This is a genomic window from Sphaerisporangium album, assembly GCF_003323745.1.
Taxonomy (GTDB): Bacteria; Actinomycetota; Actinomycetes; order Streptosporangiales; family Streptosporangiaceae; genus Sphaerisporangium; species Sphaerisporangium album.
This window is the reverse complement of record NZ_QOIL01000014.1, coordinates 170,966-228,636: the sequence shown is the minus strand read 5'-3', so window position 1 is coordinate 228,636 and position 57,671 is coordinate 170,966. Positions and strand designations below refer to the sequence as shown.

Below are 57,671 nucleotides of genomic sequence, written 5' to 3'. Positions count from 1 at the left end.
CGCACCTGCCCGCGACCACCTCACCCGGAGGTTACAGACCCGGCCTCGGCTCCGCCCGGAACGCGAACGCCCGCAACGCGAACGCCTCCGGGCCCTGACGGGCGGCCGGAGGCGCGGACTGACGGCGTGCCCGCCGGGGCGGGCGCCGGCGATCAGCCGAAGAAGACCTCGGCCTCCTCGTACCGGGACACCGGGACGGTCTTCAGCTCGGAGGTCGCCGCGTCCAGGCCGACGCGGACGATGTCGGTACCGCGCAGCGCGACCATCTTGCCGAAGTCGCCCTCGTGGGCGGCGTCGATCGCCTGGAGACCGAAGCGGGTGGCGAGGACGCGGTCGTAGGCGCTCGGGGTGCCGCCGCGCTGGACGTGGCCGAGCACGGTGGTGCGGGCCTCCTTGCCGGTGCGCTTCTCGATCTCGTGGGCGAGCAGCTCGCCGATGCCGCCGAGGCGGACGTGGCCGAACGCGTCGAGCTCGCCGGCCTGCAGGGCCATCTGGCCCTCGATCGGGTGGGCGCCCTCGGCGACGACGATGATCGGCGAGTAGCGGATCTTGAAGCGGCTCTCGACGTACTCGCAAACCTTGTCGATGTCGAACGGCTTCTCGGGGATGAGGATGACGTTGGCGCCGCCCGCCATGCCCGCGTGCAGGGCGATCCAGCCCGCGTGGCGGCCCATGACCTCGCAGATCAGCGCGCGGTGGTGGGACTCGGCCGTGGTGTGCAGGCGGTCGATCGCCTCGGTCGCGATGTTGACGGCCGTGTCGAAGCCGAAGGTGTAGTCGGTGGCGTTGAGGTCGTTGTCGATGGTCTTCGGCACGCCGATGACGTTGACGCCGCGGTCGAAGAGCTGCTTGGCGACGCCCAGCGTGTCCTCGCCGCCGATCGCGATGAGCGCGTCCACGCCGCCCTCGGCCAGGTTGGCCTTGATGCGGTCGACGCCGCCCTCGATCTTGATGGGGTTGGTCCGCGAGGAACCGAGGATCGTTCCGCCGCGCGGGAGGATGCCGCGCACGGACTGGACCTCCAGCGGCATGGTGTCGCCCTCGAGCGGGCCGCGCCAGCCGTCGCGGAAGCCGACGAACTCGTGACCGTAGACGCCGATGCCCTTGCGGACGACGGCGCGGATGACCGCGTTGAGCCCGGGGCAGTCGCCGCCCCCGGTCAGTACTCCGATGCGCATGGCGGGTTCCTCCCGATGGGTTCACAGCCAGACTATGTTGAGCTCCGCGGCCACCGATTCGCCTTGCACCGCCGGAGCACCCGAGGTCTTCGAGGTCACCGATGTGGCCGCCGCCGCATGGCATTGTGCCGCAGGCGCCAACATTGGTCTAGACCAAGTGGTTAGACCGTACCGTACGCGGCGCGGCGTCGTGAAACGGACCGCTCAGGCGGGCACCACGAGCACGCACGAGGGGCTGCCGACCTTGAAGCTCTCCCCCGTGATCCGGGGGACGCCGTCGCTGAGCGCGAGCGTGGCGACCTCGTCGGAGCGCTGGTTGGCGACGTACATCCTGTCGCCGGCCAGGGCGAAGTGGCGGGGCCACAGCCCGCCGGACCCGACCTCGGCGACCGGGGTGAGCCCCGGGCCTTCCCCGCCGTCGAGGGAGAAGACCGAGATGGTGTCGGGGCCGCGGTTGGCGACGTAGAGGTGGCGGCCGTCCTGCGCGATCTCGATGTGCGAGACGTGGTTGCGGACCGAGGAGCGGCTGGCGGGCGTCCGCCCGATCTCGCGCCACTCGGAGTCGAGAATGGTGATCATGCCGTCCAGCTCGCCCGTGACGTACCAGCGGTCGTCGTGGCGGGCCATGTGCCGCGGGCCGGAGCCGGACGGCAGGCGGGCCGGCCCCTCCGGGTGGGGCTCGGGCCCGGCGCCGAGCAGGAAGCGGCGGACCTCGTCGGTGCCGAGGTCGGTGACGTGCAGAATGCGGCCGGGGCCGAACACGGCCTGGTGGGCGTGCGGCTCGGCCTGGCGCGCGGGGTCGGGGCCGTGGCCCTCGTTGGGGAACAGCCTCGGGCGGCCGTCGAACAGGCCGGAGCTGCCGAGCCGGTACACCGCGACGGTGCCGTCGCCGTAGTTGGCGATCGCGAGCCACGTCCCGGTCGGGTCGACGGCCAGGTGGCAGGGGTAGGACCCGCCGCTGGCGCCGTCGGCGAGCAGCTTGGGGCCCTCGGGGTCGGCCGAGTAGGCGGCGACGCCGCCCTCCTCGCGTTCCAGCACGGCGTACAGCACGGGCAGGCGCGGGTGCATGGCGAGGAAGGAGGGGCCGGGCGCGGAGGTCTCGGCGATCGCGGTGAGCGCGCCGTCCTGCCGCCGGGCGACCGTGAGCCCGAGGCCGGTGCCGCCGGTCTCCGGGGTGTATCCGCCGATGTAGACGAGGTCGTGGCCTGCGGCGCCCGCGCCGTTCTCTGAAGTCTCCGAAGTCCCCGAAGTCATGGCACCGACGATAGCGCCCCGGCCTCTCCTTGATCCTCGTTGCGGCCACATGGAACGTACGGTGCGTCCCCGTCCCGCAACAGATTTCGCTTTCCCGGCACGAAACCCGGCATTTTCGCGCGCCGCGGGTCTGGATCTTCGGCGCGTCCATATGCTTGACTCAGTCAACGAATCCGTTGATTGGAGCAAGGGATGGAAGAGCTCGTCGCCGACGTCCGCACCTTCAACCGCTTCTACACGCGCGTGATCGGAGTCCTCGGCGCCGGCATGCACGACACGCCGTACTCCCTGACCGAGGCCAGGGTCCTGTTCGAGCTGCGGGCGCACGAGGAGATGGAGACGGGCGAGCTGCGGCGGCTGCTCGGCCTCGACGCCGGCTACCTCAGCCGCATGCTGGCGCGGTTCGAGTCCGGCGGGCTCGTCACGCGGGCGCGCTCGGCCGCCGACGCCCGGCGGCAGGTCGTGCGGCTTAGCCCGCACGGTCTTGAGGTGTGGCGGGTCCTGGACGCGGCGTCGGCGTCGGACGTGCGCGACCTGCTGGCACCCCTCGCCGCAGAGGACCGGCGGCGGCTGAAGTCCAGCATGGCCGCCATCCAGCGCATCCTCGGCGACGACGGCGCGGGCCGCGAGCCGTACGTCATCCGCCCGCCCCGCCCCGGCGACCTCGGCTGGATAGTCCACCGCCACGGCGTGCTGTACGCCGACGAGTACGGCTGGGACGAGACGTTCGAGGCCATGACCGCGCGCATCGTCGCCGACTACGTCCGCGACCACGACCCCAAGCGCGAGGCGTGCTGGATCGCCGAAGTGGAGGGCGAGCGCGCGGGCTCGATCATGTGCGTCAGGGACGACGACCGGACGGCGCGGCTGCGGCTCCTGCTGGTCGAGCCGTCCACCCGGGGTATGGGCATCGGCGGGCGCCTGGTCGAGGAGTGCCTGGCCTTCGCCCGGCGCGCCGGGTACGCGCGCATCGTCCTGATGACCGTCGAGGTGCTGGCCTCCGCCCGGCGCATCTACCAGCGGGCGGGCTTCCAGCTGGACGAGCAGCACGACGAGCGTTCCTACGGCGCGGACGTCACCGTCCAGACGTGGTCACGAGACCTCTGAGGGATGGCCCGGCGTCCAAGTACCTCTGAGGAGACGGACGCGGCGTACGAAGATCTGCGAGGGACGCCGGGCGAAGATCGACAAGCTTCGGCAAACGCGGGGCAAGATCTCGGCCTCCCCTGCCGCGCCGCGCCGGGGATGGGCCGGGCGGGCTGCGATCATCGTGCGGGCGCCGCGTCGCCGGCCGCGGATCCGGGGGCGTCCGAGCCCGCCGCCCGGCCAGGGGAGCCGTCCGATGACCTCGTTGATCATTTCAGCCCCGCCCGCTCCGGCGATCAGGACGCGCAGGGCGCTGGTCTTCCTCGACCGCGAGGCCGGCACCCGGGCCGCCGGGGCCGACCGCAGGCTGGTGCACGCGCTCACCGCCGAGGGGTACGCGGTCGAGACCGCCGAGTGCGACGCGGCCGACCACCGGCGGGTCGGCGACTTCCTCGACACGGTCGAGCCCGGCGACCTGCTGCTCGTGCGCTGGTCGACCGAGTCGGGGTGGGGACGCCGGGAGTTCGGCGCGCTGATGGACGAGTTCGCCCGCCGCGTCGAGCGCTCCGACGGCGCGGCGCTGCTGCTGATCGTGGACTTCGGCTGGCTGGTGACGGCGAGCCCCGGCCCGCCGCACGAGGCCACCGGCCGCCTGCCCGTGCGCGGCGAGCCCGTGGCGGCCGCCGCCGCCCTCACCACCAGCGCGATCGTCCCCGCGCGGCACGGCCGCCCGGTGTCGCTCACCGCGATACTCGCCGACGGCATCCTGTCCGGCGAGGCGGACCTCGACCGCGACGGCACCATCTCGGTCGGCGACCTGTTCCGGTACGCCCAGGAGCGCAGCGCCGGCGCGGACCGCACGCCCTTCCTGCTGACCTACGGCGAGGGCGAGCTGATCGGCGTCGCGTCCCCGCGCCGCGCCGTCCACGACCTCGGCGAGGAGTTCGGGACCGCGCTCGCCCGCCTGGCCGTCCTCGGCGACGCCGTGCCGCCGATGTCGGCCGCCGAGCTGGTGAACAGGATCTACGAGGTGCACCTCGGGCCGGACGCGCGGCAGCTCCTGCGCCGGGCCGCGCTGCTGGAGGAGGACGAGCCGCTCACCCCGGAGGCCGCCCGACTGCTCGCCGAGGGCGCCTCGCCGGAGGAGGCCCTGCGCGAGCTGCGCGCCTGGGGGCTGCTCGGGCACGACACCCCCCTCGCGGGCCCGGCGATCCGGCAGGCCGTCGCGGGCAGGCTGGAGGCGGGCGAGCCCGCGCACGTGTCGGCCCTGCTGCGCCGCCGCCGCGCGGCCACCCGTCCCGTACGGCCCCGCACCCGGCTCACCGGCGACCGGTGGACGCTCCAGGACCGGCTCGGCCACCGCGTGCACGCCGAGGCCGTCGCCGCGTTCATCCGCCACCCCGACACCCGCCCGCCGCTCACGATCGGCGTGAAAGGCCCCTGGGGGGCGGGCAAGACGTCGCTGATGCGCATGATCCAGGACCTGCTGGACCCCGGCGCCGCCGAGGACCGGGCCACCGAGATCCACCTCGGCCGGACGGACGTCCCCCGCCGCGCCCGGAGGCGGCGGGGACGGGTGACCAACGCCGAGGTGCTGGCCCGCGCCAAACGGCCGGAGGAGGACGACCCCGACCGCGCGACGCCCGGCGAGCTGCCGATGCGGCCCGCCGACTGGCGGCCGACGGTCTGGTTCAACCCGTGGATGTACCAGAACGGCGAGCAGGTCTGGGCGGGCCTGGCCCACGAGATCATCAGCCAGGTCACCGGCCGGCTGCCGCGCGGTGAGCGCGAGCGCTTCTGGCTGACGCTGAACCTGTCCCGGGTCGACCGCGAGGCCGTGCGCCGGCGTGGGTACGGGCTGGCGGCGACGCGCCTGCTGCCCGTCGCCCTGGCGCTCTGCGCGACGCTGCTGTTCACGGGCGCGTCGCTGGCCGCGTGCGCGCTGTTCCCGGCGGTGGGCTCGCTGCTGCGCGGGACGGCCGCCGCGGTGGGGTCCGGCGGGTCGGTGCTCCTCATGGCCGCCGCGGCCGTGCGCCTGACGCGGTTCCTGGGCGAGTCGGCGGACACGGCCTTCCGCAAGCTGGTGCGCCAGCCCGACCTGCTCGGGTCGCCGGCGCAGGCCCAGCAGCTGGTGCCCGACCCGGGATACCGGTCACGGACGGGGTTCCTGCACCTGGTGCAGACCGACATGCGCCGCGTGCTCGGCATGGTGGCGACCGAGGAGCGGCCGCTGGTGGTGTTCGTGGACGACCTCGACCGGTGCTCGCCGGGCACGGTCGCGCAGGTCATCGAGGCCGTGAACCTGTTCCTGGCCGGGGAGTTCCCCAACTGCGTGTTCGTGCTGGCGATGGAGCCGGAGGTCGTGGCGGCGCACGTCGAGGTCGCCTACCGGGACCTCGCGCGCACGCTTCCCTCCGGCGCCGAGGAGCGCTCGGGGCTCGGGTGGCGGTTCCTGGAAAAGATCATCCAGCTTCCGCTGAGCGTGCCGCTGCTGGACGACGGCGAGCGGATCCCCGCGTACCTGCGCACCCTGCTCGACGTCCCGCCCGCGCGCGAGGGGGTCGCGTCGGACGCGCGGGACACGGCCGGCGCGGGCGGGCAGGGCGCGCAGCCGGACCCGGAGCTGGTCGACCGCATGGAGTCCGCCATCCGGGCCCTGCGCCCGACCGCCGAGGACCTCGACACGGTCGCCCGCCGCGTGCAGGACGCCGTCGGGCCGCCGGCCGCCCCGGGCACGTGGGCGGGCGCGCCCAAGCCGGGCCTGTTCTCGCGGCGGACGCCGATCACCTTCCTGACCAGGACGGGAGCCCTCAGGACGGAGGCCGCCGCCCCGGGACGGGCGGCCCGCACGTCCCCGAGGCCGCCGCACGACTCGATCGGCGGGCTCACGGCGGCGGCGCGGCTCGCCGCCGACCGCGTCTACGACGACATCTACAGCGACGAGAACGCGTACGCGGCGATCGAGCGGGTGCTCCCCGCGCTGACGCTGAGCAATCCGCGGGAGCTGAAGAGGTACGTGAACGTGTTCCGCTTCTACTCGTTCGTCACCTATCGGCGGGCGCTGGCCGGGGCGGCGCGCGCGAGCGACGACGAGGTCGCCAAGCTGGCGGTGCTCACGGTGCGGTGGCCGCACCTGCTGTCGCTGTTCGCCCGCGACGCCGAGCCCCCGGCAGGCCGGGACGCGGAGCCGACGGAATGCCAGGACTCCGAGCGCCCCGGCGAGGGGCGCACCGTCCTGGAACGGCTGGAACGGGCCGCGGCCGTCCCTGGACGGCAAGAATGGGCCGAGGCTCTCACCGAGGCGGGGCTGCTCAGGAACGGCAAGGCCGGGACGGCCCGCTGGGACGCGCTGCGCGTCCTGCTGTCCGCCCCGCCCTCGGTCGCCTGCCTCGCGCGCGACCTCCTCTGAGTCCGAGGCCGCCGCGCGGGGCCGTGCCGTCCGCGGGCCCGCCCCGGAAGGCGGTCAGCGCTGCGCCTGGATCATCCAGTGCTGCTTCTCCAGTTCCTCGGTGACCTCGATGAGCAGGTCCTGGGTGACGAGGTCGGCGTCGTCGGTCGCCTCGATGCGCTCGCGCATGCGGGCGACGATCCCCCCGAGTATCTCGGTGAACACCGCGACGACCTTGCCGTCCTCTATGTAGCCGAAGTCGAGCTGCTGGAGGTGCGTGTCGCGGGCGATCGTCGCGGCGCGCCCGTCCGGGTTCACGCCGACGGCCACCGCGCGTTCCGCCGCGTTGTCGGCGCCGTTGCGCGCCAGGGCGACGATCTCGTCGAGCTGGAGGTGCAGCGACCGGAAGTTGCGGCCGACCAGGTTCCAGTGGGCCTGCTTGCCCACGAGCGAGAGGTCGAGCAGATCGATGAGCGCGCCGTGGAGCGCCTCGCCCACGATCTTCTGCTTGTCGGCCGGAAGCGGGCTGGTGATCTGGGCCATGGAGGTTCTCCTCCTCGTAGAAATCCGGTTTATGGCCTTGTGTCTCTTTTCGCCCATAACCGGTCTGCGCTGCCCTAAACGTTGACACTGTAATGATTGCAGTGTCACTATGGGTTCATGAGTGACACCTGGACGATCGGCGAGCTGGTGGAGCGGGCGGCGGACACGCTGGGCCCCTCGGCGCCGCGACCCAACGGCCGGGTCCGCGACGTGCCCAACGAGCGGCTCATCCGCTGGTACACGACCATCGGCCTGCTCGACCCGCCGCTGACCCGCCGGGGCAGGGTCGCCCTGTACGGCAGGCGTCACCTGCTCCAGCTCGTGGCCGTCAAGCGCCGCCAGGCCGAGGGGCTGTCCATCGCGGAGATCCAGGCCGAGCTCACCGGCGCGACCGACGGCACCCTGGAGGGCATCGCCCGGCTGCCCGCCCCGGCGGCGGCCCCCGATCACGCCGCGGACGTGAGCGATCCCACACCGGCCCGCCCACGCTTCTGGGCCCAGCGCCCGGCCCCGGCCCCTGTCGCGGCGGCGCCGCCCGTCGTCACACCGTCCCCTATGGCGCCGCCGGCCTCGCCGTCCGAGGCGGCGGCCCACACCGACGCGTTCGTCCATGCCGAGGGTCACGCGCACGCCGACGGCTTCCTGCACGGCGTGCGGCTGTCCCCCGGGGTCACGCTGCTGATCGACGGGCGTGCGCCCTCCCCCGGCGACGTCGCCGCGCTGCGCGAGGCCGCCCTGCCCCTGCTGTCCGTCCTGCGCGAGCGCCACCTGTCCGCCCCGCCGGCCACGCCCCCCGCGTCCGGCCGCTTCGACGACCCCGCCACCGGCAACGGCGCCGGCCACCCCGGTCCCGTCCGTTCCGGACCCGACCCGTCCGAAGGGATGCACCCATGACTGTTCAGATCACCTCGTTGAAGCCCGGTGAGTACGCGCCGACGCCGGACGCGGGACTGGGCGCGCTGCGGACCGCGCGGGGCAACCTGCCGCTGGAGAGCGTCGAGGTGGAGGCGCTGATCACCGGCCTGACCTCGGGCGTCGGGGTGGCCCAGGGCTTTCGCAATCCGTTCGACGTGCCGCTGGAGGCGACCTACGTCTTCCCGCTGCCCGACCGCGCCGCGGTGACGTCCTTCCGCATGGAGGCCGACGGCCGCGTGGTCGAGGGCGTGCTGAAGGAGCGCGGCGAGGCCCGGCAGGACTACGACCGTGCCCTGGCCGAGGGGCGCAGGGCCGCCATCGCCGAGGAGGAGCGTCCCGACGTCTTCACCATCCGGGTGGGCAACATCCTGCCGGGCGAGCGGGTGACCGTCCGCCTGGCGCTCAGCCAGCCGCTGCCGTACGAGGACGGCGCCGCGACGTTCCGCTTCCCCCTCGTGGTCGCCCCCCGGTACATCCCGGGGACGCCGCTGGACGAGCGCTCGGCGGGCGACGGCGTGGCGCCCGACACCGACGCCGTCCCGGACGCCTCGCGGATCAGCCCCCCGGTGCTGCTGCCCGGATTCCCGAACCCCGTACGCCTGTCGCTGACGGCCCGCGTCGACCCCGCCGGGCTGGACCTGCGCGAGATGCGCTCCAGCCTGCACGTCGTGACCCGCGAGGACGACACTGTGAGCCTGCGGCCGGGTGAGCGCCTGGACCGCGACTTCGTGCTGCGGCTGGAGTTCGCCGCCTCCAGCGCGCTGGCCCTCGTCCCGGACCGGGCGAAGGACGACGACGAGCCGGACACGACCGACGGCGACGGCACCTTCACCCTCACCGTGCTCCCCCCGTCCGGCGATGGCCAGGGCGAGCGCAGGCCGAGGGACGTGGTCCTGCTGCTGGACCGCTCGGGCAGCATGGCCGGGTGGAAGATGGTCGCCGCACGCCGCGCCGCCGCGCGCATCGTCGACACGCTGACCTCCGCCGACCGGTTCGCCGTCCTGTCGTTCGACTCGGTGGTGGAGCGCCCGGACCGCCTCGACGCGGGGCTCGTCCCGGCGTCCGACCGCAACCGCTACCGCGCGGTCGAGCACCTCGCGCGGCTGGAGGCCCGCGGCGGCACCGAGATCCTCCAGCCGATGGAGCAGGGGCTCGGCCTGCTGGACGACTCCTCGCGCGAGCGCGTGCTCGTGCTGGTCACGGACGGGCAGGTCGGCAACGAGGACCAGATCCTCGAACGCCTCGGCGCGCGGCTCGCGGCCGTGCGGGTCCACACCGTCGGTGTCGACCGGGCCGTCAACGCCGGGTTCCTCGGCAGGCTGGCCGGGCTCGGCGCGGGCCGCTGCGAGCTGGTGGAGTCGGAGGACCGGCTGGACGAGGCGATGGAGCACATCCACCGCAGGATCGGCTCCCCGCTGGTCACCGGCCTGTCCCTCAAGCCGGAAGGCCTGGACGTGCTCCCCGGCACCGTGACCCACCTCGGCTCGCTCTACTCCGGGGTGCCGCTCACCGTCTCCGGACGCTTCCGCGGCCCCGCGAGCGGCGCGATCACCGTCCACGGGACGGCCACCGGCGGTACCCCCTGGGAGCGGCGGCTGACCGGGACGCCCGCCGAGGGGGAGGCCCCGCGGGCGATCTGGGCCAGGGCGCACCTGCGCCGCCTGGAGGACCGCTACGCGACCGGCGAGCACGACCTGGAGCGCGAGATCGTCGCGACCTCGCTGCGGCACGGCGTGCTGTGCAGGTTCACGGCCTTCGTCGCGGTCGACACGCGCGTGGTCGCCGACGGCGAGCCGCGCCACCGCGTCGTCCAGCCGGTGGAGATGCCGAGCGGCTGGGACATGCCGGCCCCGGCCATGCCGATGGCGGCCTCGATGCCGGCGGCGTTCACCGCGGCGGCTCCGGCGGTCTTCAACGCCGAATCCGAGGGCCTGACGCCGCCCGGCGCCGCTCCCACCTTCGGCGGCGCTGCGCCGAGCGTGGTGGCCGGAGGTCCCCCCGCGCCGATGCCGGCCCCGCGGTCGGCCCCCGGGCGCGGCCGGTCGTTCTTCCGGGCGCCGAGCCCGAAGATGGCCCCGCCTCCGCCGATCCACCGCTCGCCGGACGCCGTACGGCCGCAGCTCGCCGACGAGCTCGCGCGTCTGCGCGCCGCGTCGTCGCTGCCCCGGGCCGAGCGCCTGCGCTACCTCGCCGACCTCGGCAGCCGCCTGTCGGCACTGGTGACCTACCTGGGCGGCCAGGACCGCCTGGCCTCCCTGGCCACCGACCTCACGGCCTGCGAGACCACCCCGGGCACCGACGTGGACGCCCTGTGGCAACGGGCCATCACCGTCCTCACCGAGCTGACCGGCGCCGGCGAGCCGGACGAGCCCGGGCGGGGCCACGCACCCCGGAGCCCGTTCTGGAAGCGCTCCTAGGCGGTGGCGACAGGGGCGTGGGCCCGGATCCGACCGTGGAATGACCGGGTCCCGGCGCGCGCCCCCGGGAGGGAGACTCGCCATGGCCGCCTCTGGACCTGCCGCCGTCTACGGGCGGTCCTCGGAGGAGGCGCCGAGGTCGCGGTACGCCGGGCGCAGGATGTCCAGCAGGGGGATGTGGCGTACGCGGATCGGGGGCGGCTCCAGTGCCCGGAGCAGCAGTTCGGGGGGCGCGGACGCCGGCGCGGGGCGGGGGCGCAGGCGGGTGGGCGGGGTGGAGGGGTCGTAGAAGTCGGTCAGGCGGGCGGCGAAGGGCACGTCGTCCACGTGCAGGGGGTCGGCCGGCTCGGCGTCGTCGCCGGGGGTGCCGCGCAGGGCGTCCAGAAGGTCCTCCTTGGCCTGGCCGCGCCAGGCGAGCACGAGGAACGGGTCCTCGTCGAAGGACTCGGCCAGCAGGTACAGCACGGCCGAGATGTGCTTGCACGGCAGGCCCCAGTCGGGGCACGAGCACCGCATGTCCAGCTCGGACGGGAAGAGCGGCAGGCCGAGGCCGTCGAACACCTCGACGATCTCGGGCGGCATCTCCCCCGCGAGCAGCTTGGCGCGGTAGAGCGCCTCGCCGGCCAGCGCCTCCTGCACGCCCGCCCACTCGGCCTCGCCGTACGCGGCGATCTCGATGGTCAGGCGGTAGGGGTCGGGCCGCGACCCCTGCACCCTGGCCGTCACCACGCCGGGCGCCAGGTCGATCTCCAGGACCTGGCCCTTCCTGGCGTACGAGCGGCCCCGGCTCAGGCGGCCGGAGTCGCAGACGCGCTCCAGGATGTCCACGAACCTGCGCGACCACCACTGCTCGCCGATGGACCCCCGCTTGGCGCGCGCCTGGATGCCGCCCTCGACGCGGATCGGCGCCGACGCCTCGAACCACCCGTCCCTGCCGACCGGCATGTCACATCCCCCCTCCGCGAGGCGCCCCGGCGGGCACCTCAGCTCACCGCCTCGGGGCCGAGGCGGAACAGCTCGCGCAGCTGCTCGGTCGTCAGGTCGGCGATCCAGTCCTCGCCGGCCCCGACGACGCTCTCGGCCAGCGCCTTCTTGCGTTCGATCATCTCGTCGATGCGCTCCTCCAGCGTCCCGGCGCAGACGAACTTCCTGACCTGGACGTTCCTGGTCTGCCCGATGCGGAACGCCCGGTCGGTGGCCTGGTCCTCGACGGCCGGGTTCCACCAGCGGTCGACGTGGATCACGTGGTTGGCGGCGGTGAGGTTGAGGCCGGTGCCCGCCGCCTTGAGCGACAGCAGGAAGATCATCGGCTCGTCGTCGCTCTGGAAGCGCTCGACGAGCTCGTCCCGCTTCTTCTTGGTCAGACCGCCGTGCAGCCACAGCACGGGACGGTCGAGGTGGGCGGCGAGGTAGGGCTGGAGCAGGGAGCCGAACTCGGCGTACTGGGTGAAGACCAGCGCCTTGTCCCCCTCCTCGACGACCTCCTCGGCCAGCTCCTCCAGCCGGGCGAGCTTGCCCGAACGACCGGCCAGCCGCGAGCCGTCCTTGAGCAGGTGGGCGGGGTGGTTGCAGACCTGCTTCAGCCGGGTCATCGTGGCGAGCACGTTGCCGCGCCGCTCGATGCCCTCGGTCTGGTCGATCCTGGTCATCATGTCGTTGACGACGGCCTGGTAGAGGCTGGCCTGCTCCGGCGTGAGCGTGCACCACACCTTCATCTCAAGCTTGTCGGGAAGGTCGGAGATGATCGTCTTGTCGGTCTTCAGGCGGCGCAGGACGAACGGCTGCGTGGCCCGCTTCAGCGCCCGCGCGGCCTGCTCGTCGCCGCGCGCCTCGATCGGCTCCTGGTAGCGGTCGCGGAACCGCTTGGCCGGCCCGAGCAGGCCCGGGTTGCAGAACTCCATGATCGACCACAGCTCGGCCAGGTGGTTCTCGACCGGGGTGCCGGTCAGCGCCAGCCGCGTGCGCGCGGGGATCGACCGGACGGCCTGCGCCTGCCGCGCCCCGCTGTTCTTGATCGCCTGCGCCTCGTCACAGACCACCCGCCCCCACGCGAACCGCCGGAGCACCTCGGCGTCCCGCAACGCCGTCCCGTACGTGGTGACCACCAGGTCGGCCTCCCCCACGGCCGCCACGAGCTCCTCCTCCCGCTTCCGCGTCCCCCCGTGGTGCACATAAACCCGCAAAGAGGGCGCGAACCGCTCGGCCTCCTTCTGCCAGTTGCTCAACAACGACATCGGACAGACGAGCAACGTCGGCCCCGGCGACCCGGCGACCCGTTCCTCCAGCAGAAGCGACAGCGTCTGTGCGGTGTTGTGACACAGCATGCCCCCCGCGACGAAATTGTGGTGGCCGGCGACCTCGAAGTCGTATACGTATCCCTCGTAATCGACCTCCTCCACGGACTTCACGCGCGCGTAGAAGACCTCCCGCGCCGCGCGACCGGCGAGTTCGTCGCGGATATGGCCCAACGCCCGCCTGTCCAGGTCGGAATAGGCCTTCAATATCGCCGGCGTCCACCTCGTTGGCGGCCGTGCCTGGTACTCCCTTTCCGCCTCGCCGGACAGCATCCGGTCCATCGCCGCCACCGCCGCCTGAGCCGTCGGGCGGGAAAGTTCTTGGGTACCCGCGAAATAGACCGTGCCGACACCGAAGTGGCGCTGCGGCAGCCCGGTCAGCCTGTACGCGGCGGACAGGAGGTCGTGCCCTGGTACGCCTTCCACATTCGAGTTGGCGACCTTCTCGCAGATCAGCGCGAGCTTGGCCTGCTTGGTCTCATCGGAAAACCCGATGAGGGAGCGGAATGCGCACAGGGCGGGGCCGCCCAGAATGCCTATCTGGTAAGGCCGCTTGATCCCGGATCCGTTGGTCGCGCACTTCATCACGTCCGAGACCCGCAGCCAGATACCGAAACGGCGCAGGAGGACCGAGAGCTGACGCATGATGTGCGGGGACGCGGAGGAGATCTCGATCAGGCGAGTGCCCGGCACGACGCTTCCCTCGGCCGTGAAGTACTCGCGCAGAAAGAGTTTCACCGTCTCGTCGTCCGCCGACATGATCAGATCGGGAATCCGTTTGGCCGCCGAGCGGCATCCCCACTGGTAATCGTGCCGGGCCAGGAACGTCGCATAGTCGATGCTGCACATCCGCAGTTCGTGCACCGTCCTGCTCGCGCGGATGGTCGGTTGATTGAAGTTCAGGCCCAGGCGGCGGCCCAGGGCCAGAACCCGTTCGCGTAGCGACTCCAGAACGGCGCGGTTCTTCTGGGTGATGCGGAGGTCCGCCTTCCGCTCTTCGTGCCCCTCGCTGATCTGCCAGGCGAGCAGCACCGCGAGGTCGGGGTCAACGCGATCACCTCGCCAGGGCAGACGTCCGGGCACGCAGACGCGGTCACCGGGGACGACATCGTTGACCCAGCCATGGACCCCGAGCACGCGATGACGTGCGGTGATGAGGATCTCACTGCCGTCGTCGAGTCGCACACGCCGTAGCTTCTCCCGCACCCGCTGACGATAGAGACGCGTGATCTCGGCCGTGACCATGCATCCGGACGCGTCGATGGAGGCGGTCGTGAGGGGCTTGGCCAGGCGGGCCCATTCGCCCTCACCGTCGAAGGTCGAGTCCTGGGCGTACAGTGACCAGACCTCCGCCGCCTCCCGCAGGATTCCCTCGACGAACACCGGCGTATCCGGCGCGACGCACTTCCCCAATCCCATATCGTCCGCGAGTATCCCGCCGAGTCCGATTTGGGAGAGGAAGGTCAGCCAGGACAGGCCGCGTTGCTGGTAGGGGCGGAGGGCTCCGTTGAACGTCGCGGGGGTCTGGACCGTGGTGAGGCGCCGGTCGGCCTCGCCGCTGAGGAGGTCGCCGAGCGGGCCGTCGGCGTCCACGCCGACCAGCGGCAGTTCCTCGTCGCCGCCGGTGACGACCTCCTGGATCACCTCGGCGACGGTCATCTCGCCCGCGCGGCGCCGCTCCATCACCGACAGCGCGGCCTTGAGCTGGCGGTCGTCCAGCTCGACCCACTGGCCGCGCACGCGCACGAGCGGCACCTTCAGCCGGGCGAGCTCTTCGAGCTCCTCCTCGCCGATCGTGTGGTCGCCGACGGCCAGGTCGACCCGGAAGTCCACCAGCTCGTCCAGGCCGAACCCCTGGCCCGCCGCCGCGCGCGTACGCGTGGACGTGCGGGAGCGGGTGGTGAGCTTGAGGCCGAGGGCCTTGCGCCCGGCCCAGGCGGGCAGGCGGACGCCGTACCCGGCGGCCTGGAGCAGGGGCGCGGAGCGGCGCAGGAAGCCGAAGGCCCAGGCGGTGTCCACCACCATGCCGGACGGGCGCGGATCGCGCAGGGCCGTGTGCAGCTCGGGGCAGAGCCGCACGGCGCGGCCGAGGCCCGCCAGCAGCGTCTCGTCGGGGCGGCGGGGCAGGCCGGGGACGCGCTCGCCGTCCCACAGCAGCGACGCGGGGACGTACAGGCTCGGGTCGTCCACGGACTGGAGGGCGAACTCCAGCTCCCAGGTGTCGGCGTCACCCTCGGGCTCGCCGAGGCGGAAGCAGACGCGGATGGGGCCTTCGAGCTGGTGGGCGGCGTGCAGCCAGTCGCGCAGCGCGCCGCCGAGGGTCTCGGCCTCCCCCGCCGCGACGCCGGGCAGCGTGGTGTCGTCGCCGGTGAGGGCGAACAGCCAGCGTTCGGGCAGGGGGCTCCTCGGGCCGGGACGGTTGCCGCGCAGCAGGCGGTCGGGCAGCGAGCGGCGGGTGGCGGCGTCGGCCAGGGCGGTCATGACCTCGCGGAGCACCTGGGAGGCGGGGCGCCCCTCGGCGGCGGGGCGCTTCCCAGCCGCCGCGGGGCGGTCCCCGGCGGCGGCGCGGCAGACCGGGGGCATCGCGGTGGCCAGGTCGCGGAAGGCGGTGGCGTCGGCGCCGGTGATCACCGGGGTCCAGCGGGCGGCGTGGACGCCGTCCTCGGCAACGAGCTGGGGCAGCACGCGTCCGCGCCGGACGAGCGCGGTGGCGTGCTCGGCGACGACGGCGAGGTAGCGCAGCGAGGCGCCGGGTCCCCACTCGGGCGCGCCCGGCCGGCCGGGGGCCGGGGAGGAGAGATTCTCCAGCAGGGCGAGCGCGTCGGCGGGGGGCACGGCCAGGGCGGGGACGCGCCACGGGGAGACGCGGGGGACGCGGGCGGCGCCGTCCAGCCCGGACTCCGGCGAGGGCAGCGGGGCCTTGGCGGACCCGGGGAGCAGGAGCGTGGCCTGGACCGGCGTGGCACGGGCGGCGGCCTCGCCGAGCGCCGCCGTCAGGGCCTCCGCCGTCGCGGCGAAGGGGTGCGGACGCGCCCCGCCACGAACTCTGCCGCGTTCCCCGCCGCCGTTCTCCCTGGCCCCGCCGAGGGCCGCGCCGGAAACCTCATCGCGACGACCGGTGCCGTCCCCGCCGCGGGGCGGCGTGGTTCCGTGCGCGGCGGTGTCCTCCGCCCACAGCGCGGGCACGCCGCCGATCCACGTACCGTGCACGACCAGCACTCGACCACCCCCACCCCCCGGGCCCGCTCGGCCGTTCCAGGATCGGCCGCCGGCGCCCCCGCGTTACGCGTCCATTCCGGCCACCGCACCGTACCGCCGCCCGGACGCCACCGGGGACGGCCACCGGAGCGGCGCGCTTGGCCGGCGCCTGGAGGCCCCGCCGGTATTCCGGCCCGGGGCGAACAACCAAGAGTAAAATGATGTTTCCCCTGGTAGCAGGCGAAATGGCCCCCATCTATACCAGCGGTACGGGCGTCCTGTGGGTGCCCTCCGGCTAACCCCCACATATCACCCACATAGGGTATATGCGTGAGTTCCGAGCCCGATGAGACCGGCGTCCTGATCCTCGACGGTGGCCTGGCCACGCATCTGGAGGCGCTGGGGTGCGACCTCCGGGACGACCTGTGGTCGGCGAAGCTCCTCATGGAGAACCCGGAGATGATCCTGCGCGCCCACCGCGACTACTTCGCGGCGGGCGCCGACGTGGCGACCACGGCCAGCTACCAGGCGAGCATCCAGGCCTTCATGCGGCGCGGTCACGTCGTGCACGAGGCCGAGGCGCTGATCCAGCTCTCGGTGGAGCTGGCGGTGCAGGCGAGGGACGAGTCGGGCGGCGGCATGGTGGCGGCCAGCGTGGGACCGTACGGCGCGTATCTGGCCAACGGCGCGGAGTACACCGGGGACTACGACCTCGACGAGGACGGCCTGTACGCCTGGCACCGGCCGCGCTGGGAGGTGCTGGCCGGCAGCCCGGCGGACCTGCTCGCCTGCGAGACGATCCCGTCCTACGCCGAGGCGCGGGCGATCGCCCGGCTGCTGGAGGACACCCCGAACGTCAACGCGTGGGTGAGCTTCTGCGGCCGCGACGGCGAGCACATCAGCGACGGCACGCCCCTGGAGCGGTGCGCCGCCCTCTTCGCCGGGAACCCGCAGGTCGTCGCGGTCGGCGTCAACTGCACCGCGCCGAGCCACGTCAAGAGCCTCATCGGCTGCCTCACCGAATCGCCCATCATCGTCTACCCCAACTCCGGGGAGACCTGGGACGCCCGGCAGCGCCGCTGGGAGGGGCTGGCCGACCCGATGGAGTTCGGCGCCGCCGCGCGTGAGTGGCGGGACGCGGGAGCCGTGTTCATCGGCGGCTGCTGCCGCACGACCCCCGAGCACATCCGTCAGATCCGCGCCCATCTGGGCTGACCCCGGGCGGCGGCGCGGGCTGGTATCCCGGCAGTAACACCCTGGTCATCCGCGAGCACCATAGCGGCAACATTGCCGCGATTGACTCCTGACTGACACCGATCCACGGCTGTCAACGGGAGGCGCGATGACGGCCCTGCCGCTTCCGCCCGATCAGCGGGCCGGAAGGCAAGGGGATCTACCCGACCAGGAGGTGACGATCGACGCCGCCGTCATGACGACCCGGGAGATAAACCGGTCGCTTCGGGCGCTGGCGTACGGCACCGCGGTCGTGGTGAACCCCGGAGGGCGGCACAACCTGGCCGTGGGCCTCGACGCGCCGCTGCGCGTCGAGATCGAGGGATCCGCCGGGTTCTACGCGGGCGGCCTCGGCAAATCGGCCGGCGTCACGGTGCACGGCGCCGCCGGCTGCGGGGCCGGCGAGAACCTGATGTCGGGCCGCGTGCACGTGCGCGGCCCCGCGGGCCCGAGCGCCGCGTCCTCCGCGCGGGGAGGCGTGATCGTGGTGGACGAAGACTGCTCCGCGCGCGCGGGGATCTCGCTCAAGGGAGCGACGCTCGCGATCGGCGGGAACGCGGGCCCGTTCTGCGGGGTCCTTGCGCAGTCCGGCGTCATCCTGGTCGGGGGTGACGCCGGACCAGGCCTCGGCGACGCGCTGTACCAGGCCGTGATCTATGTCGGCGGCAGGATCGCGGGCCTGGGCGGCGACGCCGTCATCCAGGAGATGACCGAGCGTGACGTGAGGTTCGTGAAGGTCATCGCCGAGGAGTGCGGGTTCGGCCACGTCTCGCCGGGGAACGTGACCAAGGTCGTGTCGACGCGGCGGCTTTACCAGCTGCACAGCCCCCACCACGGAGCCTATTCGTGAGCCACACCTTCACGCCGGAGGTCATCGCCGAGATCCAGGCGCGGGCCCGGCTCGGCGGAGGCGAGGTGCGCGGCTGGGGAGCCCGGCGCGCGGTGCCCTGCTTCGACGACCTGCTGATCCTCACCGCGAGCCTGCCCCTCACCTCGGTGGAGGCGTACCGGGAGCCGGGCGAGACGCGCACCGTGCTCGGGACGCGGTACGCCGCGGAGCCGGTCGTCCTGGACATCCCGATCACGATCGCGGGCATGTCGTTCGGCGCGCTGTCGGCCTCCGCCAAGGAGGCGCTCGGCCGGGCGGCGACGATGACCGGCACCTCGGCGACGGCCGGCGACGGCGGGCTCGCCCCCCGGGAGCGCGACGCGGCCAAGACGCTCGTCTACCAGTGCCTGCCCTCGCGCTACGGCTTCGACCCCGACCACCTGCGCGCGGCCGACGCCGTCGAGATCGTCCTCGGCCAGGGCGCCTCCCCCGGCGGCGGGGTGCTCCTCGGCCAGAAGATCACGACCCCCGTGGCGCACATGCGCGACCTGCCGGAGGGCGTCGACCAGCGCTCGGCCAGCCGCCACCCCGACTGGCACGGCCCCGACGGCCTCCGCGTCAAGATCGAGGAGCTGCGCGAGGCCACCTCCTGGCGCATCCCCGTGTACGTCAAGATCGGCGCGACCCGGGTGGCCTCGGATGTCCGGCACGCGGTCGAGGCCGGCGCGGACGTGATCGTGGTGGACGGCATGCAGGGCGGCACGGGCGCGGCGCACGAGGTGTTCATCGAGCACACCGGCATCCCGACCCTCGCGGCCACCCGGCTCGCCGCCGACACGCTGCGGCGGCTGTCGGTGGAGCGCGAGGTCCAGCTCGTGGTCTCCGGGGGCATCCGCAGCGGCGCCGACGTCGCCAAGGCGCTGGCCCTGGGCGCGGACGCGGTGTCCGTCGGCGTCGCGGCGCTCGTCGCGCTCGGGTGCAACGCCACCTCCGACGACACCGGCGCGGACGTGAGCCTCGGCTACCGGGCGCTCGGCACCGTCCCCGGCGCGTGCACCGCCTGCCATACCGGCGGGTGCCCGGTCGGCATCGCCACCCAGGACGACATGCTCGCCGACCGCCTGGACCCCGACTTCGGCGCCGAGCGCGTCGCCAACTACCTGCGCGCCCTCGCCACCGAGACGGCGATGCTGGCCCGCGCCTGCGGCAAGGCGTCGGTGCACGACCTGGACACCGGGGACCTGGTCGCCCTCACCGTCGAGGCGGCGGCGATGGCGCGTGTCCCCCTGGCCGGGACGTCCTGGATCCCCGGCGCCCCCTGAGCGAGGCGCCCGCCCTCACGCCCGGCGCCCGCCGTCACGCCCCGCAGCGGCCGTCACGTACCGGGCCTCACGCCCCGCGCGTGCCGGTCCGCGCGGCGACGTCGCCCGGGAGCGCCCCGCCCGCCGTGCCCACCGCCCGTCCGGGGATGAAGTTGACGATCAGCACGCCGAGCGCGGCCACGCACGCGGCGATGATGATCGCCACCTGAAGGCCGCGCAGCGACGGCAGCGTGAACACGCCCAGCGAGACGGTCATGTGGGCGAGCACGACGCTGATCACCGCGCTGGCGGTCGAGGTGCCGATGGACCGCATCAGCGCGTTGAGCCCGTTGGCGGCGGCGGTCTCCGACGGCGGCACGGCCGTCATGATCAGGGCGGGCATGGCCGAGTACGCCAGGCCGACCCCTGCCGCGATGATCGACGAGGCCAGGACGACCTCCCAGGCCGAGCTCATCAGGCCGAGCGTGGCCGCGTACCCGGCGGCGATGACCAGGGCGCCGAGCATCAGCGCGATCTTCGGTCCCCACAGGCGCGAAACGCGCGCCGACAGCGGGGACAGCAGCATCATCACCAGGCCGCCCGGCGCCAGGCACAGCCCCGCCTGGAACAGCGACAGCTCCAGCCCGTAGCCGGACGCGCGCGGGCTCTGCAGCAGCGTCGGCAGCACCAGGGACATGCCGAACATCGCGAAGCCGACGACGATCGACGCGAGGTTGGTGAGCAACACCTGGCGGCGGGCGGTCGTCCGCAGGTCCACCAGCGGGTCGCGGACGCGCAGCTCCATGAAGCCCCAGGCGAGCAGGATCACCACGGCGGCGGCGAACAGCCCGAGCGTCAGGCCGCTCCCCCAGCCCCAGTCGCCACCCTTGCTGATCGCCAGCAGCAGGCACAGCAGGCCCGCCGTGAGCCCGATCGCGCCGGGCACGTCGAAGCGGCCGGGGGCGCGCAGCGGCGACTCGGGGACCACGAACGCGACCAGCAGCAGGTCCAGCACGCTGATCGCGGCCGACATCCAGAACAGGGCGTGCCAGCTCGCGTGCTCGGCGATGAACGCGGCGAGCGGCAGGCCGATCGCGCCGCCGACGCCGAGCGTCGCGCTCATCAGCGCCATCGCCGAGCCGAGGCGCTCCGGCGGCAGCTCGTCGCGCATGATGCTGATGCCGAGCGGGATCACGCCGATCGCGCAGCCCTGGAGCACGCGCCCGGCGACGACGGGGACGAGCCCGTCCGACAGGGCGCAGACGACCGACCCTACGGCCATCAGGCCCAGGCTGACGAGCATCACGCGCCGCTTGCCGTACAGGTCGCCCAGCCTGCCGCTGACCGGGTTGCAGACGGCGGCGGCCAGCAGCGTGGAGGTGATCACCCAGGAGGCGTCCGAGGCCGAGGTGTCGAGCAGGCGCGGCAGGTCCGGGATGAGCGGCACCACGAGCGTCTGCATCAGCGAGACGACGATGCCGCACAGCGCCAGCACGGCCACGACGAGCCCCGACTTCCCCGCGGGGGCGGCGGGCCCTGCGGCCGTGGGTGATGCGCTCACGTATGGGCCCTCCGATGCTCCATAACGATCACAGGCACGCATGACGATACAGACGCTTTCATAACGCAAGAAGCCCGGGTCCAACGGACGGACACGGGCGCGGCACGGCGACCTTGCCCGCGCTTTTGTAACGTTTCAACGACTCCGCCGAACGAACGCCGGTCAATCTCCGGAGCGGGCGCACGCGATTGGAAGGCTGTTTTCCAGAGCTTCGTTCCGTCCGGGAGGCCGCACGGTGGCCGCCGAGGCGGCGGGCGGGCATTTTCTCGTGGGGTCTGGCGCGGGCGGGCGCTGCCACGTTTCAATTGACGCCCGCCACGGAAGGAGTCCGGATGACCACGGGGAGTGCCGCCGTCCCGGTGAGCATCAAGGAGGTCGCCGCGCGGGCCGGTGTCTCCCCCGGCACGGTGTCGAACGTCCTGAACCGGCCGCACAAGGTCGCGGACGACACCCGCTCCCGCGTCGAGCAGGTGATCAACGAGCTCGGCTTCGTCCGGCACGGCTCGGCCTCCACGCTCCGCGCGGGCCACAGCCGCACGATCGGGCTGTCGCTGATCGACATCGCCAACCCCTTCTTCACCGACGTCGCCGCCGGCGTCGAGGACCTGGCGAGCGAGCGCGGGTACGCCGTGCTCCTCGGCAACTCGGCGGGAGACCCCGCCAAGGAGGACCGCAACCTGCGGGTCTTCGCCGAGCAGCGCGTGCGCGGCCTGCTCATCACCCCCTCCGCCGACGACCCCCGGCCGCTGGACGTCGTGCGCGAGCGCGGCATCCGGGTCGTGCTGGTCGACCACCGGGCCCACCGTCCCGACCAGTGCTCGGTCGCCGTCAACGACTTCGCCGGCGGGCAGATGGCCGCCGAGCACCTCCTCTCCACCGGGGCCACCCGCCTGGTGTACGTCACCGGACCGTCCGGCATCCGGCAGTGCCGCGACCGGGGCGGCGGCGCCGCACGGGCGGTGGGCGAGGCGGGACTGGACCCGGGCTCGGCCATCGAGGTCGTCGAGGTGCCCACGATGAACGCCAGGGCGGGCCAGCACGCGGCCGAGAACCTGGTCTCCGGACGCCGTCTCCCCGACGCGATCTTCTGCGCCAACGACCTGCTCGCGCTCGGCGTGCTGCGCGGCCTGCTCCAGTCGGGCGTCCGCGTCCCCGGCGACGTCGCTCTCATCGGCTACGACGACATCGACTTCTCCGCCGCCTCCGCCGTCGCCCTCAGCTCGATCCGCCAGCCCACCCACAAACTGGGGCGCATCGCCACCGAACTCCTGATCGACGAATGCGAGAACCCCCAAACCCACGCCCACCGCCAGATCCTCTTCCAACCCGAACTCATAGCCCGAGAATCCACCGCCCGCCCCTGACCCCCAAGACACCCCCAGCCCGCAACACCACCCGCGCAGGCGGGGAGGACGGGATGCGGGCCGGAGGCGGGAGGCGGGCCGACAGGGCCGGAGGGGGCGGGGACACGCCTCGTGGTGAGGTCGTTGTTCCTGGTCAGGGGGCGGTTGAGACTGGGGTGGTGAGTGGATTCATCCGGGCCGAGGTCAGGGTCGACGGGATCGTTCAGGGGGTGGGCTTCCGGCCCTTCGTGCATCGGGTGGCGACGCGGCTCGGGTTGCGGGGGGTGGTGGGGAACGACGAGCGCGGCGTGGTGATCGAGGTCGAGGGCGCGTCCACGGCCGTGGCGGAGTTCGTCGAGACCGTACGCCACCGGCCGCCCCCACTGGCGACCGTGGACCGGGTCACCTCGCGGCGGATCCCGGTCACCGGCGAGCACGGGTTCCGCATCGCGCCCAGCACGGGAACGGGCCACGGCCGCGCGCTCATCTCCCCCGACGTGGCCACCTGCGACGACTGTCTCCGCGAACTCTTCGACCCGGCCGACCGCAGGTACGGCTACCCGTTCATCAACTGCACGGCGTGCGGGCCGCGCTTCACGATCGTGCGTGAGTCTCCGTACGACCGGGCGACCACGACGATGGCGTCGTTCGCGATGTGCGAGGCGTGCGCGTCCGAGTACCACGACCCGGCGAGCCGCCGCTTCCATGCCCAGCCCGTGTGCTGCGCGGCCTGCGGCCCCCGCCTGCGCCTCCTGCACGCCGGCCATGGCGTCGTGGGCCGCGAGCCGGCATCCGTGCCTGCCGGTGACCTCCCCCCATCTCCTCTCGGTGACCTGCCCGCACCTCCTCCCGATGACCTCCCCCCACCCCGTCCCGATGACCCACCCGCACCCTCTGCCGACGCCTCGGCCGTGTCCGGGCCGGTCGAGATTCCCGGCGATCCCGTCGAGCAGGCGGCCCGCCTCCTGCGGCGGGGGGCCGTGCTCGCGGTCAAGGGGATCGGCGGCTACCACCTGGCCGTGCGGGCCGACAGCGAGGTCGCGGTGACGGCGCTGCGGGCGAGGAAGCGCCGCGAGGAGCGGCCGCTGGCGGTGATGGTGCCGGACCTGGAGACCGCGCGGGCGCTCTGCCACCTCGACGCGCGGGAGGAGCGCCTGCTCACGGACGCCGGCCGCCCCATCGTCCTGCTGCGCCGTCGCACGGACGGCGATTCCCCTGAGGAGACCGGCAGACGCCAGGACGACGGCGTCCACTCGTTCACCGGAACCCGCTCCTCCATCGGCACCCGTGGGGATGACGGCGCGGCGCGGGTCGCGGAGGGGGTGGCGGCGGGGGACCGGTTTCTCGGGGTGATGCTGCCCTACTCGCCCGTACACCACCTCCTGCTGCGCCGGTTCCCCCAGCCCATAGTGCTGACCAGCGGAAACGCCTCCGACGAGCCGATCGCGTACGCCGACGCGACCGCGCTGGAGCGCCTGGGCGGCATCGCGGACGCCTTCCTGCTGCACGACCGGGCCATCCACATCCGCGCCGACGACTCGGTGGTGAGGGTCGTACGCGGGCGCGAGCTGCCGGTCCGCCGCTCGCGGGGGCACGTCCCCCGGCCCGCGCGGCTCACCCGGGAGGCGCGCCGGCCGGTGCTCGGCTGCGGAGCCGAGCTGAAGCACACGTTCTGCCTGGCCGAGGGCCGTCACGCGTTCGTGTCCCACCACATCGGCGACCTGGAGAACTACGAGACCCTGCGGTCGTTCACCGGCGGCGTGCGGCACTTCGAGCGGCTCTTCGGCATCCGTCCCGAGCTCGTGGCGCACGACCTGCACCCCGAGTACCTCTCGACGAAGTACGCGCTGGAGCGGGAGGACGCCGAGCCGGTGGGCGTGCAGCACCACCACGCGCACATCGCCTCCTGCCTGGCGGACAACGGCGTCGAGGGCCCGGTGATCGGCGTGGCGTTCGACGGCCTCGGATACGGCCTGGACGGCACGCTGTGGGGAGGCGAGTTCCTGGTCGCCGACCTGACCGGTTTCCGGCGCGCCGGACATCTGGCGACGGTGCCCATGCCGGGCGGCGCGACGGCGATCCGGCAGCCGTGGCGCATGGCCGCCGCCTACCTGGCCGGTACGGATGCCGCGCGGGGGCTGGCGGTCCGCGACCGCAACGCCGACCGGTGGGACGCCGTCGTCGCCATGGCGGCGAAGGGCGTGAACGCGCCGCTCACTTCCAGCGCGGGACGGCTGTTCGACGCCGTCGCGGCCCTGACCACGGGCCGCGACACGGTGACGTACGAGGGCCAAGCGGCCATCGAGCTGGAGCGCGTCGCCGACCGGTACGAGCACCGGGCCTATTCGTGCCGGATCCTCGACGGACCGGACCCGCCGTGCGCCGAGGGCACCGCCACCGACACGGCGAACGCGGCGAAGCCGGCGGGTCATGAAATGTCGGGCACAACGGAAAGCCCCGTCACCGGGCCCCCGCACACGGCTACGGCGTCCCGGATGGGGACGTTCGTCGTCCGCGGTCACGATCTCGTCCGAGCCGTCCTGGACGATCTGAGTGCGGGAGTCGAGGCGCCGCTGGTCTCCGCGCGCTTCCACAACGGGGTCGCCCGGCTCATCGTGGAGGGGTGCGCGCGCGTCCGCGAGCACACCGGCCTGTCGGCCGTGGCCCTGTCCGGCGGGGTGTTCCAGAACGCCCACCTGGTCGAGCGGACGGCCGCCCGGCTGGAGGGGCGGGGGTTCACGGTGCTGACGCACACCCGCGTCCCGCCGAACGACGGCGGCATCAGCCTCGGGCAGGTGGCGGTCGCCGCTGCCAGGGACCGGTAAGGATCTTGTCGTGACCGCCCGTCAGGGCTCGCGTTCGGCGACGATCCGGACGCGGACCCTCACCTGGGGATGAACGCGGAGCATCAGCATCTTCGGCGGCTGGAGCCCGAAGTCGCGGACATCGAAGATCTGCTCGCCCTCGATGAGCAGGGTGCGGTCGTCCGGCGCGGAGACGGTGATCTCGCCCTCGACGGGGCGGGTGACGCCGTGGAAGGTCAGGTCGCCCTGGACGCGGTAGCGGCCGGTCCCGGTGAGCTCCTCGACCTCGGTGGCCTCGCCGGTGACCCGGGGGTACGCGCGGACGTCGATCCGCCGCCGCAGCTCGCCGTCGTACAGCGGGTTGCCCGAGCGCAGGCGTTCGGCGGGCAGTTCCACACGCATGCGGGGCTCGGCGGAGAGGTCCACGCGCCCGCCCACGACGGCCGCGTCGACGAAGCCGCTCACGCCGTCGGCCTCGCCGTGGATCGGATGGACGCTGCTGCTCGCCTCGAACCCGATCTTCGACCGCGCCGGCGAGATCACGTACCGCTCGTTCATGGCTCGCTCACCTCGTAGGCCCCCTCCCCTACAAGTTAGCCACACCCGGACGGCTCACGACGCGGAGGGCTTGGCGGCCTTCCGGGCGGCCCTGGCCATCTCGACCTTGGCGCTCGCCGCGTACTTGTCGACGTACTCCTGGCCCGACAGCTCCATCAGCGCGTACATGATCTCGTCGGTGACGGCGCGCAGCACCAGGCGGTCCTCCTCCATGCCGTAGTAGCGGGAGAAGTCGAGCGGCTTGCCGTACCGGACGCCGGGGCGGATGCCGAGCTTGGGGAACAACCGGCCGGGGGGCATCATCTCGAAGGTGTTGACCATCGCCCAGGGGATGACCGGCACCCGTGACTCCAGCGCGAGCCGGGCCACGCCGGTCTTGCCCTTGTAGAGCCGCCCGTCGGGCGAGCGGGTGCCCTCGGGGTAGATGCCGAGCAGCTCGCCCTCGCGCAGGACGCGCAGGCCCGTACGCAGCGCCGCCTCGCTGGCCTTGCCGCCGGACCGGTCGATCGGCACGGTGCCGACCCCGGTGAAGAACAGCCGGGTGAAGAATCCCTTGATGCCACGGCCGGTGAAGTATTCGGCCTTGCCGAGCGAGATGACCTTGCGCGGCAGCGGCAGCGGCCCGAAGAAGTGGTCGGCGAACGACAGGTGGTTGCCGGCCATGATGGCCGGGCCGTGCCTCGGGACGTTCTCCTTCCCTTCGGCCCAGGGACGGAACACCAGATGGAGGAATGGGCCGAGAATGGCCTTCACCACCCAGTAGAACACTCGGGGCACCTCTTCTCTGGCTTATCCGGCTTCGGCGGCTTTGTCGGCGTTCACGGCTCTGCGCCGCGGCGTGGCGTCATCTTCGCATGCCCGGCGCACCGGACCTACACTTCCGAGTCTCACAACCCACGACACCGGGCCAACGGATCTCGCGGGGAGGCCTGGAACGTGCGACGATCAGGCGAGCCGCATCAGGAGGGGAACCATGCCGCTCATGCCCGGCTCCGAGCCGTATCAGCACGAAGGTGGACAGATCGGCGTCCTGCTCTGTCATGGTTTCACCGGGACGCCGCAGTCGCTGCGCCCATGGGCGGAGTATCTCGCGGCGGCCGGCCTGACCGTCTCGCTGCCCCGCCTTCCGGGCCACGGCACGACCTGGCAGGAGATGAACCGCACCCGCTGGGAGGACTGGTTCGCCGAGCTGGAGCGGGCGTTCGAGGCGCTCAGGGCCCGCTGCGCCGAGGTGTTCGTCATGGGCCTGTCCCTCGGGGCGTGCATGGCGCTGCGTCTGGCGGAGGTCCAGGGCCCGCAGGTGCGGGGGGTGGTGGTCGTGAACCCGTCGATCGTGAACGACGTCCCGTTGCTGAAGCTCGCGCCGGTGCTGAGGTTCGTGGTCTCCTCGGTGGCCGGCGTCGCGGGGGACATCAAGCGCGAGGGGGTGACCGAGCTGGGCTACACGCGCACGCCGCTGAGCGCCGCGGCGACGCTGCCGCGGCTGTGGTCGCTGGTGCAGTCCGAGCTCGGCCGGGTCACCCAGCCCGTGCTCGTCTACCACAGCCCGGAGGACCACGTCGTGAAGCCGGCCAGCGTCCGCTTCCTGCGCCAGGCGCTCGGTGACAACCTGACGGTGCGGGAATGCGTCAACAGTTACCACGTCGCGACGCTCGACAACGATGCCCCCGAGATTTTCGAGGGCAGCCTCGAATTCATCAGGACCCACGCCTCGGTACCCTTGCAAAGAGACTGACCGGCCTCCGCGGCGAGGCGGCACGGCGGCGAGATCCGTACGTCCGGGCCGCCCGACCGGAGCCCCGGGGAACACGATCAGCACCCAGCCGTACAGCAGTCGTGATCACGAGCATTGGACGAATCGAAGTGACCGGTGACGCCGCAGAGTGATGAGGACGAGGTCTGGCGTCAGATCGTCGCCTCCTTCAACGAGACCGCCGAAGCCCCTTCGGCCGGCCAGCCATGGCCGGACCGCGAGAACGTCCCCACCGAAGACGCCCCCCAGGCCGTGAAGGCGGAGATCCCCGCCGAGACCGCCGAGGAGGTCGCCGAGGAGGACGTCCGCCCCGCCGCGCCCCAGGAGGACGACGGCGACCACTACGTCCCTCCTCCCCCGCCACCGCTCCCCAAGATGGACTCCGGCACGAAGGTCGCCTGGCTGGCGCTGTTCGGCGGCCCGGCCTATCTGCTGCTGGCCGCGCTGTTGTCTTGGCCGATGGACGGCTGGATCATCTTCGCCGCCATCGCCGCGTTCATCGGCGGCTTCGTCGCGCTGATCGTGCGCATGGGCGACGGCCCGCCCCCGGACTCGGGGTGGGACGACGGCGCCATCGTCTGACCCGGCCCGCGCCCCCGCCCGGGGTCTCGCCGGAGACCGGCGAGGTCACCGCTGGGCGGGCGGGCTCTGGGTCTTCGGCGTCGCGGTGACGGTCTTCGGTGTGCCCGGCTGGAAGCGCTCGACCACGTCGGTGTACCGCTCGTCGGCGTCCACGACGTGCCCGACGGCGAGCGTGAGGTCGCCGACGTGCGTGACGGCCTGCAGGCGCATGGTGCGCGGCGCGGGTGAGGACTTGCCGCGCACGACCCGCCAGCCGCCGGACGGGCCACCGCGCAGCAGGTACGCCTGCCCCGCGTGCTCGGGGTCGTACCCGGAGGCCCAGAAGTGGCCCTTGCCGTCACCGGTCACGCCGTACAGCTCGGCGTACCGGGTGGGGATCGAGGCCCGGCTCCACCGCTTGCCGTTCCAGGTGAGCACCAGCGGGGTGATCTTCCCGCCGTCGTGGTAGACGCCGCCCACGGCGACCGCCTTCCTGGGGCCGTCGACGGCGACGTCCCGCAGGAAGCCTCCCTCGACGGACGGCGCCGGGACCGGGTCCCAGGTGTCGCCGTCGAAGCGCATGATCATCGGCCGGCCGCCGTCGTCGCCGACCGCCCAGCCCGCGTCGCCCTTGCGGGTGAGCGCGACGCCGTACAGTGTGCCGTCGTTCTCGCCCTCGGTGACGGTCCAGCCCGCCGAGGTGGCCGTGGCGATGAGCGGCGTCCCACCCCGGCTGCCGACGGCCACGGTTCGGCCGGGCACGGCCGCGACGCCGCCCAGCCAGTCGCGCGAGCCGAACTGCGGCACGCTGACGCGGTCGAACGCCGAGCCGTCGCCGCGCACGACGTACGGAAGGCCGTCGTGACCGTCGCCGACGGCCCAGATCTCGCGGGGCGAGGGGGCGGCGACCGACCGCAGGTGCCCCGCGCCGGAGGCGTCGTTCCGGATGCCGAACTCGGTCCAGGCGGAGCCGTCCCAGTGGGTGATCACGCTGCGGTTCTGCCAGGCCTCCCAGACGTCCTCCTGGCCCACGGCCCAGATGTCGGTGGCGGACAGGCCCACGACGTCCGACAGTGAGCCGTCGGCCTTGAGCCGCGCGCTCGCCGACTGCTGGAGCAGCGCGGCCGGCGGCCGGTCGGCGCGGGGCCGGGACGGGTCGGCGTGGGCGTGCGCTGCGGATGTGGCGCGGATGAGGCCACCGGTCAGCACGCCGGTCAACAACACGCACAAGGGCAGAGCACGCCGCGACAGGCGGCGGGACATGAGCAAATCGTACGTGTCCCGTCATCCGGTGCGCGTGAGGTACGCCAGTGTTGACCGAAAGGTCACCTGAACTCAGCCTCCCATTCCGGCGTCCGCCGACCGGCGCCCACCCGGCGGAGCGCGGGTTCGAGGGTGGGTTCCGACGCCCGGCTCAGAGGGCGACGAGGTCGGCGGCGACCGGCAGGTGGTCGGTGGCGGCGCGCAGGTCCGCCACCGACACGTCCACGCCCCCGCAGGACCGCACCCACAGCCCCTCGCCGGCCAGCACGGCGTCCAGGCGCTTGCTCGGGCTGCGGGCCGTGAAGGTGAGCCCGTCGCCCCTCGGCGCGCACGCGTAGCAGTCGGCCAGGCTCCGGGTGAGGTACTCCCACACGGGCTCGCCGGGCTGCTCGTTCAGATCCCCCGCGATCACCACGGGCGCGTGGTACCGCCGGGAGACGCGCCGCACCAGGCGCATGATCTCCACCGCGTGGCACAGCCGCGCGGCGGCGTTCAGGTCCAGGTGGACGGAGGCGGCGGTGATCCGCGTGCCCGCGTGCTCGACCACCGCCACGGCGACGCCGCGCCGTTCCAGGCCGGTGAACCGGCGCAGCAGGTGGCTCTCGGCGTGGATCACCCGGACGCGGGGGGCGGCGAGCACGGCGACGCCCCCGAAACGCCTGCCGGTGACCACGTGCAGGCCCGAGGAACGGGCGAGCTCGGCGCGCCTGCGCCGCCACCGCGCCAGGCGCGGGGCCTCCTGGACGCACAGCACGTCGGGTGCCATGGCCCGGACGACCCGCGCCAGCGCGGCGGTGTCGTCGTACATCGACCGGACGTTGTACGTGCCGACGCGGATCATCGTGGCTCGGTGCCCGCCCGTTCCCCGCGGCCCGTCAGGGGTGGCGGGCGAGGTCCGCCGCGCCGACCAGCCCCGCCGACGGCCCGAGCTCGGCCTTGCGCAGCTCGGCGTGCGGCCGGTGCTCGCGGGCGGTCAGCGCGCGCAGGAACGCCGCGCGGGACTGGTCCAGCCACAGGTCGGCGGCCCGGGACACGCCGCCGCCGAGGATGAAGCACCCCGGGTCGAGCACGGCGGCGAGGTCTGCCAGGCCCTGGCCGAGCCACTCGGCGAGGGCGGTGAACGCCGCCAGGGCGGCCTCGTCCCCCTCGCGGGCGGCCTGGGTGATGTGCTCGCCCTCGATGTCGGACACCGAGCCTCCGGCCAGCTCCAGCATGCGCCCGGCCCGCTCGGGGTCGGCGGCGGCGATCACCCGGGCGTCGTGCACCAGCGCGTTGCCGCTGGCGTACTGCTCCCAGCAGCCGAGGTTGCCGCACCCGCACAGGCGTCCGCCGGGGACGACCTGCATGTGGCCCATCTCGGCGCCCATGCCCCAGCGGCCCCGGTAGAGGGTGCCGCCGAAGACGAGGCCGCCGCCGATGCCGGTGCCGACCGTGACGCACACGACGTGGCTCTCGCCGCGCCCGGCGCCGAAGCGGTACTCGCCCCAGGCCATGGCGTTGGCGTCGTTCTCGACGACCACCGGCAGGTTGACCCGCTCGGAGATCTTCTTCTGCAGCGGCTCCTCGCGCCAGGCGAGGTTCGGGGCGAACCGGACGATGGACCTGGTCTCGTCGACGAAGCCGGCGGCGCCGACCCCCACCGCCTCGACGTCGTGGCGGCCGGCGAGTTCGAGGACCACCTCGGAGATCGTGTCCGCGACCTGGTCGGGGCTGTCCGCGGGGGTATGCCGCAGCAGGTCCTCCACGATGTGGCCGTCCTCGTCCACGACCCCGGCGGCGATCTTCGTACCACCGACGTCAACGCCGATCGTCAGCGCCATGTCTCATCCCTTCCCCCCGAGAAACGCCACCGGGCCCTCAGCCCAGGTCGATGTGCTGTACTCGGGTGTCCGTGCCGCCGGGGCGTCCCGGCCGGGCGGGCCGTGAGACCGCGTCCACCGCCTGGCGGAACGCGGCGAACAGCTCGCCGGCCGCCGCGACCAGGTGCTCGCCGACGTCTCCGCCGCTCTCGCGCCGCGCGGCCTTGAGGCGGCACACGGGACAGGCACGGCAGATGTACTCGTCATCGTCGTCATGCCCGGTCACCGCCTCACTCCACACGTCGCCGCTCGTACGGCCGCCGCCACCGCCGCCGAACGCCTGCCCCAGCCCCTGGCCGAGGCCGCTGACGCCGCCCTTCACGAAGCCCTTGCCGATCTCGCGGCCGACCCGCTCCTGCAGCGAGTCGAAGAGCTTGCGCGCCTCGCCCGCGACCGACCCGAGCGGGTCGGGGATGTCGCGGGCGGTGTCGTCCCGCCGGGTCTCGCCCTGCCGGCTCTCGTCCCGGCTTCTGAACCATTCGTCACGGTCGTCCTGCCGCCGGTCGGCGGGCTGGGCGCCATTGGTCTTCTCGTTCATCTCGGTCATCAGGCCCCTCCTGCCTCGAACCGTACCCGGAGGCGGCCGTCGCGGAGCGCCGCCTCGTGAACCGATCTTCTGGCCAGGGCGGCGGGGAGGGTGATCACGCGGCGGTAGGACCCGGCGGTGACGATCAGCTCGTCGCCCTTCCTCGCCAGGTCGACGTCGGACCTGTCCGCGAGCGGGAGGGCGAGGGTCAGCTCGTGCACGCCGCCCTCGGCGCGGACGGCCAGCGGCGGCTCGCCCACGGGCGGCGCGAACGGGTCGGACGCGCCGTACAGCTCGCCGGCCAGCGCGGCGAGCGACTCGGCGCCGACCGGCTCGGCGGGCAGGTAGGGCACCGTGTGGACGGGCAGCGGCGCGAAGGACTCGTGGACGGCGGCGAGGTGGCGGGCCTGGGCCTCCACCCACCCGCGCCGCCAGTCGTCCGACCCCTCGGCCGGGAACACGCGGTTGGCGACCACGCCGTCGACGCGGTAGCCGTAGAGGCTGAGCGAGGTGAACGTGCGGCGGGCCTCGGCCACCACGACCGCCTCGGGGGTGAGCACGAGGCGCACGGAGGCGGCGGGGCCGGTCAGCAGGTCGCGCACGCCCATGAGCCCGGTGTGCAGCCGCTCGCCCGAGCTGACCACGGCGTCCTCGGGGAGGTTGAGCCGGGTGACGTGGCGCATCACGGGGGCGATGGCGCGCAGCAGCCTGCGGCCCGCGGGCAGCAGGCGGTTGACGTGCCAGTCGAGCGCCTCGGGGAGGGCGAGCAGGCGCAGCGTCTCGGCCGTGGGGGCGCAGTCGACCACGACGACGTCCCAGCGGCCGGTGCGGACCTGCTCGCTCAGCTCCAGCAGGGCCATGACCTCCTCGGCGCCGGGCAGCACCGTGAGCTCCTCGGAGGTGATCTCGTCCAGGCCCAGCTCTGCGAGCACGCCCTGGGCGTAGTCGCGAAGGTCGCCCCAGTGGCGTTCGAGCGCCTTCTGGGTGTCGACCTGCTGCAGGTAGAGGGCGGGCGCGATCTCGGAGGGCTCCCCGGACCCGGGCACGCCGAGGGCGTCGGCCAGGGAGTGCGCGGTGTCGGTCGAGACCACGAGCGTCTTGCGTCCCCGGCGGGCGGCGAGCGTGGCCGTGGCCGCGGCGACGGTGGTCTTGCCGACTCCCCCCTTGCCGGTGAACAGCAGGACCCTCGGGCCGGACTCGCTCATCGGCCCTCGACGCGCTTCTTGAGCCCCTTGAGCGCGGTGTCGACGATGACCTTCTCGGCCTTGCGCTTGATCATGCCGATCATGGGGACCTTCAGGTCCACGACGAGCTCGTAGGTGACCTCGGTGCGGCCGTCCGCCCCGGCGAGGCGGTAGCTGCCGGTCAGCCCCGAGAGCATCTTGCCGGACTCGACGATCCGCCAGTCGACGGCCTCGTCGCCGTGCCAGGTGTAGCCGAGGGTGTACTCGTCGCTGATCACCCCGGCGTCCATGACGAACCGGACGGTCGCCGGACGGCCGTCCTCGCCCATCGACAGGACCTCCGCCGACTTCACCTGGCCCGCCCACCGCGGGTAGGACGGGAAGTCGGCGATGACCGCCACGACGGCCGGGGGCTCGGCCCCGATCGTGATGCTGGAGATGGTGCGATCAGCCATGGCCATACCGTACTCGCTCACCGTCCGCGGGCGTACGCGCGCCGGGGCGGGTGTTCGCGGTCGCGTGCTCGCGCGCGCGGCGGCGAGGCCGGCCGCGTGTCACAGATCGAGGGCGAAGGGCCGGCCGCGCCCGCGGAAGTGACCCACGTTGACGCACTCGGTGCGGCCGATCCGGGTGCGGGCGGCCAGAGGCTGGTGGACGTGGCCGAACAGCGCGTACCTCGGCTGGGTGCGCTCGATCGCCGCGAGCGTGGCCTCGCTGCCCCGCTCGAACCGCCGCGCCACCACGTCGTACAGCAGCCCGGGAACGGCGGGCGGGATGTGGCAGCACAGCACGTCGACGGCGCCGACGGCCTCCACCTTGGCGGCGTACTCCTCGTCGTCGATCTCGTAGGGCGTGCGGTAGCGGGTGCGCAGGCCACCGCCCACGAAGCCGAAGGTGAGCCCGCCGATCTCGGCGGTCTGGCCGTCGAGCACGTGGTGGCCGTCCCTGAGGTAGTCGCCCCACAGGGCGGGCACGTCCACATTGCCGTAGGTGAGGTAGGCGGGGGTGGGCATCGCGGCGAACAGGCGGGCGTACTGCTCGCGGGCGGCGCGCTCGATGTGCTCGCGCGGGTCGCCGCCGAGGGTGGCCCACAGCGCGGCGCTCATCTGCCGCGACTCCTCCATGAGGCCGGCGGCGCGCATCCGGACGTACTCCGTGGCGCGCTCGGCGCCGAACAGGTCGGCGAAGATGCCCTGCGAGTGGTCGGCGTAGTCGATGAACAGCAGCAGGTCGCCGAGGCAGACCAGCGCGTCGGCGCCGTCGGCGGCGCGGGCGAGGGCGTCGGCGCGCCCGTGGACGTCACTGACGACATGGACCCGCATGACCGACATCGTAAATCGTGAACGGCCCCGCGGACGGCCGGTGCGACTAACCTATCGCTTGGCCGGTGAGGCGACACGCACCTCGTGGCGGACGGCGCCGGCGGACGACACTGATAGCGTGGAATGCCCCTTCATACAGGGCCTGATACAGGGTCTGTGACGGCACCAGTGGCGCGTGCGCCCCGAGGAGTTGAACGTGCGCGAGTACACCGTTCCCGTGCTGGTGGACGTCCCTGCGTCCGCCAACTGCGCCGACACCGTCTTCACGCGCGGCGAGCAGGAGCCCGCCGCCGTGGTGATCAGCCGCAAGAGCGGCGACGCCTGGGTCCCCGTCACGGCCGCCGAGTTCCGCGACCAGGTCGCCGGGGTCGCCAAGGGCCTGATCGACGCGGGCGTCGGGCCCGGCGACCGCGTGGCCCTGATGTCGCGCACCCGCTACGAGTGGACGGTCGCCGACTACGCCATCTGGGCGGCGGGCGCGGTCGGCGTGCCGATCTACGAGACGTCCTCCGCCGACCAGGTGGACTGGATCCTCGCCGACAGCGGCGCCACGTGCGTGATCGTCGAATCCGAGGCGCACGAGGAGGTCGTCCGGCAGGCCACGGCCGCGATGGCCGAGCCGCCGTCCATCTGGCGCATCGACGACGGCGGGTTCGCCCGGCTGACCGCCGGGGGCGCCGACGTCCCCGAGGAGACGCTGAAGGAACGGCGCCTCGCGCGCGGCGGCCCCGAGCTCGCCACCCTCATCTACACCTCCGGCACGACGGGCCGCCCCAAGGGCTGCCGCCTCACCCACGACAACCTGCTGTTCACCGCGCACAACGTCGCCCGCGGCCCGCTGGAGGCCCTGTTCGAGGTCGACGGGCGCGCCGCGCTGCTGTTCCTGCCCCTGGCGCACAGCTTCGCCCGGCTCATCCAGATCGTCCTCATCGAGACCGGCACCGTGCTGGCGCACACGCCCAACATGAAGAACGTCGCGCCGGACCTTCAGGCGTTCAAGCCCACGTTCCTGCTCGGCGTGCCGCGCGTCTTCGAGAAGGTCTACAACGCGGCCGAGCAGAAGGCGTCGGCCGGGGGCGGGCTCAAGAGCAAGATCTTCCACCGCGCGGCGGCCGTCGCGATCGAGTGGAGCAAGGCCGAGAGCTCCGGCGGCGCGGGCGCGGGGCTGCGGCTCAAGCGCGCGCTGTACGACAGGCTGGTGTACTCCAAGCTGCGGGCGGCGACCGGCGGGCGGCTGAACGCGGCGGTGTCGGGCGGGTCGGCCCTCGGCGAGCGGCTCGGCAACTTCTTCAGGGGCGCGGGCATCGAGGTCTTCGAGGGCTGGGGGCTCACCGAGACCTCCGCGCCCTCGACCGTGAACATCCCGGGCGCCAACAAGATCGGCACGGTGGGCAAGCCGTTCCCCGGCGTCACGATCGGCGTGGCCGACGACGGCGAGGTGCTGGTCAAGGGCCGTCACGTCTTCGCGGGGTACTGGAACAACGACGAGGCCACGGCCGAGGCGATCGACTCCTCCGGCTGGTTCCACACCGGCGACGTCGGCGAGCTCGACCAGGACGGCTACCTGCGCATCACCGGCAGGAAGAAGGAGCTCATCGTCACCGCCGCGGGCAAGAACGTCGCGCCCGCCCCCCTGGAGGACCGCATCCGGGCCCACCCGCTGGTCAGCCAGGCCATGGTGGTCGGCGACGACCGTCCGTTCGTCGCCGCGCTGGTCACCCTGGACCCCGAGGCGATGGAGCAGTGGAAGGCCGCCAACGGCAGGACCGGCGCCTCGCTCGCGGAGCTGTGCGCCGACCCGGCCGTCGTCGCCGCGGTCCAGAGCGCGGTGGACGACGCCAACACGCTGGTCTCCAAGGCCGAGCAGGTGAAGAAGTTCGTGATCATCGACACCGACTTCACCGAAGAGAGCGGCCACCTGACGCCGTCGCTGAAGGTCAAGCGCAACCTGGTCGTGCGCGACTTCGGCAAGGAGATCGACGCCCTGTACTCCGTCGACACGCGGGCCTAGCGAACGTCCCGGCGCCCGCCCAGTACGGTGGCCGGATGTGGTTGAAGGCATGTCTGAACGGCGGCCGCGCGCCCGGCGAGCACCCGGCGCTGCCGCTCACCCCTGACGAGCTGGCCGCCGACGCCCGGGCCGTGGCCGGGCAGGGGGCGTCGGCCGTCCACGCCCATCCCCGCGACGCCGCGGGACGGGAGTCGCTCGACGCCGCCGACATCGGGGCCGCGGTCGCCGCGATCCGCGCCGCCGTCCCGATGCTGCCCACCGGCGTGTCCACGGGGCTGTGGATCACCGGCGGGGACGTGCACGCGCGCCTGCGCGCCGTGCGGCGGTGGGCGTCCCTGCCCGACGCCGAGCGCCCGGACTTCGCGTCGTGCAACCTGTCCGAGCCCGGCTTCCAGGAGCTCGCCCTGACGCTGCTGGACGCCGGGATCGGCGTCGAGGCCGGGGTGTGGTCGCCCGCCGACGCGGACGCGCTCGCCGCCTCGGGCCTGGCCGGGCGGGTCGTGCGCGTCCTCGTCGAGATCATCGACGTGCCGGCCGCCGAGGCCGTCACCGAGGCGGGCCGCGTCCTGGACCGGCTGGACGCGCTCGGCGTCGTGGCGGGGCGGCTGCTGCACGGCGAGGGCCCGGCCACCTGGCCGCTGCTGGAGGAGGCCACGCGCCGGGGCTTGCCGGGGCGGGTCGGGCTGGAGGACGTCCTGTGCGGCCCGTCGGGCGAGCCGGTGACGGGGAACGCCGAGCTGGTGCGTCTCGCGCTGGGGCTCTCCTCGCGCGGTTAGATGTCCGTAGCCCGCGTCTTACCTTCGCGAGGCCGAGGGGATGCCTGTTTTCCCTCCTCACGAGGGCGTCTATACGATGGTTTGGCGAGGTGTCGGCCAGATCGCAAAGGGTGGACATGGTTGAGAGCGTGAACACGGCCAAGCGCGGCAGTTCCTCCCGAAGCGGCGCGGGCGGCCCGGACGTCGATCTCCGTCAGCTGCTGGCCGGGCTCACGGCCGTGCGCGACGGCGATTTCGGCACGCGGCTGCCCGAGGACGGCGACGGCCTGTACAAGGAGATCGCCACCGTCTTCAACGGCATGGTGGACCAGCTCTCGCTGTTCACCAGCGAGGTGACGCGCGTGGCCCGCGAGGTCGGCACCGAGGGCCAGCTCGGCGGCCAGGCAGAGGTCCCCGGCGTCTCGGGCACCTGGGAGGACCTCACCGACTCGGTGAACGCCATGGCCGGCAACCTGACCGACCAGGTCCGCAGCATCGCCCAGGTCACCACCGCGGTCGCCAGGGGCGACCTGTCCCAGAAGATCACCGTCTCGGCGCGCGGCGAGATCCTGGAGCTGAAGAACACGATCAACACGATGGTCGACCAGCTCTCCTCCTTCGCCGACGAGGTCACCCGCGTCGCCCGCGAGGTCGGCACCGACGGGCGCCTGGGCGGCCAGGCGCAGGTCACCGAGGTCGCCGGCACCTGGCGCGACCTGACCGACTCGGTGAACTCCATGGCGGGCAACCTGACCGACCAGGTCCGCAACATCTCGCAGGTCGCCACCGCCGTCGCCAGGGGCGACCTGTCCCAGAAGATCACCGTCTCGGCGCGCGGCGAGATCCTGGAGCTGAAGAACACCCTCAACACGATGGTCGACCAGCTCTCCTCCTTCGCCGACGAGGTCACCCGCGTCGCCCGCGAGGTCGGCACCGAGGGCCGCCTCGGCGGCCAGGCCGACGTGAAGGGCGTCTCGGGCACGTGGAAAGCGCTGACCGAGTCGGTGAACGTCATGGCCGACAACCTCACCGCGCAGGTCCGCAGCATCGCCGAGGTCACCACCGCCGTCGCCAAGGGCGACCTGTCGCAGAAGATCCGCGTGGACGCGCGCGGCGAGATCCTGGAGCTGAAGGAGACCATCAACACGATGGTCGACCAGCTCTCGGCGTTCGCCGACGAGGTCACCCGCGTGGCCCGCGAGGTCGGCACCGAGGGCAACCTGGGCGGCCAGGCGACCGTCCGGGGCGTGTCGGGCACCTGGAAGGACCTCACCGACAACGTCAACGTCATGGGGTCCAACCTCACCAGCCAGGTGCGGTCGATCGCCCAGGTGGCGACGGCCGTGGCCCGCGGCGACCTGTCGCAGAAGATCACGGTCGAGGCCAAGGGCGAGGTGGCGGCGCTCGCGCAGACGATCAACACGATGGTCGAGACGCTGAGCGCCTTCGCCGACGAGGTCACCCGCGTGGCCCGCGAGGTCGGCACGGAGGGCCAGCTCGGCGGCCAGGCCCGCGTGCCCAACGTCGCGGGCACCTGGAAGGACCTCACCGACAACGTCAACTCGATGGCGAACAACCTGACCAGCCAGGTCCGCAACATCGCCCAGGTCACCACCGCCGTCGCCCAGGGCGACCTGACCAAGAAGATCGACGTCGACGCGCGCGGCGAGATCCTGGAGCTGAAGACCACGATCAACACGATGGTCGACCAGCTCTCGTCCTTCGCCGCCGAGGTCACCCGCGTGGCCCGCGAGGTGGGCAGCGAGGGACGGCTGGGCGGCCAGGCCGAGGTCGAGGGCGTGTCCGGCACCTGGAAGCGCCTCACCGAGAACGTCAACGAGCTGGCGGGAAACCTCACCCGCCAGGTCCGCGCCATCGCGGAGGTCACCAGCGCCGTGACCTCGGGCGACCTGACGCGGTCGATCACGGTCGACGCCTCCGGCGAGGTGGCCGAGCTCAAGGACAACATCAACTCCATGGTGAAGTCCCTGCGCGAGACCACCCGCGCCAACGAGGAACAGGACTGGCTGAAGACCAACCTCGCCCGCATCTCCGGCCTCATGCAGGGCCACCGCGACCTCGCCGTCGTCGCCGAGCTGGTCATGAACGAGCTGGCGCCGCTGGTGCGCGCCCAGCACGGCACCTTCCTGCTCGCCGAGGACACTCCGCGCGGCATCGAGCTCGGCGTCGTCGGCAGCTACGGCCACCAGGAGCTGACCCGCCGCCATGCCCTCGGCGACTCCCTCGTGGGCCAGGCGGCGCTCGCCAGGCGCACCATCCTCGTCGAGGAGGTGCCCGCCGGCTACCTGACGATCTCCTCCAGCCTCGGCCAGGCGGGCCCGGTCAGCCTGATCGTCCTGCCGATAGTCGTCGAGGACCAGGTCCTCGGCGTGATCGAGCTGGCCAGCCTCAACAGGTTCACGCAGGTCCACCGCGCCTTCCTCGAACAGCTCGTCGAGACCATCGGCGTCAACGTCAACACCATCGTCGCCAACGCCCGCACCGACTCCCTGCTCACCGAGTCGCAGCGCCTGGCGACCGAGCTCCAGGTCCGCCAGGAGGAGCTCCAGCGCTCCAACGCCGAGCTGGAGGAGAAGGCCGAGCTGCTGGCCCAGCAGAACCGCGACATCGAGACCAAGAACATCGAGATCGAGCAGGCCCGCCAGGAGCTGGAGGACCGCGCCCAGCAGCTCGCGCTCGCGTCCAAGTACAAGAGCGAGTTCCTGGCCAACATGAGCCACGAGCTGCGCACCCCGCTGAACTCCCTGCTCATCCTCGCCCAGCTGCTGGCGCAGAACCCGGCGCGCAACCTCACCGCCAAGCAGGTCGAGTACGCCAACGTCATCCACTCCGCCGGCACCGACCTGCTTCAGTTGATCAACGACATCCTCGACCTGTCCAAGATCGAGGCCGGCAAGATGGACCTCACGCTGGAGCCGTTCCACCTGCGCCAGCTCCTGGACTACGTCGAGGCGACGTTCCGCCCGATGACCACCGAGAAGGGCCTGCGCTTCGACGTCCGCATCGCGCCGGACGTGCCCACCCAGCTCCTCATGGACGAGCAGCGCCTGCGGCAGGTCCTGCGCAACCTGCTCTCGAACGCGGTCAAGTTCACCGAGGCCGGGTCGGTCGAGCTGCGCGTCGAACGCGGCACGCTCGAACCGCAGGGCGGCCCGCCGCAGGAGGCCCTCGCGTTCCACGTCGTGGACACCGGCATCGGCATCGCCGAGGAGAACCTCTCGCAGATCTTCGACGCCTTCCAGCAGGCCGACGGCACCACCAGCCGCAAGTACGGCGGCACCGGCCTCGGCCTGTCGATCAGCCGCGAGATCGCCACGCTGTTCAACGGCGAGATCCGCGCGGTGAGCACGCTCGGCGAGGGCAGCACGTTCAGCCTCTACCTGCCGATGAGCCACTTCTCCGAGGATCCCCTGCCCGACACCCGCCCGGACTCCTTCGCCAGGCCGCCCGCGCCGGAGATCCTCGTGCGGGCGCCCATCGAACTGCCCGCGCCGGCGCAGGCCGCCCCTCGAAACGGCCTCCCGGGCGAGAACGGCCGCAGGCTGCTGGTCGTCGAAGGACGGGCCAACGGCCTGCTGTCACTGCTGGCGCAGAGCGTCGTCGCCGACCTGTCGGAGACGCACGGCCCGGTGCGGGTCACCACGGCCAGCGACCCCGACAGCGCCATGGCCGCGCTCGCCGGGGACGACTACCACTGCATCGTGCTCGACCTCGGCATGCCGCACGACGCCGCCGCCGAGTTCCTGCGCCGGCTCGACGACGACCCGGCGCTGCGCACACTGCCCGTGCTCGCCCACCACACGCGCAAGCTCACCCGCAACCAGGAGAAGCTGCTCCAGGGCCGCTCGCGCACCCAGCCCCTGGAGCGCCTGCCCAGCCTGGACGAGCTGCGCGAGCGCATCACGCTCCACCTGTCCGCCAAGGGTCCCGGCGACGTCCTCCCGCTGGTTCAGTCGACCCCCGAGGAGGCGCCGCGCGACGTCGAGAAGGTCGACAGCGGCCTGCTCGGCCGCAAGGTGCTGGTCATCGACGACGACGTCCGCAACGTCTTCGCGCTCACCAACATCCTGGAACTGCACGGCATGCAGGTGCTCTACGCCGAGAACGGCCGCAAGGGCATCGAGATGCTGATGCGCAACGACGACGTCGACCTGGTCCTGATGGACATCATGATGCCGGAGATGGACGGCTACGCCGCCACGGCCGCGATCCGCGAGATGCCCCGCTTCTCCAGCCTCCCCATCATCGCCGTCACCGCCAAGGCCATGCACGGCGACCGCGAGAAGACCCTGTCCTCCGGCGCCAGCGACTACGTGACCAAGCCCGTCGACGCCGAGGAACTCATCGACCGCATGCAACGCTGGCTCCAGCTCTGACCGCCCAGACCGGCAGGACGACGGAGGTGATCAGGAGAAGACCTCCACCTGGCATCGAGCGGCGTCGCCCCTGGCCATTCGTGTATCTCACACGTGCCGCAGGACGACCAGACGCTGCGGGTCAGGTGCCGAGGATGCGGCGGGTCCAGTTGGTGCGGGTCTCGTTGGCGGCGGCCGATACCGCCGCGTGGGGGGCCATGCCGGAGAAGCCGTGGAAGCCGCCGGCCCAGACGTGCAGGTCGGCCACGCCGCCGGCCGCCCAGATGCCCATCGCGTACGCGACGTCCTCGTCGCGGAAGACCTCGGCGGAGCCGACGTCGATGAACGCGGGCGGCAGGTTCGACAGGTCCGTGGCGCGGGCGGGCGCGGCGTAGATCGACACCTTGCCGGTGCCGCGCCGGTCGCCGAGCAGCGCGGTCCAGCCGGTCTCGTTGCTGCCCCGGTCCCAGACGCCGATGCCGTCGTACTGGTGGCTGGAGAGGGTCTCGTTGCGGTCGTCGAGCATGGGGCAGATCAGGAGCTGGCCGATCAGGCGCGGGCCGCCGCGGTCGCGGGCGAGCAGGGCCACCCCGGCGGCCAGCCCTCCCCCGGCGCTGGCTCCGGCGACCAGGATGCGCTCCGGGTCGGCGCCGAGCTCCCGGGCGTGGGCGGCGGTCCAGAGCAGGCCCGCGTAGCAGTCCTCCACCGGCGCGGGGTCGGGGTTCTCGGGGGCCAGCCGGTACTCGACCGAGACGACGACGGCGCCGAGGTCGACCGCCCACTCGGCCAGCATCCGGTCCATGCCCGTGAAACGGTCGCCGATCACCATGCCGCCGCCGTGGATGTTGTAGACGCACGGCGCTCCGGGCGGTAGATCATGCCGCTTGAACACCGACAGTGTGATGTCGGGGTCGCCCTCGGGGCCGGGCACCACGTGCTCCGTATGGGCGAGCCCGTACTGCTGGAGGATCGGGTCGATGGGCGGGCTCGCCATGCCGGACCGCCTCGTCTGGATGAGGTCTTCGGCGAGCGTCGTGGAGGCCTTCGCCCCGGGCTCCGTGCCATGGGCCGAGGCGAACTGCTGCAAGACGACCGCGAGCGCGGCCTCCAGCTCGGTGTCGTACGGGGGACGGGGTATGGTCGTCATCGCACTCCTCCAGCGGTGTCCCGGCCGCTCCGGGCCTTACGTTCATGCTGGTCCTGGGCCTGTCGGCCCGGCAACCGCCACCTGACCCGGCTTCCGCCCCGGCCGCCCGCCACCCGGCGGTCCCGCGAAGAGGTCAGTCGAAGCGGTTCGACGCGAGCTGCCACAGGGTGAGGGCGAGGGTCAGGCGTACGCGGCCCGCCGGGGTACGCAGGTCGTATCCGAGGGCCGCCGAGAACTCGGCCGCCTTCGCCTGCACCGTGGAATGGTGCAGCCCGGCGTCGGCCGCCGCCGATCGCAGGCTGCCGGTGACCGCGATGGATTCCAGCAGCTCATGGGCGTGCCGCGAGGACGCGACGACGGAACCGACCGCCTTGACGTCCGCCAGGCCGGCCAGGTCGGCGGCGTCCGCCAGGCGGGCGATGTCGGCCAGCACGCCGAGGTCGTCCGCGCGAATGGCGGGCCACCGCGCGTTGGTGAGCCGGAGGGCGATCACGGCGTGCGCCCACGATTCGTGCAGGAGGGCGGGTACCCGCGCCTCGCCGATGCCCAGCCGGTCACCGGCGTCCGCACCCGAGGCGACGTCGGAGGTGGTGACGATGCCGGGTGGGATGGCGGCGCGAGCAGCGGTGCCGGTGTTCGCAGGGGCGTCGGCGTCCACGATGGTCGCCCGCAGTATTCCCACCGTCGTGTCGAGGAGCGCGTGGGGGCCGTCGGCGGCAACGCTCCGGGCCACAGGCATGCGGCCGCCAGGGGCGAGGGGCCGGGTGGCGGGCGCGTGGCTGCCCGGATCGAGGGGTCGGCCGGCGGGGGTGGCGAGGACGCGGTACTCGTGGGTCGCGCGGAGCCGGAGGTGGACGGCGGCGAGCTTGCGGGCGTCGGCGCCCGAGGACGGGTCGAGGAGGGTTTCGACGGCCTGGCTCGTCGTCGCGACGCCGTTGAGGCGGTCCAGCGTGACGCCCAGCGCGATGGCGGCGCGTTCGAGGATCATCTCGTCGTTCGCGTGCGTCTCGTCCTCGCGTTCGAGCCACACCAGCCCCTCCGCGCCGACCGCGTGGCTCGGGCGGCCCGCGAAGTCGGACGGGACCGGCTCGCGCGTCCGCGCGCCGGCGGACGTGACGCGCATCCGCCGTCCGCCCGCGACGAACCCCGCCGGGCTCCCGGCCAGGATCGCGGCGCCCCGGATCAGCGCCTCCAGACCCGCCTGGCGCTGCACGAGGGCGTCGAAATAGGTGATGATCTTCACCCCCTCGCTCGCGATGGGATCAAGGGCGGTAAGACGTCCGAGAAGCTCCTCCATCAGCGGCTCCCACCTCTCTCGGGCCCACCAGCCTAAACCCGCCCCCGACCCCGTCCGCCGACGCGAACCATCCCCACAACCCCGGCGACGGCGACTCACCCCCTCGCCGGCCCACCGATCCCCCAATCCCCTCAAAGATGTCAGCCGTTCCGACTCCGCTCGCCAGGACGGCAGGCCGTCGCGGGACGCGCCGGCCGCGCGGAGTCGAACTGTAGGGCACGTACCTGGTGCTGGAGGAGCGACGCGAGGTCTACGTCATCCGTCTCGAACGGCCGTGAGGGCGTGGGGTTCGGGCAAGATTCGGGATAGGGCGTCATGGCCGCGCCGTCTGGTCCGGGGTGGGGCGGCGGGGTTAGGTTGCGGGGGTGGGTAAGGGGATGCGCGCGTTGCGCACTTACGGGGTGGACTCTCCCTCGTCGTTGCTGGGGCTGGCGGCCGGGGCGTTGATCATGGCGGTCGTCACGGTCATCGCGTTCGCGAACGGGTGGTGGCTCGCCTGGGTTCTGCTGGTGGGGGTCCTGTACTCGGTCGCGAGCGTGAGCAGCTTCGCGCACACCACGCTGCGGGGGAAGTTCCGGGTGTGGGCCGAGGAGCTTGGGCGGCTGGGCCTGCGGGGGGACGAGCGGGTGCTGGACCTCGGGTGCGGGCGCGGCGCGGTGCTGGTCCAGGCGGCGAAGCGCGTACCCAGGGGGCGGGTCACCGGCATCGACCTGTGGCTCTCGCGCGACCAGTCGGGCAACGCCGAGGACGTGACCAGGCGCAACCTCAAGGCGGAGAACGTGGCCGACCGCGTCGAACTGGTCACCGGGGACATGCGGTCGCTGCCGTTCGAGGACGACCACTTCGACCTGATCGTGTCGAGCCTCGCCATCCACAACATTCCCGACCCGCAGGGACGGCTGCGCGCGATCCGCGAGGCGTACCGCGTGCTCGCCCCCGGCGGGCGGATGGCGATCGCCGACTTCCGGCACACCGGGGACTACGCCGCCGTGCTCCGCGAGCTCGGCGCGGAGGAGGTGACCGTCCGCGACCTGGGCTCCCGGTTCTGGTACGGCGGCCCGTGGTCCGGCACGCGGATGCTGACGGCCCGCAAACCCGCCTGAGCGACCGGAGGGCCGCGCGGGCGGCCACCCCGGGCTCGATCGATCCGCTCGACCTCGGCGGGGGCGGCGCGCCTCGATCCCCCCGCTGCCCCGCCGGCAGCCGGGTCAGTCCTTCACAGACCCGCCGAGACCCGCGACGAGCCTGCGCTGGACGGCGACGAAGAAGACCAGGACGGGGACGGTCATGAGGGTCGAGGCGGCCATGATGCCGCCCCAGTCGTTCTCGTCGGGTTTGAAGAACACGAGCAGGGCGGCGGGCAGGGTCTGGTGGTCCTTGGCCGAGATGATGAACGTCCGGGCGAAGATGAAGTCGTTCCAGGCGGTGATGAACGAGAACACGCTGGTCGCGACGAGGCCCGGGGCCACCAGCGGGAACATGACGCGCCACAGGACGACGGCCCGGCTCGCCCCGTCGATCGTGGCGGCCTCCTCCAGCGCCTCGGGGACCGCCGCCACGAAGCCGCGCATCATCCAGATCGCGAACGGCAGCGAGAAGGCCAGGTGCACCAGGACCAGGGAGCCGAGCGTGTTGAGCCCGACGGCGGGGACGACGGCGCCGAGGTCGCGGACCAGGAAGAACAGCGGGATGGTGAGCGCCTCGACCGGGACCATCTGGGCGATCAGGAACATGATCAGCACGGTGGTGCGGAAGCGGAACCGGAACCGGGTCACCGCCACGGCGGCGAGGAAGGCCACGACGGCGGACAGCACGACCACCGTCAGCGCGACGGCGAGGCTGTTGAGGAAGTAGCGGGCGAAGTTCTCGCCGCCGAGCACGCGGCGGAAGTGGTCGAGGGTGGGGTGCAGGGTCCACGGGCGGACCTCCAGCGACTGGATCTCGCCCGGCGGTTTGAACGCCGAGAGCACCATCCAGTAAACCGGGAAGAGGGTGACGACGGTCGCGATGACGGCGATCGTGCTCGCGACCACGCGAGATCGGTTCACGCTCGTCCTCCCTGTGGTCCCGGGCGCGGGTCACCGGGCGGCTCTTGCGACCGCGTGCCGCACGACCCGCGTGCGTTCGGCCCGTGCGCGTCCCCGTCGTCGGGGGTGAAGGGCGTCACAGCTTCTCTCCGCCCCGGTAGAGGGCGCGAAGGTAGAGCAGGGTGACGGCGAGCAGGATCAGGGTCATGACGACGCCGATGGCCGAGCCGAGCCCGTACTCCGAGGAGCCGAAGGCGGTCTGGTAGGCGTAGACGTTCAGGACGGTGTTCTGCCCGGCGATGCCGCCGCCGCTCGTCATCACGTACACCTGGGTGAAGATCTTGAAGTCCCAGATGATCGACTGGATGACCACGATCGTGATGAGGGGACGCAGCATCGGCACCATGACCCGCCAGAAGGCGTGCCAGGCGGACGCCCCGTCCAGTGCCGCCGCCTCCAGGACCGAGGCCGGGATCGCCTGGATGCCCGCGTACAGCGTGACCATGACGAAGGGGAACGAGTGCCAGACGACGGTGGCGCCGACGATCCCGAAGGCGACCCATTTGTCGTAGAACCAGTTGAATCCGTCCAGGCCGAGGACCTGGTTGACCAGGCCGAGGTCGGCGTCGAAGAGGAACATCCACACCGTCGACCCGGTGACGGCCGGTGCCGCCCACGCCGCCATGGCCGCCAGCGACAGCAGCAGCCGGGGCACCCGCGCGGCCCTGGTCAGCACGACGGCGAGCGCCGCGCCGACGGCCAGGGTGGCGACGACCAGCGCGGCGGCGAACGCCACGGTCTGCCCGAGCACCGACCAGAAGCGGCCGTCCCCGGCGAGCGCCGCGTAGTTGGCGAGGCCGATGAAACGGGTCGGCTCGCCGCCGCTGACCTGCGCCTGCCGGTAGTCGAACACCGACAGCAGCCCGAGCATGTAGACCGGATAGCCGAGCAGGGGTACCAGGACGGCGGCGGAGGGCAGCAGGTACAGCCAGGGCCGCGGCCCTCCCCGCCGGCGCGGCGGGGTTCCCGCGCGGGTGGACGGGCCGGCGGGCGCCGTGGTCAGCGTCGTCATGCCGGAGTCCCCGCGCCGGGGGCCGCCCCGCCGTGCGGGCGTGCCCGTGTCCCGGACGTCGCGGTGAGCGTCCTCATGAGCCGCCGAACGCCGCCTTCACCGCCGCGGCGGCCTCCGTGGTGGCCTGCTCGACGGTGGCCTGCTTGGTGGCGACCTTCTGCAGCATGGTCGGGATGACCTTCTGATTGTCGATCTTCACCCAGGCCGGGTCGACGGGCACGAACCGGGTGCCCGCGGCGACGGTGTCGAGGAACGGCTTGAGGAACGCCTCCTTGGCGGCGAGCTCCTCGCGCGCGGAGGTCAGCGTGGGCAGGTTGCCCATGGCCTCGTACATCTTGGTCTGGTATGTCTTGCCGCCCAGCAGCTCCAGGAACTTCACGGCGAGCGAGCGATGCCTGCTGCTCTTCATGACGCCGAGGTTGTTGCCGCCCGCGAAGGCCGGGGCGATCGAGCCGGGCTCGGCGCCGGGCAGCGGCACGACGGCGTACTTGCCCGCCGCCGGCCCCGCGTCGACCGCCGACCGGTTGAAGTTGCCGAGGATGCCCATGGCCGCCTTGCCGCCCGCGAAGAGCTCGACGGTCCTGCCGCCGGTGAGCCCGGCGCACGCCTGCGGCGGGCAGTTGTCGTCGGCGAGCAGGTCGGTGTACGCCTTGACGCCCTCACGCGACCCGGCGCCGTCAAGCTTCTCGAGGTCGCCGCCGAAACTCCAGACGAAGGGCAGCGCGCCGAAGGTGTACTCGCCGCCGACCGCGACGCCGTACAGGTCGGGCCTCTTCTCGCGGATCGTCCGCGCGGTGGAGGTCAGCTCCTTGAGGCTCGTGGGCGGCTTCAGCTTCAGCTCGCCGAACACGTCGGTGCGGTAGTAGAGCGCGCGGATGCCGATGTACCACGGCAGCCCGTAGACCTTCCCGTCCACCGTGGCGGATCGCAGCAGGTCGGTGCCGATGTCCCGGCCCTCCGGCCAGGCCCGCAGGTCCTCGTTCAGGTCGGCGAACCCTCCGGCGGCGGCGTACTCGGCCAGGTCGGTGTTGCCGTACTCGGCGACGTCGGGGGCGCTGGCGGGGTCGTTGAACGCGCCCTTGAACTTCTCGTGCCGGGCCGGGGTGGTGGGGATGTAGGACACCTCGACCGTCACGCCCGGGTTGGCGGCGGTGAACTCCTTGATCGCCTCGCCGACGACCTTCTCCTTGGGAGCGCGGTTGGGCTCGTCGAAGAGCCACACGCGCAGCGTTCCCGACTTGTCGTCGCCGCCGCTCGCCGACGGGGCGGTGGACGGTGCGCAGGCGGCCAGGGCCAGCAGGGCCGCGCCCGCGATCGCCCGGTTCAGCATCTTCACGGCTGTCTCCTCCCGTTGGCGGCAGACCTTACGAAGATCCTGACGATCACGGGAAGAGTCCGGTTGGATTGTTGTGCATCGCGGAATCTTGTGGTGCACAGTGGTGATTCACGCGATGACCGCCTATGTCCACCTGCGTTTTGATCCGCCGGATCTCCCCGAGAAGGCCCCAGTGAACGAACCCGCCCCCGGGCGCAACCAGTCGCTGTCGCTGCGGCGCGCGCTCGCCGTGCTCCACCGCGTGCGCGACCACGGGTGCGCCCCACAGGGGCTGACGCTGACCCGGCTGGCCGAGGAGCTCGGCGTGTCCAAGAGCACGATCCTGCGGCTGACGACCCCGCTGATCGAGGCCAAGCTGCTGGAACGTGACCGCAGGACCGGCGCCTACCGGCTCGGGCACGGCGCCCTGCTGCTCGGCCAGGCGTATCTGGCCACCCTCGACCTGCGGACGGTCGCGGCCGAGGAGTCGCACCGGCTCATGGCCGAGGTCCAGGAGACGGTGCACCTGGTGGTCTACGACCCGCCGGACGTGGTGTACATCGACAAGGTGGAGAACACCGCGACCGTGCGCATGGCCTCGCGCGTCGGCAGCCGCACGCCCGCGTACCGCACGGCCGTGGGCAAGGCGATCCTCGCCTGGCAGCCCGAGGCGGACCTGCGCGAGGTCGTGGCCGCGGGGATGCCGGCCGTCACCCGCCACACGATCACGGACGCCGCGCACCTGCGCGGGGAACTGGCCCGGATCCGGCAGCGCGGGTACGCGGTGGACGACCGGGAGAACGAGCCCGAGGTCCGGTGCGTGGCGGCCCCGATCTTCGGGCCCGGGGACGCGGTGACCGCGGCGATCTCCGTCTCGGGGTTGTCGTCGCGGATCACGGCGGCGCGGGTCCGTCATCTCGGGCCGCTGGTGGCGGAGGCGGCCTCGCGCATCTCCAGGAAGCTGGGGGGCGACCCGCCCGTCCGCCCGGCGGTGCCGCACGCACGCTGATCACGCTCACGGAGCGCTGACCGGCCCTCGGGTCCGGGCTTTGACGTGGGGAAAAATCCGCGATGTCGAGTCTCGCGTTCGAACACGATGGAATGTGTCGCATTGCGTGCGAAACGGTGGTGGATCTCGGTGTCAGCCGAGCAGTTCGGAGAAGCGCTCGGCGACCAGGTCCCAGCGCCACTCGCGCTCGATCCACGCACGCCCACGCGCCCCCATCCGCCGCGCCCGCCCGGGGTCCGCCAGCAGGGAGGCGAGCGCGCGGGCCACCTCCTCGGGCCGGTCGCCGTCCACCAGCAGGCCCGTCTCGCCGTCGCGCAGGGCGTCGGGCGCGCCGCCCGAGGACCCGGCGACGACCGGCAGCCCGGTCGCGGACGCCTCCAGGTAGACGATGCCGAGTCCCTCGACGTCCAGCCCGCGAAGGCGCGTGCGGCAGGGCATGGCGAACACGTCTCCGGCGTCGTAGTAGGCGGGAAGGCTGTTCCAGGGCACCGGCCCGGTGATGACCACGGAGTCGCCGAGACCGCGCGCCGCGACGGTCCGCGCGAGGGTCCGCCGGGACGGCCCGCCGCCGACCAGCAGCAGCACCGCGTCCGGGACGGACCGCAGCACGGCCGGCCAGCAGCGCACCAGCGTGTCCTGCCCCTTGCGCGGCACCAGCCGGGACACGCACACCACCACCGGCCGGTCGCCGAGGCCGAGCGCCGCCCGCACCGCCGCGCCCCCGGCCCCCGGGCGGAACACGCTCGTGTCCACGCCCGGCGCCAGCCTGACCAGGCGCGACGGCGGCACGACCCGCGCCAGCCGCTCCCTGGTGTACTCGCCGAGGTAGGTGATCGCGTCGGCGTGCGCGCCGATCCTGGCGAGCAGGCCGCGCGCCAGCGGCACCCCCGCCCAGGCGGCCTCGTGGCCGTGGGTCAGCATGACCACCCGGCGGGCCCCGGCCGCGCGCAGCGCCGGCGCGAGCAGGCCGAGCGGCGCGGCGGCGCCGAAGACGACGGTCTCGCACTTGTGCTCGCGCACCAGCGCCGCCGCCCGCCGGGCGACCCCGGGCAGGGGCAGCATGAGCGAGCCGGGGTGGCGCACCACGCGGTACGGGCGGCGGGCGTCGAACTCCTCCCAGCCCGGCCAGCGCGAGGCGTACACGACGGTGGAGCCCGGCGGGCGGCGCTCGGCGAGGGCGTGGACGAACGCCTGGATGCCCCCCGGACGCGGCGGGAAGTCGTTGGTGACGATCAGCGTGCGGCCCGGCGGGGTCACGGCTCCGGCAGCCCGTTCTGCCGGGCCCACGAGCGTGCCAGGGCGATGCGCTGCGGGGGCGTGGGGTGCGAGGCGTACAGGAAGTACTCGAAGGCGTCCGGCGACAGGTCGGAGAGGTTCGTGACGGCCAGCCGCCGTTGCATCGCGGCGAACGTGGCCGGATCGCGGGTGAGGTCGAGCGCGTGCACGTCGGCCCTCGCCTCGACCGCGCGGCTGACGACGTTCTCGGCGGGGCCGGACAGGATGGTGGCGACGGTCATCAGCCCGAGCAGCAGCCCGGTGGCGCGCGGGTCGCCCACGGACGGCACCCGGGCGCGGCGCCGGAGTGAGGGCGATCCGGCGACGAGGAACAGCAGGCACGCCCCGGCCGCGGCGCCGAGCCCGCCGACCAGCGTGCCGGACAGGACGTCGCCGTTCTTGGCGTGACCGAGCTCGTGCGCGACGACCAGCTCGACCTCCTTCTCGGGGGCCCGCAGCAGCGTGTCGTAGACGACGATGCGCCGCGTGGCCCCGAAGCCGGAGACGTAGGCGTTGAGCGCGGTGGTCCTGCGGGAGGCGTCGGCGACCAGGACGTCCTCGACCGGGACGCCGTCGCGGGCGGCCATGGCGATCAGGTCCGCGCGCAGCGGCCCGGCGGGCAGCGGCCTGAAGTCGTTGAACAGCGGTTCCACGACGAGCGGGTAGACGAAGGAGGCGGCGATCGTGAACGCGAAGGCGCCGATCGACGCGGGAATCCACCACCGCCTCCGGGCGCGGCGGGCCAGCCAGACGACGGCGAGGATCATGACGGCCGTCATCACGGCCTGGACGGCGAAGCCTTTCAGCCGGTCGGCCGACCACGACGCCCAGTCCTGGGTGGACAGCCCGAACGCGCGCAGGCGGGTCTCGTACCACATGCCGAGCGGCCACTTCAGCAGCAGGCTCACCGCCGAGAGGACGAGCACGCCGAGCAGTACGCGCACCCACCACGGCCCCCTGAGGCGGTCCACCGCCCACGCGCCCGCCGGGGTGAGGATCAGCACCCCGGCGACGATCAGCGTGACCGCGAGCGAGAGGTAGGCGGGCAGGCTGACGGCCGAGTCGAACGCGGCGGCCCGGGCGATCTGCGCGGGCGTGAAGTCGCGCGCGGGGTCCGGCGCCACCTCGGGGGCGCCGCCGCGCAGGGCGTGCCACGGCGTCGTCACCGCGACGAGCACGGCCACCGCCGCGCCGAGCACGACCAGGGCGACGCCGGCCGCGCGCACTCCCCCGTCCGTGCGCCGGCCGGGGCGGGTCTCCTCGATCAGCTCCGCCACCGATACCAGCCCTTCCGCCGTCGTCAGGACAGCTCCGCCTTCATGTACGCGCGCCAGGCGGCGGTGAACCGCCCGGCGGACACCCCCAGCGCGCGCGGGAGGGCCCCTGCCGCGTCTCCCCCGCTGAACTCACGGTAGAGGGCGACCAGGGCCCGTTCGCCGTATCGGGCCGCGACATACCGGCAGGCGAGCCACGCCTCCTCGTACGCCTGGGCGAGGCGCGGCGCTCCGGGGGCGAAGTCGTCCGGGCCGGGAAGCGCGGACGGCAGGCGGCCCGCGCGCACCTCGGCGGCCAGCTCGGCGGCGGCCGCGCGGACGGGGATGCCCGAGCGGAGGTAGCCCACGTAGTCGGCGAACCCCTCGACCAGCCACTTGGGGGTACGGGCGTCCGTGGCCGCGCCGGTGGCGACGTGCGTCAGCTCGTGGGCGAGGACGACGTCGCGCCCGGCGGCGCTGAGGCGCGCGAACGAGCCGGGCTCGACGATCACGCGGTCGGCGGCGGCGACGGCGGCGAGGCCGTTCACGGAGGCGGGGGCGGCGAGCGTGGCGGCCTGCGCGGTGGTGGCGGGGACCAGGACCAGCGGGCGCACCGGCCCGGCGACCTCGGCGACGACGAGACCGGCGCGGTCGGCCCTGCGGGCGAGATCTTCGAGCTCCTCGACGCGCGCGGCCGCCGTGCCGATCACCAGGGAGCGGGCTCCGCGGACGACCTTCGCGCGGGCCCAGATGTCCGGCCGCTCCCCGATCACGGCGTCTGTCGGCCCTCTCGGGTCCCCCGCTCCCGGCACAGGGGCGAACGGAGGCACGGACAGGGGGATGGACGCGGGCACGGAGGGGGCCGCGGGTAGCGCGGAGGGGGGTCCAGATGGTGTGGACGGGGGCACCGGGGGCACCGGGGGCACCGGGGGCACCGGGGGCACGGTCAGCGCGGCCAGCAGGCCCGCCAGCACGGTCCCCAGCCACACGACGCGCATGCGGGCAATCTACCCGCCCGCTCCCCCGCGTCGCGCGTTCCCGGCCCCGCGTACCACGCGGCGCGCTCGGGCCAGGTGACCCGCGACGCCGAGCACTCTTTCGCGCGCCGGGGCGGGGACGCGGGAGGCCCCGGCCGCCTCCGAGGGGTGGAGGAGGACGGGGCCTCTGAGGGGCCGCCGCGCGGGCCGGTGGGCGCGGGGGGCTTCCCGGGAAAGGGCTCCCGGGAAGTCCTCCCGCGCTCCGGTCACGCTCCGGGGCGAACGGCTCCGACGAAACTGCTCTTGCGATAGCCGTTCAGCTTGTCGATCCGCACCCGGGTTCCGCTGTGCGGAGAGTGGATCATCTTGCCGTGGCCGACGTACATGCCGACGTGGCCCAGTCCGCGGAAGAACATCAGGTCGCCCGGCTTGAGGTACTTCCAGGAGACCTTCTTCCGTACGGAACGGAACTGGCTGGCCGCGATGCGCGGCAGCTTCACGCCGGCCTTGCGCCAGGCGTACACGACCAGGCCTGAGCAGTCGAACGCACCGGGGCCGCTGGCACCCCACCGGTACGGGTCTCCGATCTGCTTCTTGGCCACTTGCACGGCGGTGTGCGCCTTGATCCGCTGCCTGGCGGCCTTGCTGAGCTTGGTGGTCTTGGAGGTCTTGCCGGCCGTACTAGCCGTACCGGCCGTGCTGACCTTGCCGACCTTGACCGAGCTCCGCGCCGTGGCCGCCGCGGCCGCGCCCGCCGAAGGTGCCTGCACCGCCGCCACGGCGACGGATGCCGTCATGGTGAGGGCGGCACCGCCGAGGGAGAGCCGGGCGAATCTGGACAGGCTGGGGCTAGGGGTAGTGCTGGACAGGATCGCTCCTTGGTTCTTCCACTTACGCCTACCGGGTTAGCTGACGGATTCGGGCATGGAAGTAGCCCTACGGCGCTGTCGCGCCGATTCACCCCCGACCCCGGTCAAGGGGTCAATTGGGTCCCCGGCTCCGTGCTCCTTGCCGCACGGATTCGGCAGACCACCGCCAGTGGTGGTTCTCGGTTTCGCTACTCGTTCACGGCGGTGGCCGAATGGATGGTCTTGCATAAGCCGGATCCCGCGACGTTCCGGCCCACAGCGCGACGGCATGGCGTGCTCGCCGCGGCCCAGAAGGTACAAGCTTTGCCAATTTCCGGCAAAGGGTGAGCGGGCGGAACGTAGATCAAATAACGCGATCTTTGCCAGATAACGCCTGCATATCAATGACCTCTGTTACCCGAATGTGATTCCCCTCACATATCCCGACACAGGGCCCGATAGAAGTCACATGGGTCACATCAGCCACAGGAGTTCTCGATCTTGGTGGCGGCGACCGACCGCGCGGTCTCTCTAGAGATGCAAGTGTGCAAGAGATCTTTAGCAATGGCTCTTGTGCAGTAACCGTTGCACATGCCAGCCTGGGATCATGGAGAACGAGAACGTCCGCCAGATCACCGACTCCCGCGTCCTCGCGGCCCTTACCCACCCCCTACGCCGCCGGATCATGGACGTCATGAGGGTCTACGGGCCCTGCACGGCCAGCATGCTCGCCGACCACACCGGCCAGGCCGTCGCGAACGTCAGCCACCACCTGCGCGTCCTGGCCTCGGGAGAGCTGATCGAGGAGGCGCCCGAGCTGGCCCGTGACCGGCGCGAACGCTGGTGGCGCCTGGTGGCGACCACGATCCGCTGGTCCATGCGCGACTTCGAGGGCGACCCCGCGTCCGCGGCCATCGCCGGCGCGGCCGAGTCGCTCAATCTCGAACACCACATGAACCTGGTCCGCACCTACTACGCCGCCTCCGAAGAGGAACACGAGGCCTGGCACGGCGCGCCGTTCGCCACCGACAAGTGGCTGCGGCTAACGCCCTCGGAGCTGTCCGAGCTGTCCCACGAGGTCATCGGCCTCTACGAGCGCTGGGCCACCCGCGAGATCCCGGACGACGGCCGGCGCCGCGACCCCGTGTTCGTGTTCACCTACGGCGTCCCGGGACGCCCGTGAACGCCCTCAGCGCCCTGTTCGCGAGGGTCCGCACACCCGGCCCCGCCCCCGGCCCCGCGAGCGCGGCCGCCGGGACGCCCGGACGTCCCAGGCGCGGCGGGCTGCTGCGCGAGCGTGACTTCCGGCTGCTGTGGGTGGGCGAGACGGCCAGCGCCTTCGGCAGCTCGGTCACCAGCGTGGCCCTGCCGCTCGTGGCCATCACCGTCCTGCAGGCGAACGCGCTGGTCGTGGGCGTGCTGGCGGCCGCCTCCTGGGTGCCCTGGCTGCTGATCGGCCTGCCCGCCGGGGCCTGGGTCGACCGCCTGCCCCGGCGGCCGGTGATGCTGGCCTGCGACGCCGTGTCCGCGCTGGTGTTCTGCAGCGTCCCCGTGGCGGCCTGGTTCGGCGTGCTCACCATCGGCCACCTGATGGTCGCGGCGCTGCTCACCGGCACCGCGAAGGTCTTCTTCCAGACGGCGTACCAGGTGCTGCTGCCCTCCGTCGTCGCCGCCGGCGACCTGCCGGAGGGCAACGCCAAGCTCCAGGGCAGCGAGTCCGCCGCCCAGGTGGCGGGGCCCGGCCTGGGCGGCCTGCTGGCCCAGGCGTTCGGCGCGGTCACCGGCCTGATCGCGGACGCGGCCACCTTCGTGATCTCGGCGGCCTGCCTGCTGGCGATGAGGACGCGCGAGGCGCCGCCCCCTCCCCGGGACTCCACCACCCTGCGGCGGCAGATCGCCCAGGGGCTGCGCTTCGTGCTCCACGACCCCTACCTGCGGGTTCTCACGGCCTTCGGGGCCACGAGCAACCTGTTCCTGATGGGCTACCAGGCGATCCTGGTCATCTTCCTGGTACGCGAGGTCGGCGTGGGCCCGGGGACGGCCGGTGGCGTGATCGCCGCCACGAGCCTCGGCGGCGTGGCCGGAGCCGCGGTCGCTCCGTGGATCGCCCGCCGCCTCGGGAGCGCGCGGGCGCTGCTGGCCGCCGAGGTCGGGTGCGCGCCCTTCGTGCTGCTGATCCCCGCGGCCTTCCCGGGATGGGGGCTGGCGTTCGCGGTGGCGGGCGGGCTGGTCGTCGTCGCGGGCGTGGTGGCGGGCAACGTGATCAAGGGGAGCTTCCGGCAGATGTACACCCCGCGGCACCTTCTCGGCCGGGCGTCGGTGTCCATGCAGTTCGTCAACCTCGGGACGGTCCCGATGGGCGCCCTGCTCGGCGGCGCGCTGGGCGATTCCCTGGGCGTGCGGCCCGCCATGTGGATCATGACCGGCGGGCTCGCCCTGACGGGCCTCATCCTGCTCGCGGGGCCTATCAAGCGCGACCGCGACCTTCCCGGCTCACCCGCCACGTCCTGAATTAGACAGCAATGTGAGCTAAAGCACTCTTGCATCCAGGAAAGGGGGCCGAAGTCAATGCGCGCCTTTGCGATATTGTCCTCAAATATCACCAAAAAAGCTATCGAGAACCTGGCCTCCACCGGCGGCGGACATCTCGCGGAAGGCAAGAAATTCCCCCACGTTCCAGCGTTTCCACAGAAGTCAATTCGCCGTATATGCCGATAGCAGACTATTACCCTCGGGTCATCATCCCTCCGGCGGGACGCACCCGCTCCCTGCGGATCGGGCCCGGAAGCGGCGACCGCCAACCGCTCGCCGGAGGGCGGTCACAGCCCCTCGGAGGGCGGTCAGAGCCGCTGGACGCCCTCCGGCCAGATGACCACGACCTCGCGGCCCTGGCCGCGGGCGTACCGGACGGCGTCTGCCGTCCCGCCGAACCCGCGCGCGGGCCTGCCGTCCCAGACGGCCACGAGGACCTCGCAGTTCTCGACGACGAGACATCCGGCCGCGTAGTAGGCGGGCTCGCCCGGCTCGGCGAAGTCCAGCACCGTCGTGACCCTTGCGGCGGCGAGCAACCGGCGGTAGGCGTCCAGACCCGGGCCCCGGAACGTCGCCTCGTAGCCGTGGGACGGCACGACGACGCGCAGCTCTCCCCCGGCCCGCAGGAGGATCTCGGCGAAGAGCTGGTCGGCGCCCGCCGCGAGGCTGGACCAGCCGATGAGCGGCGCCTCCATGCCGGCCAGCAGCGCGCGCAGCTCCCGTTCGGCGTGGGCCAACGCCCGCGGCGGCAACGACCGGTGGCCGGTGATCCCGACGACGGTCATGTCCGCCCTGCCTGCGCCATCATCCGGTCGTGCTCACCGACCACGGTCAGGCGCCGGCTCAGGGTGCGTAGGTCCGTCGTCGGCACCAGGAATGCCTCCTCGCCGCGGCATGGCGCGTTCCCGGCCCGGCCGGAGCGATCCGGGCCGCCCTCAACCCTAGACCGGCCCACCGGCGCAGGGGTGATCTCCCCACGGCCCACCGGCACGGAGAGACGCGTGACGACGAACACGCGGCGGCTCCGCGTGTGTGCGGCGGTCGCGCGATCAGGGTGGTGACGACCAGGAGCTCGTTGGTGTCAGGGCCGTACGGCGGCGAAGATGCCCCGGTAGGACGACAGCGGGACGACGCTCACGACGTCCCCCGTGCGCGGGGCGTGCACCATCTTGCCGCCGCCCGCGTACATCCCGACATGGCCGAGCCCGGAGGCGAACAGCAGGTCGCCGGGCTCCAGGGCGTCCAGGGAGACCCGGCGCGAGGCGCCCCAGGAGTACTGCTCGGCGGCGGTCCTGGGGAGGCTGACACCGGCCGCGCGCCAGGACATCTGGGTGAGCCCCGAGCAGTCGAAGGCGCCGGGGCCGGTGCCGCCGTAGCGGTAGGGCTTGCCCACCTGCGCGAAGGCGT

General features: G+C 72.9%; 44 protein-coding genes and 1 riboswitch (1 of these 45 cut by a window edge). Of the genes, 18 read left to right on the top strand and 26 right to left on the bottom strand.

The genetic code is table 11. From position 1 onward, the window contains the following. Positions 1–152 precede the first annotated feature (152 nt). Positions 153–1,178 carry a 6-phosphofructokinase gene (locus DQ384_RS24705; protein WP_114031235.1) on the bottom strand — a complete coding sequence of 342 codons (1,026 nt, stop codon included), beginning with the start codon at positions 1,176–1,178 and terminating at the stop codon, positions 153–155. A gap of 204 nt (positions 1,179–1,382) precedes the next feature. Further along, a complete protein-coding gene (locus DQ384_RS24700) occupies positions 1,383–2,432 on the bottom strand; it encodes a lactonase family protein (protein ID WP_181871390.1) in 1,050 nt (349 codons plus the stop codon). A gap of 192 nt (positions 2,433–2,624) precedes the next feature. Here DQ384_RS24700 and DQ384_RS24695 point away from each other — a divergent pair, with 192 nt between their 5' ends. Beyond that, positions 2,625–3,539, top strand: coding sequence for a bifunctional helix-turn-helix transcriptional regulator/GNAT family N-acetyltransferase (locus DQ384_RS24695; protein ID WP_114031233.1), 915 nt, complete (start codon positions 2,625–2,627; stop codon positions 3,537–3,539). Between the two features lie 235 nt (positions 3,540–3,774). Then, positions 3,775–6,927 carry a P-loop NTPase fold protein gene (locus DQ384_RS24690; protein WP_114031232.1) on the top strand — a complete coding sequence of 1,051 codons (3,153 nt, stop codon included), beginning with the start codon at positions 3,775–3,777 and terminating at the stop codon, positions 6,925–6,927. Between the two features lie 54 nt (positions 6,928–6,981). On the opposite strand, the gene DQ384_RS24685 is transcribed toward DQ384_RS24690, so the two are convergent. After that, positions 6,982–7,449, bottom strand: a complete 468-nt coding sequence (locus DQ384_RS24685; protein ID WP_114031231.1) for a Dps family protein — start codon at positions 7,447–7,449, stop codon at positions 6,982–6,984. Between the two features lie 117 nt (positions 7,450–7,566). Between DQ384_RS24685 and DQ384_RS24680 the strand changes: the two genes are divergently transcribed. Then, a complete protein-coding gene (locus DQ384_RS24680) occupies positions 7,567–8,343 on the top strand; it encodes a helix-turn-helix domain-containing protein (protein ID WP_114031230.1) in 777 nt (258 codons plus the stop codon). Continuing rightward, positions 8,340–10,781 (top strand): VIT domain-containing protein, encoded by a 2,442-nt coding sequence (locus DQ384_RS24675; RefSeq protein ID WP_114031229.1) that lies wholly within the window; start codon positions 8,340–8,342, stop codon positions 10,779–10,781. The genes DQ384_RS24680 and DQ384_RS24675 overlap by 4 nt, the downstream gene beginning before the upstream one ends. A gap of 108 nt (positions 10,782–10,889) precedes the next feature. Here the strand turns inward: DQ384_RS24675 and DQ384_RS24670 are convergent, their stop codons facing one another. Continuing rightward, entirely contained in the window at positions 10,890–11,726 is an 837-nt protein-coding gene (locus DQ384_RS24670) for an SWIM zinc finger family protein (protein WP_114031228.1), read from the bottom strand. Between the two features lie 38 nt (positions 11,727–11,764). Continuing rightward, positions 11,765–16,294, bottom strand: a complete 4,530-nt coding sequence (locus DQ384_RS44370; RefSeq protein ID WP_114031227.1) for an SNF2-related protein — start codon at positions 16,292–16,294, stop codon at positions 11,765–11,767. Between the two features lie 309 nt (positions 16,295–16,603). Here DQ384_RS44370 and mmuM point away from each other — a divergent pair, with 309 nt between their 5' ends. From mmuM to DQ384_RS24650, 3 genes are all read left to right on the top strand, one after another. Next, positions 16,604–17,488, top strand: a complete 885-nt coding sequence (gene mmuM / locus DQ384_RS24660; RefSeq protein ID WP_114031226.1) for a homocysteine S-methyltransferase — start codon at positions 16,604–16,606, stop codon at positions 17,486–17,488. A 127-nt stretch (positions 17,489–17,615) separates the two neighbouring features. After that, positions 17,616–18,356 (top strand): glutamate synthase, encoded by a 741-nt coding sequence (locus DQ384_RS24655; RefSeq protein ID WP_114031225.1) that lies wholly within the window; start codon positions 17,616–17,618, stop codon positions 18,354–18,356. After that, a complete protein-coding gene (locus tag DQ384_RS24650; RefSeq protein ID WP_114031224.1) occupies positions 18,353–19,657 on the top strand; it encodes an FMN-binding glutamate synthase family protein in 1,305 nt (434 codons plus the stop codon). Before DQ384_RS24655 ends, DQ384_RS24650 begins: the two co-directional genes overlap by 4 nt. A 67-nt stretch (positions 19,658–19,724) precedes the next feature. Here the strand turns inward: DQ384_RS24650 and DQ384_RS24645 are convergent, their stop codons facing one another. After that, positions 19,725–21,197 carry an MFS transporter gene (locus DQ384_RS24645; RefSeq protein ID WP_281274097.1) on the bottom strand — a complete coding sequence of 491 codons (1,473 nt, stop codon included), beginning with the start codon at positions 21,195–21,197 and terminating at the stop codon, positions 19,725–19,727. 332 nt (positions 21,198–21,529) lie between these two features. On the opposite strand from DQ384_RS24645, the gene DQ384_RS24640 reads away from it, so the two are divergent. Further along, the gene (locus DQ384_RS24640; RefSeq protein WP_114031222.1) at positions 21,530–22,561 is read left to right on the top strand and encodes a LacI family DNA-binding transcriptional regulator; all 1,032 of its coding nucleotides are present in this window, start codon (positions 21,530–21,532) and stop codon (positions 22,559–22,561) included. A gap of 158 nt (positions 22,562–22,719) precedes the next feature. Beyond that, positions 22,720–25,365 carry a carbamoyltransferase HypF gene (locus tag DQ384_RS24635; RefSeq protein WP_245966748.1) on the top strand — a complete coding sequence of 882 codons (2,646 nt, stop codon included), beginning with the start codon at positions 22,720–22,722 and terminating at the stop codon, positions 25,363–25,365. Positions 25,366–25,386: 21 nt separating this feature from the next. Here the strand turns inward: DQ384_RS24635 and DQ384_RS24630 are convergent, their stop codons facing one another. Continuing rightward, the gene (locus tag DQ384_RS24630; RefSeq protein ID WP_114031220.1) at positions 25,387–25,902 is read right to left on the bottom strand and encodes a YceI family protein; all 516 of its coding nucleotides are present in this window, start codon (positions 25,900–25,902) and stop codon (positions 25,387–25,389) included. Positions 25,903–25,956: 54 nt separating this feature from the next. Continuing rightward, positions 25,957–26,670 (bottom strand): lysophospholipid acyltransferase family protein, encoded by a 714-nt coding sequence (locus tag DQ384_RS24625; RefSeq protein ID WP_114031219.1) that lies wholly within the window; start codon positions 26,668–26,670, stop codon positions 25,957–25,959. 205 nt (positions 26,671–26,875) lie between these two features. Between DQ384_RS24625 and DQ384_RS24620 the strand changes: the two genes are divergently transcribed. Next, positions 26,876–27,637, top strand: coding sequence for an alpha/beta hydrolase (locus DQ384_RS24620; protein WP_114031218.1), 762 nt, complete (start codon positions 26,876–26,878; stop codon positions 27,635–27,637). Between the two features lie 135 nt (positions 27,638–27,772). Continuing rightward, complete coding sequence (locus DQ384_RS24615; protein WP_114031217.1) at positions 27,773–28,237, top strand: hypothetical protein; 465 nt, start codon at positions 27,773–27,775, stop codon at positions 28,235–28,237. Between the two features lie 45 nt (positions 28,238–28,282). Here the strand turns inward: DQ384_RS24615 and DQ384_RS24610 are convergent, their stop codons facing one another. The 7 genes from DQ384_RS24610 to DQ384_RS24580 form a co-directional block, all read right to left on the bottom strand. Continuing rightward, positions 28,283–29,479 (bottom strand): beta propeller repeat protein, encoded by a 1,197-nt coding sequence (locus DQ384_RS24610; protein WP_245966747.1) that lies wholly within the window; start codon positions 29,477–29,479, stop codon positions 28,283–28,285. Positions 29,480–29,630: 151 nt separating this feature from the next. Further along, positions 29,631–30,320 carry an endonuclease/exonuclease/phosphatase family protein gene (locus tag DQ384_RS24605; RefSeq protein WP_114031216.1) on the bottom strand — a complete coding sequence of 230 codons (690 nt, stop codon included), beginning with the start codon at positions 30,318–30,320 and terminating at the stop codon, positions 29,631–29,633. A gap of 34 nt (positions 30,321–30,354) precedes the next feature. Further along, on the bottom strand, positions 30,355–31,299 hold the full coding sequence (locus tag DQ384_RS24600; RefSeq protein WP_114031215.1) for an ROK family glucokinase: 945 nt from the start codon (positions 31,297–31,299) through the stop codon (positions 30,355–30,357). A gap of 37 nt (positions 31,300–31,336) precedes the next feature. Beyond that, on the bottom strand, positions 31,337–31,885 hold the full coding sequence (locus DQ384_RS24595; protein ID WP_114031214.1) for a hypothetical protein: 549 nt from the start codon (positions 31,883–31,885) through the stop codon (positions 31,337–31,339). After that, positions 31,885–33,069, bottom strand: a complete 1,185-nt coding sequence (locus DQ384_RS24590) for an ArsA family ATPase (protein WP_114031213.1) — start codon at positions 33,067–33,069, stop codon at positions 31,885–31,887. Before DQ384_RS24590 ends, DQ384_RS24595 begins: the two co-directional genes overlap by 1 nt. After that, the gene (locus DQ384_RS24585) at positions 33,066–33,503 is read right to left on the bottom strand and encodes an SRPBCC family protein (RefSeq protein ID WP_114031313.1); all 438 of its coding nucleotides are present in this window, start codon (positions 33,501–33,503) and stop codon (positions 33,066–33,068) included. Before DQ384_RS24585 ends, DQ384_RS24590 begins: the two co-directional genes overlap by 4 nt. A 99-nt stretch (positions 33,504–33,602) precedes the next feature. Next, positions 33,603–34,370: a metallophosphoesterase family protein gene (locus DQ384_RS24580; protein ID WP_114031312.1), complete on the bottom strand. Its 768-nt coding sequence runs from the start codon at positions 34,368–34,370 to the stop codon at positions 33,603–33,605. Between the two features lie 196 nt (positions 34,371–34,566). On the opposite strand from DQ384_RS24580, the gene DQ384_RS24575 reads away from it, so the two are divergent. The 3 genes from DQ384_RS24575 (at position 34,567) to DQ384_RS24565 (ending at position 41,533) form a co-directional block, all read left to right on the top strand. Further along, the gene (locus DQ384_RS24575) at positions 34,567–36,381 is read left to right on the top strand and encodes an AMP-dependent synthetase/ligase (RefSeq protein ID WP_114031311.1); all 1,815 of its coding nucleotides are present in this window, start codon (positions 34,567–34,569) and stop codon (positions 36,379–36,381) included. A gap of 35 nt (positions 36,382–36,416) precedes the next feature. Next, positions 36,417–37,157: a 3-keto-5-aminohexanoate cleavage protein gene (locus DQ384_RS24570; protein WP_114031212.1), complete on the top strand. Its 741-nt coding sequence runs from the start codon at positions 36,417–36,419 to the stop codon at positions 37,155–37,157. Positions 37,158–37,273: 116 nt separating this feature from the next. Continuing rightward, a complete protein-coding gene (locus DQ384_RS24565; RefSeq protein WP_114031310.1) occupies positions 37,274–41,533 on the top strand; it encodes a HAMP domain-containing protein in 4,260 nt (1,419 codons plus the stop codon). Positions 41,534–41,654: 121 nt separating this feature from the next. Here the strand turns inward: DQ384_RS24565 and DQ384_RS24560 are convergent, their stop codons facing one another. Next, positions 41,655–42,659, bottom strand: a complete 1,005-nt coding sequence (locus DQ384_RS24560; RefSeq protein WP_114031211.1) for an alpha/beta hydrolase — start codon at positions 42,657–42,659, stop codon at positions 41,655–41,657. Positions 42,660–42,792: 133 nt separating this feature from the next. Next, positions 42,793–43,956, bottom strand: coding sequence for a helix-turn-helix domain-containing protein (locus DQ384_RS24555; RefSeq protein ID WP_114031210.1), 1,164 nt, complete (start codon positions 43,954–43,956; stop codon positions 42,793–42,795). 365 nt (positions 43,957–44,321) lie between these two features. On the opposite strand from DQ384_RS24555, the gene DQ384_RS24550 reads away from it, so the two are divergent. Beyond that, positions 44,322–45,059, top strand: coding sequence for a class I SAM-dependent methyltransferase (locus DQ384_RS24550; protein ID WP_245966746.1), 738 nt, complete (start codon positions 44,322–44,324; stop codon positions 45,057–45,059). A gap of 105 nt (positions 45,060–45,164) precedes the next feature. Here the strand turns inward: DQ384_RS24550 and DQ384_RS24545 are convergent, their stop codons facing one another. From DQ384_RS24545 to DQ384_RS24535, 3 genes are all read right to left on the bottom strand, one after another. Next, positions 45,165–46,004 (bottom strand): carbohydrate ABC transporter permease, encoded by an 840-nt coding sequence (locus DQ384_RS24545; RefSeq protein ID WP_245966745.1) that lies wholly within the window; start codon positions 46,002–46,004, stop codon positions 45,165–45,167. A 115-nt stretch (positions 46,005–46,119) separates the two neighbouring features. Further along, positions 46,120–47,055 carry a carbohydrate ABC transporter permease gene (locus tag DQ384_RS24540; RefSeq protein ID WP_114031208.1) on the bottom strand — a complete coding sequence of 312 codons (936 nt, stop codon included), beginning with the start codon at positions 47,053–47,055 and terminating at the stop codon, positions 46,120–46,122. Positions 47,056–47,128: 73 nt separating this feature from the next. After that, positions 47,129–48,385, bottom strand: a complete 1,257-nt coding sequence (locus DQ384_RS24535) for an extracellular solute-binding protein (protein WP_181871395.1) — start codon at positions 48,383–48,385, stop codon at positions 47,129–47,131. Between the two features lie 178 nt (positions 48,386–48,563). On the opposite strand from DQ384_RS24535, the gene DQ384_RS24530 reads away from it, so the two are divergent. After that, complete coding sequence (locus tag DQ384_RS24530; RefSeq protein ID WP_220183116.1) at positions 48,564–49,379, top strand: IclR family transcriptional regulator; 816 nt, start codon at positions 48,564–48,566, stop codon at positions 49,377–49,379. 132 nt (positions 49,380–49,511) lie between these two features. Here the strand turns inward: DQ384_RS24530 and DQ384_RS24525 are convergent, their stop codons facing one another. The 4 genes from DQ384_RS24525 to DQ384_RS24510 form a co-directional block, all read right to left on the bottom strand. Continuing rightward, on the bottom strand, positions 49,512–50,636 hold the full coding sequence (locus DQ384_RS24525) for a glycosyltransferase family 4 protein (RefSeq protein ID WP_245966744.1): 1,125 nt from the start codon (positions 50,634–50,636) through the stop codon (positions 49,512–49,514). Continuing rightward, positions 50,633–51,931: a M48 family metallopeptidase gene (locus DQ384_RS24520; RefSeq protein ID WP_245966743.1), complete on the bottom strand. Its 1,299-nt coding sequence runs from the start codon at positions 51,929–51,931 to the stop codon at positions 50,633–50,635. The genes DQ384_RS24525 and DQ384_RS24520 overlap by 4 nt, the downstream gene beginning before the upstream one ends. Positions 51,932–51,954: 23 nt before the next feature. Further along, positions 51,955–52,905, bottom strand: coding sequence for a hypothetical protein (locus tag DQ384_RS24515; protein ID WP_147268885.1), 951 nt, complete (start codon positions 52,903–52,905; stop codon positions 51,955–51,957). A 245-nt stretch (positions 52,906–53,150) separates the two neighbouring features. After that, on the bottom strand, positions 53,151–53,681 hold the full coding sequence (locus DQ384_RS24510) for a C40 family peptidase (RefSeq protein WP_114031204.1): 531 nt from the start codon (positions 53,679–53,681) through the stop codon (positions 53,151–53,153). Positions 53,682–53,763: 82 nt separating this feature from the next. Then, a riboswitch (cyclic di-AMP (ydaO/yuaA leader) is annotated at positions 53,764–53,921 on the bottom strand. 418 nt (positions 53,922–54,339) lie between these two features. Between DQ384_RS24510 and DQ384_RS24505 the strand changes: the two genes are divergently transcribed. Further along, positions 54,340–54,915, top strand: a complete 576-nt coding sequence (locus DQ384_RS24505) for an ArsR/SmtB family transcription factor (RefSeq protein WP_114031203.1) — start codon at positions 54,340–54,342, stop codon at positions 54,913–54,915. Further along, positions 54,912–56,243 carry an MFS transporter gene (locus tag DQ384_RS24500; protein ID WP_245966742.1) on the top strand — a complete coding sequence of 444 codons (1,332 nt, stop codon included), beginning with the start codon at positions 54,912–54,914 and terminating at the stop codon, positions 56,241–56,243. The genes DQ384_RS24505 and DQ384_RS24500 overlap by 4 nt, the downstream gene beginning before the upstream one ends. Before the next feature lie 329 nt (positions 56,244–56,572). Here DQ384_RS24500 and DQ384_RS24495 read toward each other — a convergent pair whose 3' ends face one another. Both DQ384_RS24495 and DQ384_RS24485 read right to left on the bottom strand, forming a co-directional pair. Beyond that, complete coding sequence (locus DQ384_RS24495) at positions 56,573–57,049, bottom strand: hypothetical protein (protein ID WP_114031202.1); 477 nt, start codon at positions 57,047–57,049, stop codon at positions 56,573–56,575. A gap of 296 nt (positions 57,050–57,345) precedes the next feature. Beyond that, positions 57,346–57,671, bottom strand: the end of a protein-coding gene (locus DQ384_RS24485; RefSeq protein ID WP_245966741.1) for a C40 family peptidase. The gene runs 622 nt beyond the window's last position; 326 of the gene's 948 nt are visible here — the last part of the coding sequence; its start codon lies beyond the right edge, outside the window; the stop codon is at positions 57,346–57,348.

Excerpts from the sequence above, each read along its gene's own strand:
- DQ384_RS24705 (WP_114031235.1), bottom strand. The coding sequence starts at position 1,178 with ATGCGCATCGGAGTACTGACCGGGGGCGGCGACTGCCCCGGGCTCAAC.
- DQ384_RS24700 (WP_181871390.1), bottom strand. The coding sequence starts at position 2,432 with ATGACTTCGGGGACTTCGGAGACTTCAGAGAACGGCGCGGGCGCCGCA.
- DQ384_RS24695 (WP_114031233.1), top strand. The coding sequence starts at position 2,625 with ATGGAAGAGCTCGTCGCCGACGTCCGCACCTTCAACCGCTTCTACACG.
- DQ384_RS24690 (WP_114031232.1), top strand. The coding sequence starts at position 3,775 with ATGACCTCGTTGATCATTTCAGCCCCGCCCGCTCCGGCGATCAGGACG.
- DQ384_RS24685 (WP_114031231.1), bottom strand. The coding sequence starts at position 7,449 with ATGGCCCAGATCACCAGCCCGCTTCCGGCCGACAAGCAGAAGATCGTG.
- DQ384_RS24680 (WP_114031230.1), top strand. The coding sequence starts at position 7,567 with ATGAGTGACACCTGGACGATCGGCGAGCTGGTGGAGCGGGCGGCGGAC.
- DQ384_RS24675 (WP_114031229.1), top strand. The coding sequence starts at position 8,340 with ATGACTGTTCAGATCACCTCGTTGAAGCCCGGTGAGTACGCGCCGACG.
- DQ384_RS24670 (WP_114031228.1), bottom strand. The coding sequence starts at position 11,726 with ATGCCGGTCGGCAGGGACGGGTGGTTCGAGGCGTCGGCGCCGATCCGC.
- DQ384_RS24655 (WP_114031225.1), top strand. The coding sequence starts at position 17,616 with ATGACGGCCCTGCCGCTTCCGCCCGATCAGCGGGCCGGAAGGCAAGGG.
- DQ384_RS24640 (WP_114031222.1), top strand. The coding sequence starts at position 21,530 with ATGACCACGGGGAGTGCCGCCGTCCCGGTGAGCATCAAGGAGGTCGCC.
- DQ384_RS24630 (WP_114031220.1), bottom strand. The coding sequence starts at position 25,902 with ATGAACGAGCGGTACGTGATCTCGCCGGCGCGGTCGAAGATCGGGTTC.
- DQ384_RS24620 (WP_114031218.1), top strand. The coding sequence starts at position 26,876 with ATGCCGCTCATGCCCGGCTCCGAGCCGTATCAGCACGAAGGTGGACAG.
- DQ384_RS24610 (WP_245966747.1), bottom strand. The coding sequence starts at position 29,479 with ATGTCCCGCCGCCTGTCGCGGCGTGCTCTGCCCTTGTGCGTGTTGTTG.
- DQ384_RS24605 (WP_114031216.1), bottom strand. The coding sequence starts at position 30,320 with ATGATCCGCGTCGGCACGTACAACGTCCGGTCGATGTACGACGACACC.
- DQ384_RS24600 (WP_114031215.1), bottom strand. The coding sequence starts at position 31,299 with ATGGCGCTGACGATCGGCGTTGACGTCGGTGGTACGAAGATCGCCGCC.
- DQ384_RS24595 (WP_114031214.1), bottom strand. The coding sequence starts at position 31,885 with ATGACCGAGATGAACGAGAAGACCAATGGCGCCCAGCCCGCCGACCGG.
- DQ384_RS24590 (WP_114031213.1), bottom strand. The coding sequence starts at position 33,069 with ATGAGCGAGTCCGGCCCGAGGGTCCTGCTGTTCACCGGCAAGGGGGGA.
- DQ384_RS24585 (WP_114031313.1), bottom strand. The coding sequence starts at position 33,503 with ATGGCTGATCGCACCATCTCCAGCATCACGATCGGGGCCGAGCCCCCG.
- DQ384_RS24580 (WP_114031312.1), bottom strand. The coding sequence starts at position 34,370 with ATGCGGGTCCATGTCGTCAGTGACGTCCACGGGCGCGCCGACGCCCTC.
- DQ384_RS24570 (WP_114031212.1), top strand. The coding sequence starts at position 36,417 with ATGTGGTTGAAGGCATGTCTGAACGGCGGCCGCGCGCCCGGCGAGCAC.
- DQ384_RS24565 (WP_114031310.1), top strand. The coding sequence starts at position 37,274 with ATGGTTGAGAGCGTGAACACGGCCAAGCGCGGCAGTTCCTCCCGAAGC.
- DQ384_RS24560 (WP_114031211.1), bottom strand. The coding sequence starts at position 42,659 with ATGACGACCATACCCCGTCCCCCGTACGACACCGAGCTGGAGGCCGCG.
- DQ384_RS24555 (WP_114031210.1), bottom strand. The coding sequence starts at position 43,956 with ATGGAGGAGCTTCTCGGACGTCTTACCGCCCTTGATCCCATCGCGAGC.
- DQ384_RS24540 (WP_114031208.1), bottom strand. The coding sequence starts at position 47,055 with ATGACGACGCTGACCACGGCGCCCGCCGGCCCGTCCACCCGCGCGGGA.
- DQ384_RS24535 (WP_181871395.1), bottom strand. The coding sequence starts at position 48,385 with ATGCTGAACCGGGCGATCGCGGGCGCGGCCCTGCTGGCCCTGGCCGCC.
- DQ384_RS24515 (WP_147268885.1), bottom strand. The coding sequence starts at position 52,905 with ATGCGCGTCGTGTGGCTGGGGACCGTGCTGGCGGGCCTGCTGGCCGCG.
- DQ384_RS24510 (WP_114031204.1), bottom strand. The coding sequence starts at position 53,681 with ATGACGGCATCCGTCGCCGTGGCGGCGGTGCAGGCACCTTCGGCGGGC.
- DQ384_RS24505 (WP_114031203.1), top strand. The coding sequence starts at position 54,340 with ATGGAGAACGAGAACGTCCGCCAGATCACCGACTCCCGCGTCCTCGCG.
- DQ384_RS24495 (WP_114031202.1), bottom strand. The coding sequence starts at position 57,049 with ATGACCGTCGTCGGGATCACCGGCCACCGGTCGTTGCCGCCGCGGGCG.